The following is a 41,150-nucleotide window of genomic DNA, read 5'->3' as shown; positions in this document are numbered from 1 at the left end:
AGATTATCGTAATGCTCCGCCCTGGCCTGTTCGCTCCAGTCGCCGGCGCAGCCTAGCGTAAAGGGCATGCGATGCCACGCCACCGCGACGCCATTCTCGTATTCGGCCCGGTATTGCGGGTGGATGGCGGCGCCGAATTCGACGGCGCGGGCGATCCGTTCGGCCGGCGGCATCGACGTGAACTCGAAAGCGTTGGGGCCGAACATATACGCGCCCAGCAGCACGCCTTTGCCGGCGCGATTGTAGCCGGTGTTCGGATAAGCGATCTGCTGGATCGGCAAATCAGTGTAGCTGATGCCGCCATAGATCGCCTCGTCCTCTTCCCAGAAGCGGCGCTTGAACTGCAAGCCGATCTTGACCGAGGACGAATAGGGTACGGCGTCGATCGCCGCCTTCATGCGCCCGCTGACATTGATCGGTAGCTGACTGAGAATGGGAAGCGGGATCGTGCAGACGCACCAATCGGCCTTGGCCAGTTGCGGCGACGCCGGCGCCTTGAGATCGGTGTAGGTGACGGTGACACCCTGGTCGTCCTGCTGGATTCGGGTCACCTTGGCATCATAGCGGATGACGTCGCCGACTTGCCCAGCGAACGCCTTGCCGATCATGTCCATGCCGCCGACCGGCTGAAACATCGTGGTCTGAAAATTGTGGCGTGCGAAATTCTGCAGATAGCGCCAGAGCCGCGATTTGAGGATATCGGACAGATTGATCGGCTCGCCTGGGATCGGCGCGGCACCAAGGCCGCCGCCAGGCTCCTTGACGTAACCGCGAACATCAGCGGACACCAGATTGGCCTTGTAAGCGTAGTTGCGGTCCAGCGCACCCCACGACCGCAGCGCCTGCAGCAGGATTTCGCGGTCGTCCTTGGTCACCGCTTCGTCGAGCTTGCCCTGCTGCGCAGCCTTGGCCAGCAATTCGGAAACCTGGCCCTGAAAATCGGTCTTGATGTCGTGAACGCGCTGCGGAGCGCCTCCGAAAGCCCCGGCGGCGTGCAGGAACGCATTGTGATTGAGCTGGATGAACGGCTCCAGCGCAACACCGAGACGCCTGCAGTAATCCAGCACCGCACGATGGTGGTAGGGAATCCGCCATGGTCCCGGATTGAGATAGAGGCCTTGTTCGAATTCGCAGGTCTGCGTGACGCCGCCGAGTTCGGTGAATGAATCCCCGCCCCGCAAGGTCCAGTTGCGCCCCCCCGGCCGGCTGTTGAATTCCAGAATCTGGACGCGGTATCCTGCCTTGCGCAATTCCAGCGCGGCCGTCATGCCGGCCAGTCCGGCGCCGAGAATGAGCACGGAAGCGCCGTTCGGATCCCCCTCGAGCTTGATCGGCCCCTTGTATCCGGAATCGGACGCGAACCCCAGGCTGGTCATCGCATGATACATCGCGGCACTGCCGGAAAACGCTCCGATCAGGGACAGCAGGTCTCGCCGGCTAACGGTCACGGGCTCGCTTTGCATCGTTGCTTGTTACTCGATCATATCCGGTACGGAGACACTTTTATATTGGCCTCGCCGCAAAAAATGTAACACATTACAACCGTTTTTCAGTCCATTTATCGAACGGAAGCAAGCGATGATGTGGGAATCCATATTGACGGAGTGGGCGAGCCTGATGCTGCGCTGGCTGCACGTTGTGGCCGCGGTCGGGTGGATCGGCAGTTCGTTCTATTTTATTCACCTCGACCTCAGTCTGAAGCCCCGCAGCGATTTGCCCGAAGGCGTCTACGGTGAGGCGTGGCAAGTCCACGGCGGCGGTTTTTACCGGATCATGAAATACCTGGTCGCTCCGGCAACAATGCCCGACGAGCTGACGTGGTTCAAATGGGAAGCCTACACCACCTGGTTGTCGGGCTTCGCGCTCATGGTCGTCGTCTATTATCTCGACGCGGAACTGTTCCTGGTCGACAAATCGATCCTCGACCTGACCCCGCTGCAAGCCGGGTTGTTCAGCCTCGGCAGCCTGATCCTGGCGTGGCTATTGTATGAAGGGGCCTGCAGATCCGGACTGGCGCGGCACGAGCTGCCATTTGCGCTCGGCGGTTACGTGTTCCTGGTCGGCCTGACCTATGCATTCACCCATGTTCTGAGCGGGCGCGGCGCTTTCAATCAGATCGGGGCGATCGTCGGAACGATCATGGTCGCCAACGTATTCGCGGTGATCATTCCCAACCAGAAGAAGATCGTCGCGGCACTGTTGTCGGGTCAATCGCCGGACCCAAAATATGGTCAGGAGAGCAAACAACGATCGGTCCACAACAACTACCTGACGCTGCCGGTGATTGTGCTGATGATCAGCAATCACTATCCGCTGCTGTTTGCGACGCGCTACAATTGGCTGATCGTGGCCATCGTGCTGGCGCTCGGTCCGATCATCCGGCATTTCTTCAACGAACGGCACGCCGGACGGAAATCGCCATGGTGGGTGTGGGGTGTCGCCGGCGCCGGCATGATTGCCATCGCGCTGCTGTCGGCGGCAGGTCCGCGAGATGTCAAGACCGGGTCTTCATCTGCTGCGCCGACCTTCGCGAATGTCGAGGAGGTGGTTCTGTCCCGATGCAGCATGTGTCACGGCGCCGAGCCGGTCTGGGAATCGATCGTTACGGCGCCCAAAGGCATTCTGCTGGACGCCCCCGAGCATATCCGTCGCAACGCCCGGCTGATTGGACGCAATGCGGCGTGGTCGAACGCGATGCCGCCGGGGAATGTCACCGAGATGACCGGCGAAGAGCGCGCCCTGATCGCGGCTTGGCTCGCGACCGACCGCCGGTAAATCAGCGGCGGAAAGAACGCCCCGTCAGCGCCTTCCGTAGCAGTGGAAGCCACCGTAAATTCCCGATCGATCCTGCGCAAAACCGACCGCACTTCGTTCCTCGTCCCGACACCAGATTTGCCGCAGCGATGCGAGCTCGGGACTCTCCAGCGGAGACTCCACGCCGGCGGTACGGAAAATCACGCGAACATTGTCGCTGCCGGTGCGATCGATGGCATTCCAAAGCGCGCGAATCTCCTCCGGCGCCATCCAGTCCTGCGAGTCCAGAAGCACGACGGCATCGACCTCGCGTGCCGGAAGGCTTTCCAGAAACAGCCGAAGATTGGCGTGGACCGGAATGATCAGGCCTGCGCCGTTGCGCATGCGCTCGAACTGGCCGCGCTGCAGATAAGGAGGCAGGCAGCGATCGCCGGGACCGGGGTAACTGCGATGCAGCGCCTGCCAGGCAAAATAATTTGTCTCATTGGGGTGACCATTGATCAGGCGCAACAACCGCTCATGAAGCACTTGGTGAAGCGGCGCGCCGCCGCCCAAGAGCGCCCGCTGCTGCGGCGGAATGCCGAGACTGAACAGCAGGGCCGGGGTACCCGTGATCAACCGGGCCAGCGGCGAATGAAACAGGCGATGCAGACGATCCAGCGCCTCAATGCGTTCGGGCGCGTCGGGTTTGCCGTTCAGTAATGCCGACAGATCGATCCGGGCCAGTTTCGCCAGCAAATGAGCGAGGCCGATAAAACGGCCGAGCATGCCGTGGCGGTAGAACCCGTCGGTGAAATAGGCATGCCGCGGACGCCCGATGACGTTGCGCTTGTCCCAGTAAGCGCGCGCGTCCGCATCAAGCATGGGCCGCAACCGTTCGCGATAGAGCTCGGAATTCAAGGGCGAGGCGGCCTCGCCGAAGAACCGCCAGAATTCGGCATATCCGGAGAAAGCGCGGATACCGGCAAGCTTGAGCTTGAGCAGTGAAAGGTGCGCTTCGTTGAGGTCGACCGCGTAGACCTGGGCCGGCTGCGCGGTAAGATACGACAGCGCGTTACACCCGCCCGACGAAATCGTCACGATGGTCGATCCCAGCGGCAATCGCAGCGCTGCAAGATCGGCTACCGGGTCCTCCCATATCTGGGTATAGACCAGACGGCGGAACCAGAATGCGAAAAGCCTGTCCCAAACGGTCGCTTCACCCTCGCCCCTGCTGTTGCGGACCGCGTCCGCGATAAGCTGCGTGTTCATCCATCCCTCGAATCAGCAATCTGACAACGGTATCGCGCTCGCGCTGCAGTTTTGCGACAGTCGGCGGAAGCGAACATCCATGCGCGTCCGCCGGTATTTTTACGGTTCCTCGCTGCGCGCAGCCGTCTGTCACATCCCTGTCGCGCGAACATCGCAAGGAGAGCGATCACAGGCGATATGAGGTGCATGGATGCCTGCCTATTCCCAGGATGTCGGCGCAGAACCTTCGTGGCCGGTCGAGGCAACTCGCCGCATGAACCGGATGTACCGCCGGCAACGTCACTTCTATGACGGAACGCGGCGTTACTATCTTCTCGGTCGTGACCAGTTGATATCAAGGCTGCAACCCGATGCGGGCTCATGCGTGCTGGAAATCGGCTGTGGAACCGGCAGAAACCTTGTGTTGGCCGGCCGACTCTACCCCGCTGCACGATTCTTCGGCATCGATGTTTCGACGGAAATGCTGACCTCCGCCATCGCGGCGATCTCGCGTGGCGGCCTGACCAGCCGCGTTCGCGTCGCGCATGGTGATGGAACTGCGTTTGATCCGCAGCGCTTGTTCGGCATCCCACGGTTCGACCACGTGATGATCTCCTATAGTCTTTCGATGATCCCCGGCTGGCGCGGCGTTCTCCAGGCCGCCATCGCCCACCTCAAGCCCGGCGGTCGTTTGCACATCGTCGATTTCGGCCGTCAGGAGCGGTTGCCAGGTGTCGTCCGCGCGCTTCTGCGGCGATGGCTCGCCATATTCGACGTCACGCCGCGCGACGATCTCGAGCAGGTGTTGTCATCCATGGCTGACACCGGTGGCGCCCATCTTAGATTCGAACGCCCGTTCCGCGGTTACGCTCAATACGCCGTGCTGACGTTCCCATCGGAGCCGAGGATACCGTGAGCCCGTGGCTCGCATTGTTTGCGGCGGGATTGCTTGAGATCGCCTGGGCGCTCGGTTTGAAATATTCCGATGGTCTCACCAGGTTTTGGCCAACAGCCGCGACGGTGGTCGCGATCGTGCTTAGCTTCGGGCTGATGGCCCTCGCCTTGCGGTCGCTGCCATTCGGCACGGCCTATGCGGTCTGGACCGGGATCGGTGCCACCGGCAGCATCGTCGTCGGGATGCTGATCTACAGCGAGTCCACGGATCCCGTTCGAATCCTTTGTCTCACACTGATCGTCGCCGGAATGGTCGGACTCAAGCTCAACTCGCCGATGTGAGATTGGCGGGACGCCTCGCGCGCAAACTTCTCCACCCTTCCACGCCGCCAAACAGGCCAAGCGCCATCACAAAAGGAAGGAAGTGATACAAGACCCGGAACATCAGCAGCGCCGCAATCAGCGGCTCCTTGTCGTCGCCACCCAGCCCCAGCAGAATCGTCGCATCGAACACACCGATACCTGCCGGAGTGTGGCTCGCGAAACCGAGCAAAGTCGCGGCGATGAAAACGGCGGTGATCGGAAAGATCCCGATATTCAGTCCGGCTGGAATTAATACGTACATCGCAAGCGCCGCAGCGCCGAGATCGAAAATCCCGATCACGATCTGCAGCAGGACCATCGGTCCGGAGGGAAGCCGGACCGGCCATCGCCGGGTCCCGATGTTGCGTGGAGAAAGCCAGCTCCAGGTCAGGAAGCTGACGACTCCGAGCAGGAGTGCCGCGGCCAACCATCGATTGGCCTGCGGCGGCAGGTAATCGATCAGGCTGATGGCATCAGGCGCATACAGCAGGCCGAACCCGAGCGCAGTCAGATTGCCCAGCCAGAAGGTCAGTCCGGTCAGAAAGCAGATATTCGCCACGTCGATCACGCCAAGACCGTTGCACGAATAAATTCGATAACGGATGGCGGGCGACACCAGCGAAACCGCTCCGACGCCGTGCGAAATCGGATAGCTGGTAAAGCTCGCGAGAGCGGCGATCCGGTATGGAACGTCGGGACGACCGATGGTGCGAAGCGCCAGCAGGTCATAAAATGTCAGGCTGAGATATGAGGTGGCCACCAGCATCGCCGCCAATGCAATCAGGCCGGCGTTTGTATGTCGAACCACATCGAATACTTCGTTGTAGTCGATTTTCTTGAGCGTATGGGTCAGCGCGAAAATGGCTGCCGCGGCAATGACGACGCCAAGTACGATACCCAGGCCCTTCAGGCGAACGCCGCTGCCAGGCGGCTTTGGCAGCACGGTGGCTTTCAGGGTGTTCATCCAATCGGGCAACGACATCAAATATCGTGCCACCTGATTCGGGGATCGATACAGTCCATTGACACGTTGATGTGACAGCCGCGTTACCGAATATTTCGAGCGCACAGCGATTCAAGAAATGTTGTTCGCCGGATCGAAATCTCGACGCATTGTGGTCGCACCCCGTTCACGCTGCCTTTGTAAGACAGCCGCGAAACAGCCAGTGTCTCTGAGGCAGCATGAATACGGAAATCGACTACGACCTCACGCCGGATCAATGGGAAACATTGAAGGCGCTGCGCGTCCCGGCGTCGGGGTTTTCCAACCTGAATCGATTGGTGCTCGCGGAGCTCATCGCACTCCGCCTCGCGGCGATGAGCGACAATTTACCGGTGATTACGCCGACAGGACGCAGGGCCCTGATAAGAGGTTCATCCAGGTTGTGGGATGTAGCGGCCTGACGCCCGGCCGGTCCAATGTCGGCTTTGCGGTCACGCCACGCGATATCCCTCTCGCCACACCGTACGCACCGCCGAAATATCTCGCGCCACGCGCACGCTGATCGAGGCGCTCTTTTGGCGCCATGGGGCTGGGGCCGTTGCCCACGATATTCCGGCATGGAGCCGCCTTGGCCTTATTGGGATCGCCCCCGGTGCCAGCCAAGATTCCGAGTTCCACGCGGTCTTGTAGCGGCCCCCGGATGGGTACAAAATATCCAAAGGCTGAGCCAAATGTGGCTTTCGATCCTTCCCCGGCATGCGAACCAACCGGATAGAATGTTGATTGCCGGGCTATGTTCATTTGAACGGAAAAGTGCAATTCTTTCCGATTGTTAATGCGACAACATCAGGCGGAGTCGTTCAAATGCGCTGGGCCGAGAACCTCCGAGGCGGCCCAGACGACAAATAGCGGAACATCGCTGACACCGCCCAACACCGATCCGATGGCAGGTTCATGAACCAACCGATAAAAACCCTAAAGGAAGATCCTTCAATAGGAGCTTCGCAAACCGCCAAGCCTCGGTCGCGCCGAGGGCTGGTTCTGACAACCATTCTGGCGTTGCTGGTCGTTGCCGGCGTCGTCTGGTGGAGCAGGCAAGCGAGCGCGCCGCAGCCGGGTGGCGGGCGCAATTCCGGGCCGATGTCAATTGTACCCGAGGTAGTCGGCAAGGGCGACATCGGGATCAACCTCAACGCCCTCGGCACGGTGACCTCGCTCGCGACCGTCACCATCAGGACCCAGATCAGCGGTTACCTGATGAAGATCGACTTCAAGGAAGGCGATGATGTCAAGAAGGGCGACCTGCTCGCAGAAATCGACCCGCGGCCGTACGAGGCTGCGCTGGCCCAGGCGAACGGCAATTTGGCGCGCGACGAAGCGCTGCTGAAAGGTGCCCAGGTCGATCTGACCCGCTATCAGGGCCTGGCGGCGCAGAATGCGGTACCGCGTCAGACTCTGGATACACAAGTCGCGCTGGTGGCGCAGGATGAAGGCACGGTCGAAGCCGACCGTGCCGCGGTCAAGGCCGCCCAGGTCAATCTGCAGTATTGCCGCATCGTCTCGCCGCTGGACGGCCGTGTTGGCTTGCGTCAGGTGGACCAGGGCAACTACGTGACGCCCGGCGACACCAACGGTCTCGTCGTGATCACGCAGCTGCAACCGATCAGTGTGTTGTTCGTGCTGCCGGAAGACAACATACAGACCGTTTTGAAACGCATGCAGAGTGGCGCATTGCTGCCCGCAGCTGCCTATGATCGCAGCGGGACCAACAAGATCGCCGACGGTACCTTGCAGACCTTCGACAGCCAGATTGATCCCACCACCGGAACAATCAAGGCACGGGCGCAATACGCTAACGATAACAAAATTCTTTACCCGAACCAGTTCGTGAACGTCCGGCTGCTGGTTGACACGCATAAAGGCGTCACGACGATGTCGACGGCCGGCATTCAGCGCGGCGTGCCCGGCACATTCGTCTATCTCGTCAATGCCGACAACACCGTCTCGGTACGCCCGGTCAAGCTTGGCGTGACGGAGGGGGAACGTGTGGAGGTTATCTCCGGGCTGGCACCCGGCGACCGTATCGTGATCGACGGCGCCGACAAGCTGCGTGACGGCGCGAAAATCAACGTGCGAGCCGAGGCCGACCCCGGCAAGCCGGCAGACCCCGCAAAGTCAGCAGACCCGGGAAAGTCGGCGGACCCGGATAAATCTGGCGGCGGCAAGAAGCGGCGTTCGGAAGACGGACAGAAACAATGAACCCGTCGCAGCCGTTCATTCTGCGGCCGGTGGCAACCACCCTGCTAATGATCGCCATCATACTGTCCGGCATGCTGGCGTTCAGGTTCCTGCCGGTCGCCGCTTTGCCCGAAGTGGATTATCCGACCATCCAGGTCCAGACTTTCTACCCCGGCGCCAGTCCGGACGTGATGACATCGTCTGTCACCGCTCCGCTGGAAGTGCAGTTCGGGCAAATGCCCAATCTGAACCAGATGAGTTCGGTGAGTTCGGCCGGAGCATCGGTCATCACCCTGCAATTCGGACTGACGATTTCCCTCGATGTGGCCGAACAGGAGGTGCAGGCCGCGATCAATGCCGCGGGCAACCTGCTTCCCGCCGACCTGCCCGCGCCGCCGATCTACGCCAAGGTCAATCCGGCCGATGCGCCGATCCTGACGCTGGGATTGACGTCGAAGACGATGCCGCTGACGCAGGTGGAGGATTTCGTAGATACCCGCCTGGCGCAAAAGATCTCCCAGCTTCCCGGCGTCGGGCTCGTCAGCATCAGCGGCGGCCAAAGGCCCGCGGTCCGCATTCGCGCCGATATTCGCAAACTCGCCGCCTACGGACTGAACATCGACGATCTTCGCACCACCCTTGGCAACGCCAACATCAACACGCCGAAGGGAAACTTCGACGGGTCGATGCGTGCCTACACCATCAACGCCAATGACCAGATCAGGAATGCCAGCGATTACAGTTCACTGATCGTCGCCTACAAGAACGGCTCGCCGGTTCGGCTCAGCGATGTCGGCGACGTCATCGATGGCGCGCAGAACGACAAGCTCGGCGCCTGGATGAACGAGACACCGGCCATCATCCTGAATATTCAGCGGCAACCCGGCGCCAATGTCATCGCCGTGGTCGAGGGCATCAAGACGCTGTTGCCGCAATTGCAGGCTTCGCTGCCGGCCGCGATCGATCTCAACATCCTGACCGACCGCACCGTTACCATCCGGGCATCGGTGCAGGATGTGGAATTTGAGCTGACGCTCGCCGTCATCCTGGTGGTGCTGGTGATCTTCGTATTCCTGCGCAATGCGCGGGCGACGTTGATCCCGAGCCTCTCGGTGCCGCTGTCGCTGGTCGGCACGCTCGGCGCCATGTATCTGTTCGGCTTCAGCCTCAACAATCTCTCGCTGATGGCCCTGACCATCGCCACCGGCTTCGTGGTCGACGACGCCATCGTCGTCATCGAGAATATCTCCCGTTACCTCGAAGAGGGCGACACCCCGCTGCAGGCCGCGCTTCGCGGCTCCGAGCAGATCGGCTTCACCATTATCTCGCTGACGGTGTCGCTGATCGCGGTGCTGATTCCTCTCCTGTTCATGGGAGACGTCGTCGGACGGCTGTTCCGGGAATTCGCCATCACGCTGTCGGTCACCATTCTCATCTCGGCGGTGGTCTCGCTCACGCTGGTGCCGATGGCCTGCGCCAAGCTGCTCAAGCCCGAGACGGAGACCCATGAGAACGCGTTTCAGCGCTACAGCCGCGAAGGCTTCGACTGGATCATCGCCGTTTACGGGCAGGCGCTCAATTGGGTGCTCGATCGTCAAACTTTCGTGCTGTTGATTGCCCTCGGCACCTTCGTGCTGACCGCCGTGCTCTACGTCGTCATTCCCAAGGGATTCTTTCCGCTTCAGGACACCGGCGTCATTCAGGCGATCTCCGAGGCGCCGCAGTCGGTATCCTATGCTGCGATGGCGGAGCGGCAACAGCAGCTCGCCAGCCTCATCCTCAAGGATCCTGACGTCGAGAGCCTGTCTTCGTTCATCGGTGTGGACGGAACAAACACCACACTGAACAGCGGCCGGATCCTGATCAATCTCAAAGCCCACGATCAGCGCAAGGCCGACATAACCACCATCATGCGGCGCATCCAGAACAGCACGGCGTCGCTGACGGGCATCACCCTCTATATGCAGCCGGTTCAGGACCTGACCATCGAGGGTACGGTCAGCCGGACGCAATACCAATTCATCCTGCAGGACGCAGATCCGGTACAACTTGCGGAATGGACTCCAAAACTGGTCGACAAACTCAATCAGCTTCCACAGCTCGCGGACGTCGCCAGTGATATCTCCAATCAAGGACTTTCGATTTTCGTTGAAATCGATCGCGATCAGGCCGCCCGCTTCGGGATCACACCCGCGACGGTCGACAATGCGCTGTACGATTCGTACGGCCAGCGTATCGTCTCCACCATCTTTACCAACTCCAACCAGTACCGCGTTATCCTCGAGGCCGATCCGTCGCTGCAGACTTCCCTGAAATCGCTGTCGGACATCTATCTGCCATCGTCAGTCGGCACTGCCCCCGTGCCGCTGGCCGTGATGGCCAAGATGCGGGAGGAAACCGCGCCACTGCAGGTCTCGCATCTCGGGCAGTTTCCCGCTGCAACGGTATCGTTCAACCTGGCGCCGGGCGCAGCGCTCGGCGACGCGGTGACGGCGATCAAGCAGGCGCAGGTCGATATCGGCTTGCCGCTCAGCGTGATCAGCAGTTTTCAGGGCGCGGCACTGGCGTTTCAGTCATCGCTTTCAAATCAGCTTTTCCTGATCCTGGCGGCGATCGTCACCGTCTACATCGTGCTGGGTGTGCTCTATGAAAGCTTCATCCATCCCCTCACCATTCTCTCGACACTGCCGTCGGCCGGAATTGGCGCGCTGCTGGCGCTGATGGCGGCGGGCGATGATCTCACCATCGTTGCCATCATCGGAATTATCCTTCTGATCGGCATCGTGAAAAAGAACGCGATCATGATGATCGACTTCGCGCTGGAAGCCGAGCGCCATGAGGGCAAGTCGCCGCGGGAAGCGATCTACCAGGCCTGTCTGTTGCGATTCCGACCTATTCTCATGACCACGATGGCCGCTGTTCTCGGCGCGTTGCCGCTCATGATCGGAACCGGCGCGGGTTCCGAACTGCGGCACCCTCTTGGTATTTCCATCGTCGGCGGCCTCCTGGTCAGCCAATTGCTGACCCTGTTCACGACGCCGGTCATCTATCTCTGGTTCGACCGGTTGGCGGCACGGTTTGCCGGACATTCGGGCAATGCCGACCCAGCGAACGAATTGAACTGAGCGATGGGACCGTCAACCCCCTTCATTCGCCGGCCGATCGCAACGACGTTGCTCACCTTCGGTCTTGCAGCGGCGGGGGCCGTCGCGTTTTTCAAGCTGCCGGTCTCGCCGTTGCCGCAGGTCGACTTTCCGACCATTTCGGTACAAGCGACCCTGCCGGGCGGCAGCCCGCAAGACGTCGCGACGACCGTCGCCAGCCCGCTTGAACGACATCTCGGGCAGATCGCCGACGTGACCGAGATGACTTCGTCGAGCACGGTGGGAGCCGTGCGCATCACCCTGCAGTTCGGCCTCAACCGCGACATCAACGGCGCGGCGCGCGATGTGCAGGCGGCCATCAATGCGGCACGCGCCGACCTTCCGACCAGCCTGCGATCCAATCCGACCTATCGCAAGGTCAATCCCGCCGACGCTCCGATCCTGATCCTGACCTTGACCTCCGACACCATGACCCGCGGCGATCTGTATGACGCGGCATCGACTGTGCTGGCGCAGAAGCTGTCGCAGGTCGAGGGGATCGGCGAGGTTGTTGTCGGCGGCAGTTCGCTGCCTGCGGTACGGGCCGAACTCATTCCGCAGGCGCTATACAAGTATGGCGTCGGTCTTGAGGACGTGCGGGCTGCAATAGCCAGCGCCAATGCGCACAGCCCGAAGGGCGGGATCGACGTCGAGGACCAGCGTTTTCAGATCTATGCCAATGACCAGGCCAACAAGGCCGACGACTACAAATCCCTGATCCTGGCCTACCGAAATGGCGCGCCGGTTCATCTCTCCGACGTCGGTGACGTGACCGACTCGGTCGAGAATCTCCGTAACGCAGGTCTCGCGAACGGCAAACCAGCCGTCCTGATCATTCTCTACAGGCAGCCGGGCGCCAACATCATCAGTACCGTCGATCTGGTGAAGGGGCTGATACCCCAGCTGAGGGCGTCGATTTCGCCGGCCATCGACATCGGACTGGCGGTCGACCGTTCGACCACCATTCGCACATCGTTGCGCGACGTCGAGCGGACCCTGATCCTCGCGGTACTGCTGGTGATCGTCGTGGTTTTTGCCTTCCTGCGAAACCTTCGCGCGACGCTGATACCGGTTGTGGCGGTATCGGTATCGTTGATCGCGACATTCGCCGCCATGTATCTGATGGGCTACAGCCTCGACAATCTGTCGCTGATGGCGCTCACGGTTGCGACCGGATTCGTGGTCGACGATGCCATCGTCGTTCTCGAGAACATCACCCGTTACATCGAAAACGGGATGACGCCGCTGGAAGCGTCGCTCAAGGGAGCCAACGAGGTCGGCTTCACCGTGCTTTCGATGAGCATCTCCCTGATCGCCGTGTTCATTCCCATTCTGCTGATGGGCGGCATTGTCGGCCGCTTGTTCCGCGAATTTGCGATGACGATCTCGATATCGATCATGATCTCGCTTGCGATTTCACTGGCGACCACGCCGATGATGTGCGCCGTGCTGCTGCGCAACCATTCCAACGAGGGACATGGACGGCTTTATCGCGTCAGCGAACGCTTCTTCGATGCCATGCTGAACGCCTATCGGCGGACCCTGACCGTCGCGCTTCAGCATCCGGCATCGATGATGTTGATTTTCGGCGCGGTGCTGTGGCTCAACTTCCACCTGTACAACGTCATCCCGAAGGGCTTTTTCCCGCAGCAGGATACCGGGCGGCTCGTCGGTTCGATCCAGGCGGATCAGAGCATTTCATTTCAGCTGATGCAGCAGAAGCTCACGCAATTCGTCACCATCATCAAGAACGATCCCGCAGTGGAAGCCGTCGTTGGGTTCACTGGCGGAGGTCAAACCAATTCGGGTTTCATGTTCGTTTCACTGAAGCCGCTCGACGAGCGTCACATCTCGGCGGATGGCGTCATTGCGCGGCTGCGGCGCGAGATGGCGATTGTTCCGGGAGCAACCCTGTTTCTGCAGGCGGTTCAAGATATCCGCGTTGGCGGCCGCGCCAGCAATGCGCAATATCAGTTCACTTTACAGGCCCCGACGCTGGAGGAACTCAACGAATGGTCGCCGAAGATCGCGGCGGCGCTGCAGACCGATCCTAATCTCACCGACGTCAACAGCGACCAGCAAAACAAGGGGCTCGAGTCCGACCTCGTGATCGACCGGGACGCTGCCGCTCAATTAGGGATCACCGTCAGCCAGATCGACAATACCCTCTATGACGCGTTCGGCCAGCGCCAGGTGTCGACCATCTATGTCGCCCGCAACCAGTATCATGTGATCATGGAAGTGGCGCCGCAATATTGGCAAAATCCGGAGACGCTGAAGGATGTCTATGTCAGCACATCCGGCGGCTCGGTCGGCGGATCACAGGCGACAAATGCGGTGGCGGGAACCGTCGTTGCGACCGGAACCTCGGCCTCGGTCAATTCGGCCAATGCCCAGGCCGCCCGAAATCTCGCAACCAACTCGATCGGCGCCACCGGCAAGGGCGTGGCCTCCACCGGTTCCGCGGTCAGCACAAGCCAGGAAACCATGATTCCGCTGTCCGCCGTTGCGCGTTTTACGCAAGGCGCGACACCACTGGCAGTCAATCATCAGGGCCTGCTGGTCGCTACCACCATTTCGTTCAACCTGCCGGCCAATGTATCGCTCAGCACGGCCGTCACCTCGATCGAGGCCGCCATGAACCGGATCGGCGTGCCCGCGACCATTCGCGGCACGTTCCAGGGCACGGCGAAGGCCTTTCAGGATTCGCTCAGCAATCAGCCCTTTCTCATCCTGGCCGCCCTGGTCACAATCTACATCGTGCTCGGCGTCCTGTATGAAAGCTACGTTCATCCGCTGACGATCCTGTCCACATTGCCTTCCGCCGGCGTGGGCGCGCTTCTGGCCCTGATGGCGTTCAAGACTGAATTCAGTATCATGGCGCTGATCGGCGTCATTCTGCTGATCGGCATTGTCAAGAAGAATGCAATCATGATGATTGATTTTGCGCTCGACGCAGAACGAAGGCGCGGGCTCAGTCCGCTTGACGCGATCTACGAGGCCTGCCTGCTCCGCTTCCGGCCGATCATGATGACGACCATGGCCGCCCTGCTTGGCGCCCTGCCCCTCGCCATCGGCCTGGGCGATGGCGGTGAACTTCGGCAGCCGCTGGGTATTGCGATTGTTGGGGGTCTTATCCTCAGTCAGATCCTGACGCTCTATTCAACGCCGGTCATCTACCTGTATATGGATCGGTTCCGATCCTGGGGCCAACGTCTCCGGGACGGCGGCACAGCACCACTCGCGCCCGATACGACGCTGCAACCGGGCGAATGAATGTCGATAGTAACATGTCAACAGTAAAACCAATGATCGGCCAAGCTCTCGAACAAGCCCTGCGCCATCTCGGATTCGGGACGGCATCTGTCCTGCGAGCCGCCAGAGCACAATTGGGGTCGCGCCGCGACCGGGCGTCCGGGAATACGCCAACCCCCTACATCGCAAGATTTGCCGGCAAGATGCGGATGGCTTCCGCCCTCTCTGCCCTTCTGCTCAGCCCGGCCCTGTCGGGCTGTATCCTCGGAACCGAAAAACCCGAACTCAACCTTGATATGCCGGCGGCGTATCGCGAAGGCGGCCGCAGTGCGCCTGACGCCTCGCTTCCAGCACTGGATTGGTGGCGCGGCTTCCAGTCCCGCGAACTGACTTCGCTGATGGAAGCCTCGCAAGTCTACAATCTCGATATCGCCGTGGCGATTGCCCAGATCGTCCAGGCCGACGCCCAGGTGGGGGTATCGGGCGCCCCCTTGCTGCCGTCGATTACCGGGAACGGCACAGCCGAGCGTGAGCACGTCTCCACCGCCAGCGCCGGTGGGGCCGGCGGGCCGACGACGTTCTCGCAATACAGTCTGGGCCTTACTGCAAGTTACATGGTCGATTTCTGGGGCAAGAACCGCGCCACGCTTTATGCCGCCGAAGAAAGTGCGACCGCGGCCCGATACAATCGCGAAGTCGTGGCGCTCACAACGATCGTGACCGTCGCCAACACCTATTTCCAGGTTCTCGCCGCCCAGGACGAGCTAAGGGTGGCACGCCGGAATCTCGCCGCCGCTGAGCGCATTCTCGTGCTCATCAAACAGCAATTTAACGGCGGCACGGCGTCGCAACTCGACCTGTCGCAACAGGAAGCGCTGGTGTCGACCGAACGCGCGGCCATTCCGCCGCTTGAAATCACGCTGAGGCAGAATATCGCCGCCCTCGCGCTGCTGGTCGCGCGAGCTCCGGCGAATTTCACGGTGCACGGCGGCACGATGACGCAGATCGTGATTCCGCGCGTCACGCCGGGCATGCCCTCGGAACTGCTGAACCAACGACCCGACATCCGTCAGGCCGAGGCCCAGTTGGCTTCGTCCAATTTCAGCGTCGAATCGGCGCGCGCCGCGTTCTTCCCGCAGATCCAGTTGACCGCCACAACCGGTGTCCAGAGCGCTGCCCTCGCATCGCTGTTCGGACCGGGCGCCTGGTTTTACACCCTGGCCGCCGGGCTGACGCAGCCGATCTTCGACGGCTTCCTGCTGGAGAGCCAGCTGAAGCAGGCGAAAGGTTTGCAGCTGCAATATCTGCAGGCTTATCGCAAGGCGGTGCTGTCGGCGTTCGCCGACGTCGAGAAGGCCCTCGTGGCGCTTTCGCAATCCACCCTGCAGGAGCGCCTCCAGGCCCAGGCCGTGACCGATTCCCGCAAGGCTTTCGAGGTATCCGAAACCCAGTTGCGGGCCGGCACGGTCAATCTCATCACGGTGCTGCAGACCCAGCAGACGCTCCTCACCAACGAGAACACGTTGGCGCAAGTGCGGTTGACCAAGCTGCTCGCCGCCAGCAGCCTGTTCCAGGCCCTGGGCGGCGGATGGAATCCGAACGGGCAGCTGTCGTCACTGGAACCGTCCTCACCGCCTTCACCGCAGCCGTAGGATCGCCTGAGGCTCCCGAGTGCGGGCTTCTCCGGGGGATCGCGCGATGACCGCCGCGACCGATCAGCGGCCCGCCTCGGCCTCTTTGGATAGATCGTTCAAGAATCTGTCCAGTGCGCTGCTTCCAGCTTCCTGGGCCGCCCGATGAGAGCGATAACCGTCGCCGGAAATCTTGACGCCCATGGCTTCTTTACGGCGCTGGATCTCCCAGCCAAAGGGATTGGCGCCATCGCCACGGCGGCTTACGACGACAAAATAAGTTCTGCTTCGATTGTCGGGATGCATACTCACTCTAACCGCCAATGCTGCGGCGGTTCGCTCCCGATCGGAGATTTTTATGAAGTCCGCGCAACGCTCGATAACTACTCTTGTCAACTGATGGGCGGCCGAACTCAGCCGGCCGCCCGCTTGGCATCCGTTGTTTAGTCCCGGATTATTTCATCGCATCGTAGACGGCGAACGAGTAGGCGCCTTCCGGCTTTTTGGTAATGACGGGATCGGATCCGCCCGCCATCAACTCGGCAACGGTGCGGTCGTAATCCTTGACGTCCAGCTTGCCGTCCGCTGCGCCGAGCAGCTTGGCGATTTCGGTCATCATCCGCTTCTGGTCCTTTTCGGTTTTCGCACCGGTCGAGTCCCCGGCCAGGATGATCTTCACGGCTTCATCCGGATGGCTCTTGGCGTAGTCCCAGCCCTTCATCGAAGCCTTGACGAATTTCGCCATCTTGGTCACGAACGCCGGATCCTTGAGGTTCTTTTCCAGCACCCAGAGACCGTCCTCGAGCGTGGCTACGCCCTCGTCTTCATATTTGAAGACCACAAGCTGGCTCGGCTTGTAGCCGCCGTCGATCACCTGCCAATACTCGTTGTAGGACATCGTCGAGACGCAGTCGGCCTGCTTCTGCAGGATCGGATCGACGTTGAAGCCCTGCTTGATGATCTTGATACCGCCCGCCGAACCATCGGTCTTGTAGCCCAGCTTCGACATCCAGGACAGGAACGGATACTCGTTGCCGCCGTACCAGATCCCGATGGTCTTGCCCTTGAAATCGGTCGGCTTCTTGATGCCGGTATCGGCGCGGCAGGTCAGCATCAGGCCGGACTTCTTGAACGTCTGCGAGATGTTGACCAGCGGCACGCCCTTTTCGCGCGACGCCAGTGCCGACGGCATCCAGTCGACCACCACATCGGCGCCGCCGCCGGCGATCACCTGCGGAGGTGCCACGTCGGGACCACCCGCCTTGATCGTGACGTCAAGGCCGGCGTCCTTGTAGAAGCCCTTTTCCTTGGCCACAAAATAACCGGCGAACTGGGCTTGCGCGACCCATTTCAGCTGGATGGTGACGGTGTCCGCCGCTTGCGCAGTCGCCAACGACAATCCCATCGTTACGCCTGCTGCGATTGCTACTATGTTCTTCATTCGATACTCCGAAGCTTTAAGAACCCGCCGAGTCAGGTTCGATAGGATGGATGCCAGAAAGTGGTCGCGCGCTCGGCGAGCGCGACAAGTCCGTAGAAGGCCATTCCAGCGATCGCGGCGAGAGCGATTTCCGCCCACACCATATCGATCGCCATTCGCCCCGCCTCCGTTGAGATGCGAAAACCTATGCCTTGCGTCGGCGTACCGAAGAATTCGGCGACGATCGCGCCGATCAGCGCCAGCGTGGCGTTGATCTTCAAGGCGTTGAAAATAAATGGCAACGCCGCCGGCAAATAGAGCTTGGTCAGCGTCTGCCGATGGTCCGCGCCATAGGATCGCATCAGGTCGCGCTCCATATGTCCGGATGCGGATAATCCCGCGAGCGTGTTCACCAGCATCGGGAAGAATGTCACGAGCGCCACGACAGCGGCCTTCGATGGCCAGTCGAAGCCGAACCACATCACCATGATCGGGGCCACACCGACCAGCGGCAGTGCTGAAAAGAAATTACCGAGCGGAAGCAATCCGCGCCCCAGAAAGGCGAAACGCTGCGCGACGATCGCGACCAGCAGGCCGGCGCCGCAGCCGATGGCATAGCCGATCAATACGCCGCGAATGAAGGTCTGCACGAAATCCTGTCCGAGCGTCGGCAACGATGATGCGAACCGCGCGGCCGCTGCACTCGGGGACGGCAAGATCACCGAGGGTACGCCGAAGCCGCGCACCAGCACTTCCCAGAGATAGAACACCACCGCCCCGAACAGCAGGGGAATTGCAAGATTGAGCAGGCGGCGCGAAGCGCCGTCGCGCGGCCGCATCGAAGCAAGCTCAACCACGCAAAGCGCCGCGCCAAGCCAGGCCGCGAGCACCATCACCCAAAAGCCGATCGCCGCCGAACCGCCGATATCAGGGTCGCGCAACAAGGCCAGCGTGGTGATCGCCGCGCAGAGCACGCCGGCAAAGCCGAGCGCGGTCGCCCACGCCCCGCCGATCCATGCCGCCGCGGCGAACAGCAGCGCCGCGACCAGCGCAATTGCCAACAAGTTCGGCCGCGCCGACAAAGTGGTGACCACCTCGCTGGAAAGCGGCAGGACCAGCGCCAGCAGCATGGCCGCCGCGGCGACAATAAAGCCCAATCTGCGCCTGCGTGGGTTCAAGGCCGCGTCCCCATTTGCCGCGCGACGCCGCGCTCGGTCAGGTCCACCAGTCCAATCAGGCCCGAGGCGAGGATCGCTGCTGCCAGCAGCGCCGCCCATATCTGGATCGTCTGGCCGTAATACGAACCGGCCAGCAGCCGCGCGCCGATACCGGCCTCGGCGCCGGTCGGCAGTTCGGCCACGATAGCACCGATCAGCGAAATTGTAATCGCGACCTTCAGGCTGGCGAAAAGATAGGGAACGGCGGCGGGCCAGCGCAGCTTCGACAGTACCTGTCGGGGTGTCGCCGACCAGGTGCGCATCAGATCGAGCTGCATCGGATCCGGCGCGGTGAAACCCTTCACCATTCCGATCGTGATCGGGAAAAAGCACAGATAGGCCGAGATGATCGACTTCGGCAGCAGACCCTGCAGGCCGATCGCGCCGAGCACCACGACGAAGATCGGCGCCAGCGCCAGGATCGGCACCATTTGCGAACAGATGATCCAGGGCAGCAGGCTTTTCTCCAGCACGCGGCTGTGCACGATCATCAGCGCCAGACCGATACCCAGCAGCGCGCCCATCAAGAAACCAAGCAGCGTCGCCGAGAGCGTTACGACCGAATGATAGACCAGGCTGCGCGGCGCGTTCGGTGCGTAGCCGAACACCGAATCGACAAAGGCGTTGATCACCTGATGCGGCGCCGGCAGCAGCGGCCGCTCCGCGCTCATGGTGCCATCAATCAGGTCGGATATCGTGTACGGTGTCTCTTCCCGCTCAAACCCGTCGCGCACCAGCGAAAGGTTCATCAGGACGGCCCCGACGTACCAGATCGCAATCAACGCCAGCACAATCGTTACGATCGGCGCGTAACGCTCCACCAGCGGATGTTGCCGCAGCGAGCCGGTGCCTGACGCTGGCAGAGCGAGCGCGCTATTCGTCATAGGAGTGCCCCGCCCGAAGACCGACGCGCACGCGCTGCGCGATCTTCAGGAACTCCGGCGTCTCGCGAATCTCCAGGGTGCGAACACGCGGAAAGTTGCAATCGATGATATCGATGATCCGTCCCGGCCGCGGCGACATCACCACGATCTTGGTGGACAGGAACACCGCCTCGGGAATCGAGTGGGTCACAAACAGGACCGTCTTTCCGGTCTTGTCCCACAATTGCAGCAACTGCTCATTGAGATGATCGCGGACAATCTCGTCGAGCGCGCCGAACGGCTCATCCATCAGCAGCAGTTCGGGATCGAATGACAACGCGCGGGCGATCGATACCCGTTGCTGCATGCCGCCGGACAATTGCCAGGGGAATTTGCGCTCGAAACCGGTGAGGTTGACCAGCGCCAGATAGCGCGCCGCGCGCTGCCGCTGCTCGCTATCGGAAAAACCCATGATCTCCAGCGGCAGCTTCAGGTTCTTCTCGATCGTGCGCCACGGGAACAACGCGGGCGCCTGGAACACGTAGCCGTATCTGCGTTCGAGCCGCGCCTGCTCGGCAGTCATGCCGTTGACGAGCAGCGTGCCGGCCGTCGGCTGCTGGAGATCGGCAATCACCCGCAGCATCGTGGTTTTGCCGCAGCCGGAGGGGCCGATGAAGGAAACGAATTCGCCGTCCGCGATCTGCAAACTGACATTCGATAACGCATCGACCTTGCCGTCGGCGGTTTCAAACGTCAGCGAAACATTGCGAACATCCACCGCCAGGCGCTGCGGTGCCGGAATCGATTCTGTACTGACTTCCGCTGTGTTGTTCATACGCACCGGCTCGATCGAGGCGACAGACGATTCTCGCACGTCCGGACGTAGCGTAACGTCCAGATGATCCAGCTTCAATGCTTTCGACATTCGCAGCCCCATAGCCAAATACTGGCAAACACCGTTGCAAATGGCGCGCTCAATGTTTGCGCATGCGGAGATATTAATGGGCAAGAACAACCATCGGGGCCAAACATACCCTTATCGGATTTTCAGATAGCCAGAAAACCGCTCGGTTTTTGACTTGCGCGGGAGCTCGCCTCATACTTTGAGGACGGCTTCTTGCCTGTCGCGCAGGACCGCATTTTTGATTGCCCGCACGCGAGCGCCATGAAGCCTGCTCCCTTCAAATATATCGCCGCCACCTCGCTCGAGCACGCGCTCTCGCTCAAGGGCGAATACGGCGATGACGCGAAATTTCTGGCCGGCGGACAAAGCCTGATGCCAACGATGAATTTTCGCCTGGCTCAGCCGGCCATTCTGATCGACCTCAATCGGATCGAAGGCCTCGGCGTCATCCGGCCATGCGATGCCAGCGGTGCGCGCATCGGTGCGCTGACCCGCTATCGCACCCTGGAACGCGATTCCGGCTTTGCGCAGATGTTTCCCCTGATCGCCGAAGCGTTGCCACACATCGCGCACCCGCAGATCCGCAACCGCGGAACGATCGGGGGAAATCTTTCGCACGCCGACCCGGCCTCGGAGCTTCCGGCCATCATGGTTGCTCTTGGTGCCCGGTTCCGCATTCAGACTGCCACGCAGGAGCGCTGGGTCGAGTCGTCGGATTTTTTCTTAGGCGCCCTCACCACCGATCTTCAGCCCGATGAAATGCTTGTCGAAGTCGAGTTGCCATTGTCGAAACCGCGCACCGGCTCCTGCTTCATGGAGATCGCGCGCCGGCGCGGCGATTTCGCGATCGCGGGCGTGGCCGCCATGATGACCCTAAGCGAGCAGGACGAATGCACCCACGTCCGTTTGACGTTTTGCGGCGTGGGCGAAACTCCCGTCGATGCAAGTTCGGCGGCCGATCCTCTCATCGGGCGGGCTCCGACCGAAGCAGCGATCTGCGATGTCGCCGCATCCGTGCAGGCGATGATCGATCCGGGCGGCAGCGTTCACGCCACGGCGGATTATCAGCGCCATGTTGCAGGTGTGCTCACCGAGCGGGCACTGCAGACAGCTCACCAGCGGGCGCGCCATGGAAAGTGACGATCACGAAATTTCGGTATCGGTCAATGGCGTGCGTTACCGGCGCCGCGTCGAATCGCGCCTGCTGCTGAGCGACTTCCTTCGTCACGATCTGGCGCTCGCCGGCACTCACGTCGGTTGCGAACATGGCGTGTGTGGCGCCTGTACCGTCCTGCTCGACGGCGAGCCGGTGCGCTCATGCCTGATGCTTGCCGTGCAAGCCGAGAACCATGAAATCTCGACCATCGAGGGCCTCGCGACCAAGGACGGCACCTACCATCCGCTGCAGCAGGCAATGCACGATCATCACGGCCTGCAATGCGGCTACTGTACGCCCGGCATTCTCATGACCATGACGGCCTTTCTCGATGAAAACCTCACGCCCAGCGAAGACGAGGTACGCGAAGCGCTTTCGGGAAATCTGTGCCGCTGCACCGGATATCAGAATATCGTCGACGCCGTGATGGCGGCGGCGGCACGGATGCGGGGCTAGGGAGAATGTCTACCCGCACATTCGGCGAACCAATCAAACGCAACGAGGACCGCCGGCTTCTCACCGGCCGGGCCCTGTTCATCGACGACGTCGAATTGCCGGGAATGCTGCATGTCGCGTTCCTGCGCAGCCAGGTTGCGCATGCGCGAATCCTGAAGATCGACGTTTCGAAGGCGCGACAGCGCCCCGGTGTGGTCGCCGCCTATGTCGCCGACGATCTCGGCGAATACTGGAAGCCTGGTCCTCTGCTGGTGCCGCCGCCTCCGATTGCCGGCATCGTCTTCAACCAGCGAACCCAGGTTCCGCTCGCCAAGGGCAAAGTCCGCCATGTCGGCGAACCCCTGGCCATCGTGATCGCGGAGAGCCGCTATCTCGCCGAGGACGCGCTCGACGATATCGACGTCGAACTCGAACAGCTCCCGGCCGTGGTCGATCTGGAACAGGGGCTCCGCGCCGGATCGGCGCTGGTTCACGACGACGTCGGCTCCAACGTGTCGGCTCATGTCCGGCAGACCAAGGGCAATTATGCCGCGGCGGCGGCCAAGGCCGATCGTATCATCAAACGCCGTTTCCGGTATGAACACGGCATTTCATCGCCGATCGAAACCCGCGGCGTGGTGGCGCAGTGGGATGCGCGCGCCAACCAGATGACGATCTGGGATACCACCCAGGCTCCGGTGTTCGTCCGCAACGGCCTCGCCGCCATGCTCGGGCTCAACGAGCGTCAGGTCCGTGTCATCGCGCCATTCGTCGGCGGCGGCTTCGGGCCGAAGATCATGATGTTCTATCCCGAGGAAGTACTGCTGCCCTGGGTATCGATAAAGCTGAACCGGCCGGTCAAATGGATCGAAGACCGGCTGGAGCATTTCTTCGCCACCACCCACGAGCGCGGGCAGATTCACGATGCCGAGATGGCGCTCAGCAGCGATGGCCGGATCCTCGGCATCAAGGACGTGTTCCTGCACGACGGCGGCGCCTACGATCCGTATGGGCTGACGGTGCCGATCAACAGCCAGTGCACCCTGCTCGGCCCCTATGTCGTGCCGAACTACGACAGCACCTTCACCCAGGTGTTCACCAATCTGACGATTGTCACGCCGTATCGCGGCGCCGGACGCCAGCACGGCGTATTCGTCATGGAGCGTTTGCTGGATTTCGCAGCGCATGAATTGAACATCGACCGTGCCGAGATCCGGCGGCGGAATCTGATTCCGGCCGATGCGTTCCCCTACAAGAACGAAATCATCTATCAGGATTTCCAGCCGCTCGAATATGACAGCGGCAATTACGAGCCGGTGCTCGACATGGCGCTGGAAGCGATCGGGTACAAGACTTTCAAGGCGCAGCAGGCCGCGGCGCGCCAAGAGGGCCGCCATCTCGGCATCGGCGTGGCCTGTTATGTCGAAGGCACCGGGATCGGTCCTTACGAGGGGGCCAAGGTTCAGGTGCAATCGAACGGCAAGGTCAGCGTCGCGACCGGGATCGGAACCCAGGGACAGGGACACTTCACTGTTTTCGCCCAGATTGCCGCTGATCAGCTGGGGGTCGCCGTCACCGATGTCGACGTCGTGACCGGCGATACCGATCAGTTCTATTGGGGCGCCGGCACCTTTGCCAGCCGCGGCGCGGTGGTCGCCGGCAATGCGGTCAATGAGGCCTCAAAGGTCGTGCGCAAGAAGGCTCTGAAGCTTGCCAGCGATCTGTTTGAGTGCGCCGAGGAAGACCTCGTGCTTGAGGACGGCAAAGTCTCGATCGTCGGCATTCCCGAAAAATTCGTCAGGCTCGGCGATCTCGCCAACCAGGCCAATCCGATGCGCGGGGCGGTCCAGCCCGGCACCGAACCGGGGCTGGAATCGACGCAGTATTTCGGCCCCCCGATGGGAGCGACGGCCAATGGCGTCCATGCCATGATCGTCGAAATGGATCCGCGCACCTTCGATCTGAAGGTCCTGAAATATGTCGTGGTGCATGACTGCGGCACGGTGATCAACCCGATGATTCTGGCCGGCCAGATTCACGGCGGCGTCGCGCAAGGGATCGGCAACGCGTTCTACGAGAAACTGGTATTCGACGATCAGGGGCAACTCCTGAACGCATCACTGGCGGATTATCTGTTGCCGACCGCGCTAGAGGTTCCCCGCATCGAACTCGGCCACACCGTGACTCCATCGCCGCTCAATCCGATGGGCATCAAGGGCGCCGGCGAAGCCGGCGCTATCCCGGTCGGGCCATTGTTCGCGCAGGCGATCGAGGACGCGCTCGATCTGGGACGCCGCGGCGTCGACTTGCTCGAAATTCCGCTCAGCCCAAGCCGCCTGTTCGAACTTACCCGGAACACCAGCACATGATCCTGGTCACGGGTGCCGGCGGCAAGACAGGCAAGGCCGTTTTAAGGGCCCTTGTCACACGGAGCGCATCGGTACGCGCATTCGTTCGAAGCTCGGCGCATGAAGCGGCCCTGAGGACGATCGGTGCCCGTGACGTCGTTGTCGGCGCGATGGACGATCCGCAGGCGCTCGCCCGCGCCACCCACGGCATACGGGCGATCTATCACATCTGTCCGAACGTCAGTCCGCACGAAATGTCGTTTGCGAAGGCGCTGGTCGATGCCGCGACCAGTTCCGGCGTGGCGCGGCTTGTCTACCACTCGGTGCTGCACCCGCAGGTCGAGGCGATGCCACACCACTGGAGCAAGCTGCGGGTCGAGGAAATGCTGCTCGCCTCCAGACTCGACATCACCATCCTGCAGCCCACGGCCTACATGCAGAACAGCCTGGCCGAATGGGACAGGATGGTCCGCGACGGCATCTATCGCGTGCCCTACCCGATCGAAACGCGGCTTAGTCTGGTCGATCTCGACGATGTCGCCAAAGCCGCGGAAATAGTGCTGACAAACGCCAGCCATTCGCACGCTACTTACGAACTGGTGGGCACGCCGCCGCTCAGCCAGATCGAGATCGCGGATGCCTTCGGCCGGGCGCTGAAGAAGCCTATTCACGCGGAGGCCGAAACCGTTGAAAGCTGGGACACCCGCGCGCGCAACGCCGGCATGGAAGACCACGCGCGCGAAACACTGACAAAAATGTTTCGCGCCTACGCGCGCGATGGCCTCAAGGGCAACTCCAACGTGCTCGGCTGGCTGCTCGGGCGCCCGCCGACCTCGCTCGCCGGCTTTGCCGCACGGATCGCCGCGGCTCAGGCGTGAGGCGGCCAGCCGATGGGATGGGTCTGCTGCACGATCTTCATGACCGATAGAATCAGCGGCTCTTCGAAACGCGGGCCGACGATCTGGATTCCGACCGGCAATCCGTCGCTGGTTTGGCCTGCCGGCACGCTGCCGCCGGGCAGGCTCATCAGCGTGATCAGGAACGAACCGGCGATCCAGTCGGTGTAGTTGTCCAGCTTTTTGCCGTTGATCAGGGTGGGGAAATTCATCTCCACCGGGAACTGCTTCACCGGCGATTGTGGCGTGATCAACAAATCATATTGTTCGAAGAACTTTGCAAAGCGCTGGAACAATTCCGCGCGCTTCTGCTCGGACGCCGCAAAATCCAGCGGGGTCACCTTGAAGCCCGCCTTGACGTTGCCCTTCAGATTGACTCCGAATTCTTCCAGATGGTCGAGATTGGCGAATTGCTGCCCGACCATCCAAAGTCCACGCCACGCCTGGTAGGGCGACTTGCCGTCGGAGATATCGAACACGATCTCCTCCACCGTGGCGCCGGCTTCGCGCAGCGACATCGCGGTTTTCCGGCAGATATCGTCGATCTCCGGCTCGACGCCGATGCCTGCGATATCGGAAACATAGGCGATGCGCAGGCCCTTGACGTCATTGGCATCAGCGACAATGGCTCGGGCGCTGGCCCATGGCGGCGCCACCGAAATCGGTGATTTCAGGCTGAAGCCGACGATGGCATCCAGCATCAATGCGGCATCCTCGGCGGTGCGCGCCAGCGGTCCGTGAACCTGGCCGGGGTCCCAGGCCAGCGGCATCGGCAGGTTCGGCGTCAATCCGGGCGTCGGCCGGATGCCGACAATGCCGCAGAACGACGCCGGCATCCGGATCGAGCAGCCGAAATCCGTTCCCTGCGCCAGCGGGACCATCCCGGTCGCCACCGCGACCGCCGATCCGCCGGAAGAACCCGCCGGGCTCAATGCCGGATTCCAGGGATTTCGGGTGACGCCGAACACCTCGTTGAAGGTATTGGCGCCGGCGGCAAATTCGGGCGTATTGGTCTTGCCGAGCACAATGGCGCCGGCCGCCTTCAGGCGCCGCACCGCCTCGGCATCCTGCGTCGGCACATTGTCTTTGAACAACGGTGAGCCATAGGTGGTGCGGATGCCGGCGGTCGGCGTCACGTCCTTGATCGCAACCGGCAATCCGTGCAGCGCCCCCAGCGCGTCACCGCGCATCACAGCCGCTTCGGCGTCTTTGGCCAGGGCGCGCGCCGCATCGGCCACCAGCGTCACAATGGCATTGAGTTTCGGATTGACGCGCGCGATGGTGGCGAGATGGGAGTCGAGCACCTCGACCGGGCTCACCGTCTTGGCAGCGATCATTGACGCCAACTCGACGGCCGTCTTGCGGCTCAGACTTTCGGTCATATCGGATTCCATTATTTGCCCGACCAGTGCACGAAGCGCCGCTCGATCGTGAGGAACAGGAGATTAAGTCCATAGCCGAGCGCGCCGGCAGCGAAAATCGCGGCATACATATCGGGCATATCAAATAATTGCTGCGCCTCGAACACCCGCTGGCCGAGACCATCGGTCGATCCGATGAACATCTCGGCCACCACCACAATCACCAGCGCCAGCGACACGCCGTTGCGCAGGCCCACGAAGGTCTGCGGCAGGGATTCCAGCAGCATCACGTCCCAGAGTATCCTGACCCGGGATGCGCCCATCACGCGCGCCGCGAGAATTCGCGTCTTGCGCGCATTCATCACGCCATAGGCGACGTTGAACAGGATCACCAGCGCCGCGCCGAAGGCCGCCACCGATATCTTGGTGCGATCGCCAACCCCGAACAGAACCAGAAACAACGGAAACATCGCCGACGCCGGCGTCGACCGGAAGAAATCGATCAGGAATTCGACCGAACGATAGACCTTTTCCGACGAGCCCAGGAGAATGCCGAGAGGGATCGCGATCACGGCCGCGATCGCCGTGGAATAGACCGTGCGTTCGACGGTCTTGAGGAAGTCGACGCCAAGCTTGCCGCTGGTCATCCCGATCCACATCGCGCGGAAGGTCGAGATCGGCGACGGCAGCAGAACCGGATCGACCACCCGGGCCCAGACCGTCAGCGACCACACCGCCAGCAGCACGGCGACGCCGACGAAAGGCAGCAATATCTGCAGGCGTTTCATCGCGCTCTCATCCCTTGCGAACCTCGCGCTGGAATATTTCGAGGCAATGCGCCTTGGTGCTGATGAAGTCGGCTTCCGACAGGGTCTGGAGGGTACGCGGCCGTGGCGCGTCATAATGGACGAATTCCACCGCACGCGCGGGATGGCGCGACAGCAGCAGGATCCGATCCGACAGGTACACCGCTTCCTCCAGATCGTGCGACACCAACACCGTCGTCGTCGACGTTTCCACGAAAACACGCTGCAGCTGTTCGCGCATGAACAGTGTCATTTCATAGTCTAGGGCGGAGAACGGCTCGTCGAGAAACAGGATTTCCGGCTCGACGATCAGCGCGCGCATGATCGAGACCAGTTGCTGCTGACCGCCGGACATCTGGTAGGGGTAGAGATTGAGATCGATCTTGACATTGAGATTGGCCACAATCTTCTCGACGCGGATGATCCGTTCGGCTTTCGGCACCCCCATCACCTTCAGCGGATAGGCGATGTTGTCGAACGCACGCAGCCAGGGAAACATCGCTTCGCGGTAGTTCTGGAACACGTAGCCGAATTTGATCTGGCTCAACGGCTGCCCGTCGAACAGGATTTCCCCGGCATCGACCGGAAACAACCCTGCGATCATGTTGATCAGCGTGCTCTTGCCGCAGCCGTTGGGGCCGAATACCGACATCAGCTTGCCGCGCGGAATATCGAAATCGAAATTATCGTAGATTGTTGCGTCGGAAAAGCGCTTGCTCAGCCCGCGGATCGTGACATGGGGAGCGGTACGCCGCGCGGCTTCACGGGCATTGTCCGTCAGTTCCATCCTAGCAGCTGGCTGTACTCCGGCCACGGTTCCTCAGAATTTCTGCAGGACTTTGGTAACGTCCAGCTTTTCAGGGACGACTCCGATCGAATTTCCAAAGTCGGCAAACTTCTGCAGGTCGCCGATCTGCTTGGGCGTCATATCGCCCACCATGACATATCCGAGCATCGGCACCATATCGACGACGTTGTCGGGCGTGAACGTATTCTTGGCGAGATATTTGCGCGCTTCATCCGGGTTTTTGTTGATAAAATCGATCGCCTTGCTCCATGCCGCGGCGAAACGCCTGGCGACGTCCGGCCGCTTCTGGATGAAATCGCTGGTCATGGCGCAGCCTGCCGCATAGGCGTTGGCGGCCTCGTCGCCGAGGATATATTTCGAGATCACTCCGGCCTCGAGCGACCGCGCGACCCCGGCCTTGATCATCATCGAGGCGCTGGGCTCAAGCGTATAGCCGCCATCGAAGGTACCGGCCGTCATGGCGTTGACATGCTGCCCCATGTCGAGCTGGTCGATGGTGTAATCCCCCTCCTTCAATCCATTCTTGGCCAGAATGGCCTTGGCGGTGTTGACGTTGGCCGGTCCCGGCGCCGACATCAGTTTGGCGCCTTTCAGGTCGGCGATCGTCTCCGCCTTGAAGCCATTGCGGACCACGAATTGTTCCATCTTCCAGACCTTGGTCTGGCTATGCAGGCCGATATACATCGCGACGCCGGGTTTCTTGACATCGGCGTTCAGCCCTTCAAGCGTCACCAGAACCGCCGCGACCTCGATCTGGTTGGTCATCATCGCCGCGACGTTCGGCGGACCACCCATCAGCCTGGTCATTTCGGGCTCGATATTCTGCTCCTTGAAAAAACCCCGCTCCAGCGCGACGAAATACGGCAGCGATGAGCTGATCGGAAAAACCCCGACCGAAACCTTGTCCTGCGCAACCGCCCGACCCGACACTACGGCGCTCAAAGCCAGCACCGTGATGGCACAGATCGTGAGTTTCAGCGACTTCATCGTGCGCTCCTGTCATCCGCGTTACCAGCACCTTCCGACCCGTGTGCACCGGAAGACGTCGATATTCGAGCAAGGAACGTGCCGATTTTACGCGTCCAGCTCGACAATGGCGATCACAGGACCGCCGCCATGCGGGCCCTGGTGCATGGCATCGACCGACACAAACACCGCGGGGTCGCCGATCGCCAGCGCCGCAATGCTGCCGACCGCCGCCTTTGAATGGCGGTGATGGTGGACGTCGGAATCGTCGAGCATGATCTGCCGCCGGCCACGCAGCATGCCGGTGCGGTCGGCCTCGCATTTCATGAAGCAATTGACGACACGGCCCTTGAGGTCTTCCGACCGTGGTCGTTCCGGCAATTCGATACCGGCATCGCGAATTGAATCGTAGATTCCATCAATATCCAGCGCATCGCGCATGACGGAATGACCGATCTTGTAGCGGCCGCCGGCGCCGGCCTTGTTGCCGAGCAGCACGATCTGCGCCTGGGTCAGTTCCACCCCTGAAGAGCAGGACGCCACCGAGGAATAGAGATCGAGATCCTTGCAGATCTGTTCGGCTTTGGGCATCGGCACCTCGCCCAGCGCCACGGCAATGCCGAGCGCCGTGGTGCCATTGGAAACACCCATGGAATCGTGGACCTCGCAGGCTACCGTCTGGTGACGGAATTCCGCATCGCGGACCGACTCGATGGTCAGAAGCGGCGTCTTGGTCTGGACGTAATGCACATCCTTCGGATCGGTGATCCCGGCATTCTTCATCGCCGCCTTGACGGCGTCGGCAACCTTCTGAACCATCGCCGGACGTCCGATATCCTCCGGCAGCAATTCCGCGCTCAGCGCCGTGCCGATCACCAGCCGCGACTTGTCGGCTGGACCGGTCTTGTCGTTGCGCGCGAAGATCGTGGCGTGGGGCGTGATGACGCCGTCGCAACCGCCCGACCAAACCATCGGCACGTTGTGAATCTCGGCTTCGGAGCGCGTGCCGTGCTTGAGCAACACGCGTCGGAACGCCTGATCGGCCAGAATGCGGGTGAAATCGTTGACGCCACCATTGCCTTCGGTCTTGCCGATCACCGCAATCACTTCGTCGGCGCGGAACTTGCCCGCCGCGATCAATGCCTCGAGGCCGCTCGCATCCTGAACGGTTTTCAGTTCGACCTTTGCAACTTCAATCGCCATTCGCTTGAAACTCCGCTATCCGCCTTACCAGTATTTCGCTCATCGCATCCGCGGCCGGTGTTCGCCACGCAGCATCTTTTCATAGCCCACACCGCGGTCAATCATGGCAGGCGCGGTATTTTGCGCCTTTGCCATCTCGGCCCGGCGCTGCTTGGTCGCCGCCTGGTCGATCTCGGGTTGGCCGGTAGCGACGACATCGGTGAATACCACGCCATAATCGTTCTCGGCGCTTGCAAGCGAGACCCGGCCTTCGATCACATCGCGTAACACAAGTTCCAGTTCGCGTTGCAGCGGATCGCCCCAGCCGCCGCCGCCGGTCGTCACCACACGAACGATCTGTCCCTTCAAGACCGGTTCACCGTCGACGAGACCGCCGAGATCATAGCCCTCGCCCTCAGCGTCCACCGTGACGCAGAACGGCTGTCCGGCCTTGCCCCCGTTCAAACCATAGCAGCCGAGCCGGACCCGGTCCGCCGTGACGATGGTGCGGCAATCGACCAGCGCGCGATAATGCTTTTCATATCCCTGCCCGCCGCGGCGCAAGCCGGCGCCTCCGGAATCGGTGCGCAACGCCAGTTTCTCGACCAGCAGCGGGAACCGTGTTTCGGTGAATTCCGCCGGCTGATTGCGTGAATCCGGCACAATATGGATCGCGTCATTGCCGTCGGCGTAATAGCGGCCGCCGGAACCGCCGCCGAGCACCTCGCGCGACAGGAACGACTTGCCCTCGAGATCGGTGCCAAAAAATCCGGTGTAGCGAATGGTCTCCTGATCGGCCGGCATGCGGCCGTCGACCGCCTGCGCGACCACGCCCGCCAAGAGGCCGAGGCAGCGCAAAAGTACAAACGACCGCGCATTGGTTGCCGCCGGCCATACTGGTGTAATCAGCGTGCCTTTCGGCGGAAAGATCACCTCGAAGACGTCGCACACGCCTTCGTTGACATGGATTTCGGCAGCGCGCTCGGGCGTATCGGCGAGATTGCGCAGGATCGGCGCGATCCATTTGATCAGGAACGCGCCGTCGGCGTAATCCGCCGGCCAGTTGATCGGACCGGTCGATTGCGGATCGGTGCCGTTGAAGTCGAGCGTGATCTTGCCGCCCTTCTTGGTCATCTTTAGCGCGATTTTGTGCAGCTTCGGATCGGTGATGCCGTCGTGCTCGACGTAATCTTCCCAGGAATATTCGCCATCGGCGATCTTGGCGAGCAACTCGTTGCGATAGATATCGCGGCATTTATCGAGGATCGCCTGAAAACAGGCTTCGACCTGCTCCCTGCCGAAGCGTTCGAACAGCCCGGCCATCCGGCGCGCGCCCATCAGGCAAGCCTGGATCTCGCTGTCGAGATCGGCCGACAGCATCTCCGGCACGCGGGTATTGCGGCGAACGATGGTGAATACCGCGTCGTTTCGCACGCCTTCGCTGTAAATCTTGACCGGCGGAATCGCGATGCCTTCTTCAAACACCGTGGCCGCGGTGCCCGGCATTGAGCCAGGAACCCTGCCGCCGACGTCATCATGATGGCCGAAGGCCTGGATATAGGCGACCACCTCGCCTTGGTGAAACACCGGCACGGTGCTGCAAAGATCAGGCAAGTGGCCGATGCTGCCTTCCGTCAAATAGGTATCGTTCATCAGGAATACGTCGCCGGGCTTCATGGTCTCGGGCGCGAAATCCCGCACCACGCCGTTCGGCATCGCCGAATAGGAACGACCCGTCAGCTTGCGGCAATAGCGATCAAACAATCCGACCCGAAAATCATGGGCTTCGCGGATCATCGGGCTGCGCGCCGTACGCTCGATCGCGTATTCGATTTCGGCCTCGATCGAATTCAGCGTGCCCTCGACGATTTGCAGCACGATCGGATCGACGGAGACGGTTTCGCGCAGCGGCGCGACAGGCCAAGGATGCGATGGTTGATGCACGTTCATCGTGGCATCTCCTGCGATGAGATGGAGCGAATGACAAGAATACCGTGCGGATCGACTTCGACATATTGGCCGGGAAATACCACCGTCGTTGAGCCGAATTCCTCGACCACCGCGGGTCCGTTGACGCGGCCGGCGGGCGGCAGCGATGCGCGATCGAACACGGGTGTGTCCAGAAACTCTGTGCCGAAATAAACCGCCCGGGTCGACTTCGGCGCGGGACGGCCCGCGCGACCGGCAAGCTTGGGCATTTGCGGCCGTTCGATCAGACCGAAGCCGGAGACGCAGAGATTGACCAGCTCGATCTTCTGCTGACCGGCGTAGTCATAGCCGAAGGTCCGGCGATGCGCGGAATTGAAGGCGCTGATCAATCCCGAAAGGAACGAGGCATCCACCATACCTCCCGGCGCGGTGACGCGCACCTCCATCGACTGGCCGGCGTAGCGAATGTCGGCTTCGCGGACCAGCCTGATGCGCGAAGCCTCGATGCCGTCCCGCTCCAGAGTAGCTATCGCGTCACGTTCCAGTGCGGCATAACGTACGGCGACGTCGGCAAGATCGATGGCGTCTTCATGCATGACCTTGGTGACGATGTGGTCGGTGCGCCAGTCGACCGCGAGCAAGCCGAAGGCCGACAGATTGCCGGGATTCGGCGGCACGATGCAGGCCTTCATCGCCAGCAGGTCCATCACAGCGGCGGATTGTGCCGGACCCGCGCCACCAAATGACAATAGCGCGAAGGCGCGCGGATCGATACCGCGCTGGATCGTCATCTGCCTGATCGCGTTGGCCTGGCTCCAGTTGGCGATCTCGATGATGCCGCTGGCGAGCTGCTCGACACTCATCTGGCCGGGCAACCGCGCGGCGAGCGCGGCAATGCCGCTCCGCGCCCGCTCGACGTTAAGGGCAATACCGCCGCCGATCAGCGACGGCGGAATTCGGCCGAGCACCAGATTGGCATCAGTGATGGTCGGCTCACTGCCGCCGTTCGGATAGCACATCGGTCCAGGCTCAGCGCCGGCGCTGCGCGGACCGACCTTGAGATGACCCTCGCGGCTGATCCAGGCGATCGAACCCCCGCCGGTGCCGATGGTCTCGATGTCGATCATGGGAATACGTACCGGAAACGGGCCGACCGATCCGCCATTGGTAACATGCGGCTTACCGCCTTCGATCAGGCAAAGGTCCGTCGAGGTGCCGCCGGCGTCCAGCGTCACCAGATCCGGGAAGCCCGCGATGTCAGCGATGACGGCACTGCCGAGCGCTCCGGCCGCCGGGCCCGACAGCGCCGTGGTGATCGGTTTGCGCACCACCTGATCGGCGCTGGCAACGCCGCCGCTCGACTGCATCACCAGAAACGGCTTGTCCTGCAAGCCGACACCAAGCTCCTGATGCACCCGCTTGAGGTAGCGTTCCATATGCGGCTTGACGAAGGCGTCGACCAGCGTCGTCACCGCGCGCTCATATTCGCGATATTCCGGCAATACCACGCAGGACAACGACAACGTCGCGTCCGGATATTCCTCGGCAATGATTTCGGCGGCGCGGCGCTCATGCACGTCATTGGCATAGGAATGCAAAAGACAGATTCCGATGGCGCGGATGCCCTGCTGGCGAAAATACCGAGCCGCCTCGCGCACGCTGGCCTCATCGAGCGGGCGCAGTTCATGGCCGCGAAAATCCAGCCGGCCGCCGACCTCGCGAACGAATTGCAAGGGAACGATACGATCGGGCTTGACCCAGAAATAGGAGTTTCCGTAACCCTCCGGTACCGATTGCCGGGCGATCTCGAGAATGTGCCGAAAGCCGGCATTGACGATCAAGCCGAGCGAATTGATCTCGCCCTGCAGCAGCGCATTGGTCGCGACCGTGGTGCCATGGGCGAGGCCCGCAACATCATTCGTGGTGGCGCCAGCGGCGGCGAGAATTTCGTTGACCCCGCGCAACAGGCCGATCGCCGGGTTGGCCGGCGTGCTCGCCACCTTGGTCACTTGCGTTGCGCCGGATTGCGTATCGACCGACACGATGTCGGTGAAAGTGCCGCCGGTATCGATACCGATACGAAACCGCGCGGCCAAAGATCGAGATGACATGCCTGATACCATCGACAAATTGACGGGGACGTGCGCGTGCCAGCCAACGCCACCGCACTGCGATAGCATGGGTCCTTCGCTTAACCCGAGTCAAAAGCCGATTATCGATGGGATTATCGGAAAATCCGATCAGCCAGCCTTGAGCATTTCGCGCAATTTCAGCAACGCCGCTTCTTTGCGCCGCGACAGCGGCTCGCGCCGCCGAAACAGGCTGAATGCAACATTACGCGCCGGTGCTATCGAGAACGCTTTCAATAATCCCAGCGTAACTTCATTTTCTGCGCAGGCGCGCGGCACGATCGCGATTCCGCCCCCCGACTGCACGATCATCTTGATGGTCTCGATATTATCCACCACCGCAAGAATGTTGGGTCGGATTCCGAGATCGGTAAACAGCGAGAAAACCACCTGGCCATATCCAACGGTCAGTTCGCTCATGATGAAGGGCTCGGCCAGCAAACGTCCGATATCGATCGGCTGTTTCGAACGCCCCAATGCATGCTTCGGATGCGTGATCAGTGCCATCTCGGCGTCGATCAGGCGGTCAAAGATCAATCCGGCCGGAAATCGATCGGGATCGGATTCAATCGCGATACCGGCGTCGATCCGTTCCTCGTGCAGTTCGTTGAAGATATTCTTGGTCGGCGCGGTCAGGATATCCAGCCGCACGCCCGGAAGATCGGATTTGAGATCGGTAAACATGCGCGGAATGAAGATCTGGGCCATGCCGGACCCCATCCCGATCGTGAGCGTATCGGAAAGCGCGCCGCGCAATCTGCGGGCGGTATCCGAGAGGCTCAGCAGATCGCCCATCACCCGCTCGGACTCGTACAAAAAAGTACGGCCGCGATCGGTGGATTCGATGCCGCCGGATGTCCGGTTAAACAGCTCAAAGCCGATCTCTTCTTCGAGCAACTTTACCTGCTCGCTGACAGCCGACTGCGAAATATTGAGTCGCTTCGCGGCTTTGGTGAAGCTGCGTTCCTTGTAGACCGAAAGCGCGTAACGCAGTTGGCGGAAATCCAAGTTGCAAATCCTCTATGTGGCTGCCGCTGCCGGCATCTCGAAGTAGCGGCGTGTCTCGGATTGGGTCTCGGCAATCAGCCTGCCTTTTCGAATCACCCAGCGGCGCGGCAGCCGTGTGGCGAAAGCCCCGCGCGCGTCGCGGGCGTCCAGCACCACCAGATCCGCGACGCCGCCGACCGCGACGCGAAAATCCGGCACCCGCAATGCTTTCGCGCCGTTGTTGGTCACCATGTCCATCACGGTCAAAATCTCGGCCGGCTGGCTCATCTGCGAGGCATGGCATAGCAGAAAGGCAATCTCGAGCGGGTCGTTCTGACCGAAGGGATAGAAAGTGTCGTGCACGCAGTCCTGTCCGCAGGCGACATTGACACCGGCCGCCAACAGCTCCTTGACCTGCGTCACCCCGCGGCGCTTGGGATAATCGTCCAGGCGGCCCTGCAGCATCAGATTGGTGGCCGGATTTGCAATCATGTTGACGTTGGCCTGGCGCAGGCGGCCGATCACATGATCGGCATAGTCCCTGGGGTAACTCGCCAGCGCGCAGGTGTGTCCCGCGGTCACGCGGCCCTGCCAGCCATTGGCGATCGTCAATTCGGCCAGCACTTCCAATGTCCGAGCCGCCGGGTCGTCGGTCTCGTCGACATGCATGTCGATGTCGGCGTCGAATTGCCTGGCGATGTCGAAGACAATCTCGATATGCCGCCGGCTATCCTGCGGCGACGCTTCATTGAAAGGCATGCCGCCGACGACATCAACACCAAGCTTCATCACCTCACGCATCAACGCTTCGGTGCCCGGCGATTTGACGATGCCCTCCTGCGGAAACGCTACGATCTGGATATCGATCAGATCGCCAAACCGCTCACGCGCGCGGATCAGACCTTCGGCCGGACGCGTGCCGCCGATCGGATCGACATCGACATGGGTGCGCAACCTCGAGATACCGTTCTCCAGGGCCTGCGCGAGGACGCGCGCGGCCCGGTCCGCGATTTCGTCGACCGTGTAGTTGCGCTTGAGCTCCCACAGGATCTCGATGGCTTCGGTGAGCGTCCCGGAGCGATTGACGGGCGCGCGTTCCGAGATCAACGCCTTGTCCAGATGAATATGCGGCTCGACAAAGCCCGGAACGGCCATTCGGCCCTCCGCGTCGAGCGTCAGAACGGCGGCCGACGAGACGCCGTTTGGGTTCACGCTCGCGAAACGGCCATTGGCTATTCCGAGGTCGCACAAGCCTTCGGTGCCCCACAAGGCAACATTCTTGACAAGGATATCCAGCGTCATCGACAGGGCCCCATGCTGAGCGCGGCGCACAATGTAGTGCATCAACCAAATTTAGGCGAGACGTGGCGGCTTCCGCCAGCATTCGGCCGGCGCCGGACCGCAAAGGTTAACGGCCAAGGCACTGCAAAAGCCATCTCCAAAGGCATTCCAGCAAGGCCTCCCAACCAAAACAGGACTGGAATCGCCGTTGTATTCGGCCGCGACATAGCTATATAGTTTCGCATGCGGCTGCGGTCGCGCCGTTAATTCCATCGTTGGTGACCAGGCCCGTCTGCTTAGGCGGGCCGTCGCCATTTCGGGGGTCCGTTGCGATGACTGGTTCTAATCGGATTGACCATATCCGCCTTACCTCGCATCCTGCACCGGGTGCCAAGCACAATTTCCCCATCAACTGGGGCGCAGCCAGCGCGCGTGAACGCGGACCGGTGATCGGTACGGTGTCACGCCCGCAGGATCGCAACGTCATCGGCACCCACGGCGGATCCTATTCGGTTTATCGCGCGCTTGCCGTTTCATCCGGCGCACTCAATCCGATCCGGCGTCCGGATCTCACCAACACCCACCCCGCCGCAACGATCGGGCCATTCCCGCAATGGAGCGATCCGGAGCGGATCGTCTCGCTGGATCCGTGGGGCCATCTTGTCGCGGAAAATTTCGCAACCGAGATCGCCGAAGGCGTCGATATCCGTCCCAGCATCGCGATCACCCGCGCCCGGCTCGATCTGCCCGAACTGAGGGCGGCGATCGAAGCCGGACGGCTCAAGGTGGACGACGAGGTCGTGCACAAGAGCGGCAGCGTCTCCGTGGTCAAGATCGCGATCGATCCGGTCTGGTATCTGCCGGGCATGGCGCAGCGTTTCGCCACCACCGAAAACAATTTACGCCGGCAGTTGTTCGAACAGACCGCCGGCATGTTCCCGGAGCTGGTGACCAGGCCCGACCTGCAGGTTTTCCTGCCGCCGATCGGCGGCATGACGGCCTATTTGTTCGGCGACGTCACCAAACTGCCGGACCATCGCACCAGCATCACCTGCCGCGTGCATGATGAATGCAACGGCTCCGATGTGTTCGGCTCCGATATCTGCACATGCCGTCCATACCTGCTGCACGGCATCGAGGAATGCGCGCGCGCCGGGCAAACCGGCGGCCTTGGCATCATCGTCTACAATCGCAAGGAAGGCCGGGCGCTGGGCGAAGTCACAAAATTCCTGGTCTACAACGCACGCAAGCGCCAGGAAGGCGGCGATGCCGCCGCGCAATATTTCGAGCGCACCGAATGTGTCGCCGGGGTGCAGGATGCCCGTTTCCAGCAACTGATGCCGGACGTGATCCACTGGCTCGGCCTGAAACGCATCGACCGCTTCGTTTCCATGAGCGATATGAAGCACGATGCGCTGACCAGCCAGGGCATCGAGATCGTTGAACGCGTACCGATCCCCGATGATCTGGTGCCGACCGATGCGCATGTGGAAATCGCAGCCAAGAAGGCCGCCGGTTACTACTCTCCCGAACCGCCACAGCCGCAGGACCTGACCAATTCGGTCGGCCGTTCGCTCGAAAAATACTGAGAGAGGACGGCCGTGTCGGTGGCAAATCTCGAGACATCGGCCGCGTTGTCGTTGTTGAATGCCAGGGCCGTTCGCGAGCGGGCACAGCGTATGCTCGCCATCGGTCTCGACGACAGGCTTCCGAACTTCCGCATCGACCTCGGCCGCATGGACAGCGCGGTCGACCTGGTGCTGCAAACCACGCGCAAGGCCTATCCTTCGTTCGAGGTACCGTTTCATTCGCGCTGGCGGCACTTCGTTGCGAATGGGGACAATCGCTGGGCCGATATCGCCGACCAGATCCGCTGGCCCGATCGCGCCGCGCGTGCCCGGGCTGAATTCGATCTGGCCATCGTCAGCGTCTTTCTCGATGCCGGCGCCGGCCCGTCATGGCGCTATCACGATCCAAAGACCGGATCGGCGATCGGCCGCTCGGAGGGATTGGGACTGGCCAGCCTCGCGATGTTCGCGGCCGGCGCATTCTCGGCCGATCCGCATGACCCCTTGCGCGCCGATGCCGAGGTGCTTGCCAATCTCTCCATTGCCGATCTCGAGCGCGGCCTGCAGGTCTCGGACCTCAATCCGCTGGTCGGCCTTGAGGGCCGCGTCGATCTGTTGCGCCGTCTTGGCGCGCTGGTGGCGTCGAAACCGGATGTCTTCGGCAGCTTCGATACACCACGACCCGGCGGCCTGTTCGATCGATTGGCGATAGAGGCAGACGGCCTGCAGCTCCCCGCCCCTGCGATACTTTCCAGGCTGCTGCAAGAACTCGGGCCGATCTGGCCATCGCGGCTGACGCTGGGCGGCATAGCCCTCGGCGACTGCTGGAAACATCCGGCGCTGGCGACGATGGATGCGACCAGCGGTTTGATGCCGCTGCACAAGCTTTCGCAATGGCTGGCCTATTCCCTGATCGAACCGCTGCAAACCGCCGGCATCCGGGTAACCGATATCGATGGCCTCACCGGCCTTGCCGAATATCGCAATGGCGGACTGTTCATCGACATCGGCGTGCTCGGCTTTCGCGACGCAGAGGATGCGCAGCGCGAGCATGAAGTGGCGTCATCGCTGGTGGTCGAGTGGCGCGCACTGACGGTGGCGCTGCTCGACCGCATCGCCGATGGTTTGCGGCAACGGCTCGGGCTAGACGCCACCTCGCTGCCGCTGGCGAAAATTCTTGAAGGCGGAACCTGGGCCGCGGGCCGGTTGCTGGCGCGCGAACGCCGCGCCGACGCCTCACCGCCCGTGAAAGTCATCAGCGACGGCACTGTATTCTAGATCGGATCAACACATGGACGGCGTCACGATCGTTAGCCACCCGCTGGTGCAGCACAAGCTGACGCTGTTGCGGGAGAAAAATATTTCGACCAAGGCGTTTCGTGAGCTCCTCAAGGAGATCGGGATGCTGCTGTGCTACGAGATCACCCGCGATCTGCCGCTGGCTGATGTCGATATCGAAACGCCGCTGACCCATATGAAATCTCCGAAGATCGCGGGCAAGAAACTGGTGTTCGCACCGGTGCTGCGGGCCGGCGTCACCTTCGCGGACGGCATGCTCGATCTGGTGCCGAACGCGCGCGTCGCCCATATCGGCCTTTACCGCGAACCGGAGACCTTCGTTGCCGTGGAGTATTTCTTCAAGGCACCGAGCGATCTGCACGAGCGGCTGGTGATCGTGATTTCACCGGTGCTGGCAACGGCGAACTCGGCGGTCGCGGCGGTCGACCGGCTGAAGGAGCGCGGCGCCAACGACATCCGGCTGGCGTGCCTGATCGGCGTGCCGGAGGGTATCGAGCGCATGCGTGGCGTTCACCCGGATGTTCCGATCTGGCTCGCCGCCATCGACCAGGGGCTCGACGAAAACGCCTATATCCTGCCCGGCCTCGGCGACGCCGGCGACCGCGCCTACGGCACTAAATAGGCCAGCTCCTGATTTCAGGTGCCGACGCGAAGCGCTGAACGCTGCTTGCGAAGATAGGCGATCACGGAGAGCGCGGTGATACGACCCGTCTTCGGATTTTCCGACGGAATATTCTCGATCGACATCGAAAAACGGGCGGAGTCGGATTCCACCTCAACCCGATGAATGTTGCGCGTCACCGTGGGATCGGCCCAGATTTCCAGCCGTGTCCGGTCCGGGCCGATGCCGGCCAACGAGAGCGCGACCGCCACGTTCAGATTGGCCGGGAAGCCTTTTGCCGCCTCCCGTGCCGTGCCCTCGAATATCCGGAGCGGCGCGGTAATTCGTTCGATATCGATGTTGTTTTCGACGATATAGGGCGCGCCGGCGAGCCCTTGAACCGGCTTTCTGGTCACCATCCTGACCGAATGGATATTGCCGACCGCAGCCGCGGTCACGGCGTCGAGGCCGATCAGCGCTCCCGTGGGCACCACGATCTGACCGCCGTTTTGCTTCGCAAGCGCAATCAGGTCCTCGTTGTCG

At 61.5% G+C, this 41,150-nt stretch carries 32 protein-coding genes and 1 pseudogene (1 of these 33 cut by a window edge); 15 read left to right on the top strand and 18 right to left on the bottom strand.

The genetic code is table 11. The annotated features are described in order from the left end of the window. Positions 1-1,463: flavin monoamine oxidase family protein (locus ABR948_RS05165; protein WP_428114369.1), on the bottom strand; the 1,463-nt coding region annotated here is incomplete at its 3' end. Between the two features lie 118 nt (positions 1,464-1,581). Here ABR948_RS05165 and ABR948_RS05160 point away from each other — a divergent pair. Then, complete coding sequence (locus tag ABR948_RS05160) at positions 1,582-2,775, top strand: urate hydroxylase PuuD (protein ID WP_428114373.1); 1,194 nt, start codon at positions 1,582-1,584, stop codon at positions 2,773-2,775. 24 nt (positions 2,776-2,799) lie between these two features. Here the strand turns inward: ABR948_RS05160 and ABR948_RS05155 are convergent, their stop codons facing one another. Beyond that, positions 2,800-4,005, bottom strand: coding sequence for a BtaA family protein (locus ABR948_RS05155; protein WP_428114368.1), 1,206 nt, complete (start codon positions 4,003-4,005; stop codon positions 2,800-2,802). A gap of 190 nt (positions 4,006-4,195) precedes the next feature. Between ABR948_RS05155 and ABR948_RS05150 the strand changes: the two genes are divergently transcribed. Continuing rightward, positions 4,196-4,900: a class I SAM-dependent methyltransferase gene (locus ABR948_RS05150; protein ID WP_428114367.1), complete on the top strand. Its 705-nt coding sequence runs from the start codon at positions 4,196-4,198 to the stop codon at positions 4,898-4,900. Continuing rightward, entirely contained in the window at positions 4,897-5,220 is a 324-nt protein-coding gene (locus ABR948_RS05145; RefSeq protein ID WP_428114366.1) for a DMT family transporter, read from the top strand. The genes ABR948_RS05150 and ABR948_RS05145 overlap by 4 nt, the downstream gene beginning before the upstream one ends. On the opposite strand, the gene ABR948_RS05140 is transcribed toward ABR948_RS05145, so the two are convergent. After that, a complete protein-coding gene (locus ABR948_RS05140) occupies positions 5,204-6,223 on the bottom strand; it encodes a lysylphosphatidylglycerol synthase transmembrane domain-containing protein (protein WP_428114365.1) in 1,020 nt (339 codons plus the stop codon). The genes ABR948_RS05145 and ABR948_RS05140 overlap by 17 nt on opposite strands. A 200-nt stretch (positions 6,224-6,423) precedes the next feature. On the opposite strand from ABR948_RS05140, the gene ABR948_RS05135 reads away from it, so the two are divergent. The 5 genes from ABR948_RS05135 (at position 6,424) to ABR948_RS05115 (ending at position 16,472) form a co-directional block, all read left to right on the top strand. Next, a complete protein-coding gene (locus ABR948_RS05135; RefSeq protein ID WP_428114364.1) occupies positions 6,424-6,645 on the top strand; it encodes a hypothetical protein in 222 nt (73 codons plus the stop codon). Between the two features lie 493 nt (positions 6,646-7,138). Further along, positions 7,139-8,443 carry an MdtA/MuxA family multidrug efflux RND transporter periplasmic adaptor subunit gene (locus ABR948_RS05130; RefSeq protein ID WP_428114363.1) on the top strand — a complete coding sequence of 435 codons (1,305 nt, stop codon included), beginning with the start codon at positions 7,139-7,141 and terminating at the stop codon, positions 8,441-8,443. Beyond that, the gene (locus tag ABR948_RS05125) at positions 8,440-11,547 is read left to right on the top strand and encodes an MdtB/MuxB family multidrug efflux RND transporter permease subunit (protein ID WP_428114362.1); all 3,108 of its coding nucleotides are present in this window, start codon (positions 8,440-8,442) and stop codon (positions 11,545-11,547) included. Before ABR948_RS05130 ends, ABR948_RS05125 begins: the two co-directional genes overlap by 4 nt. A 3-nt stretch (positions 11,548-11,550) precedes the next feature. Beyond that, entirely contained in the window at positions 11,551-14,841 is a 3,291-nt protein-coding gene (locus ABR948_RS05120; protein ID WP_428114361.1) for an efflux RND transporter permease subunit, read from the top strand. A gap of 188 nt (positions 14,842-15,029) precedes the next feature. Then, a complete protein-coding gene (locus ABR948_RS05115; protein ID WP_428114360.1) occupies positions 15,030-16,472 on the top strand; it encodes an efflux transporter outer membrane subunit in 1,443 nt (480 codons plus the stop codon). Between the two features lie 63 nt (positions 16,473-16,535). Here the strand turns inward: ABR948_RS05115 and ABR948_RS05110 are convergent, their stop codons facing one another. The 5 genes from ABR948_RS05110 to ABR948_RS05090 form a co-directional block, all read right to left on the bottom strand. Beyond that, positions 16,536-16,757 carry a hypothetical protein gene (locus ABR948_RS05110; protein WP_428114359.1) on the bottom strand — a complete coding sequence of 74 codons (222 nt, stop codon included), beginning with the start codon at positions 16,755-16,757 and terminating at the stop codon, positions 16,536-16,538. A 148-nt stretch (positions 16,758-16,905) separates the two neighbouring features. After that, entirely contained in the window at positions 16,906-17,892 is a 987-nt protein-coding gene (locus ABR948_RS05105; protein WP_428114358.1) for an ABC transporter substrate-binding protein, read from the bottom strand. A 32-nt stretch (positions 17,893-17,924) separates the two neighbouring features. Continuing rightward, entirely contained in the window at positions 17,925-19,001 is a 1,077-nt protein-coding gene (locus tag ABR948_RS05100; protein WP_428114372.1) for an ABC transporter permease, read from the bottom strand. 44 nt (positions 19,002-19,045) lie between these two features. Further along, a complete protein-coding gene (locus ABR948_RS05095; protein ID WP_428114357.1) occupies positions 19,046-19,972 on the bottom strand; it encodes an ABC transporter permease in 927 nt (308 codons plus the stop codon). After that, positions 19,962-20,786 (bottom strand): ABC transporter ATP-binding protein, encoded by an 825-nt coding sequence (locus tag ABR948_RS05090; RefSeq protein ID WP_428114371.1) that lies wholly within the window; start codon positions 20,784-20,786, stop codon positions 19,962-19,964. The genes ABR948_RS05095 and ABR948_RS05090 overlap by 11 nt, the downstream gene beginning before the upstream one ends. Before the next feature lie 330 nt (positions 20,787-21,116). On the opposite strand from ABR948_RS05090, the gene ABR948_RS05085 reads away from it, so the two are divergent. From ABR948_RS05085 to ABR948_RS05070, 4 genes are read left to right on the top strand one after another with little or no spacing between them, the layout of a single operon-like run. Next, entirely contained in the window at positions 21,117-21,995 is an 879-nt protein-coding gene (locus tag ABR948_RS05085) for an FAD binding domain-containing protein (protein WP_428114356.1), read from the top strand. Further along, entirely contained in the window at positions 21,985-22,467 is a 483-nt protein-coding gene (locus ABR948_RS05080) for a (2Fe-2S)-binding protein (RefSeq protein ID WP_428114355.1), read from the top strand. Before ABR948_RS05085 ends, ABR948_RS05080 begins: the two co-directional genes overlap by 11 nt. Positions 22,468-22,472: 5 nt before the next feature. Beyond that, a complete protein-coding gene (locus tag ABR948_RS05075; protein WP_428114354.1) occupies positions 22,473-24,815 on the top strand; it encodes a molybdopterin cofactor-binding domain-containing protein in 2,343 nt (780 codons plus the stop codon). After that, positions 24,812-25,672 carry an SDR family oxidoreductase gene (locus ABR948_RS05070; protein ID WP_428114353.1) on the top strand — a complete coding sequence of 287 codons (861 nt, stop codon included), beginning with the start codon at positions 24,812-24,814 and terminating at the stop codon, positions 25,670-25,672. Before ABR948_RS05075 ends, ABR948_RS05070 begins: the two co-directional genes overlap by 4 nt. Here the strand turns inward: ABR948_RS05070 and ABR948_RS05065 are convergent. The 9 genes from ABR948_RS05065 to ABR948_RS05025 all read right to left on the bottom strand — a co-directional run bounded on the left by ABR948_RS05065 (position 25,663) and on the right by ABR948_RS05025 (position 37,160). Beyond that, complete coding sequence (locus ABR948_RS05065) at positions 25,663-27,072, bottom strand: amidase (protein WP_428114352.1); 1,410 nt, start codon at positions 27,070-27,072, stop codon at positions 25,663-25,665. The genes ABR948_RS05070 and ABR948_RS05065 overlap by 10 nt on opposite strands. An 11-nt stretch (positions 27,073-27,083) precedes the next feature. Beyond that, entirely contained in the window at positions 27,084-27,839 is a 756-nt protein-coding gene (locus tag ABR948_RS05060) for an ABC transporter permease (RefSeq protein ID WP_428114351.1), read from the bottom strand. Positions 27,840-27,846: 7 nt separating this feature from the next. Then, positions 27,847-28,644, bottom strand: a complete 798-nt coding sequence (locus ABR948_RS05055) for an ABC transporter ATP-binding protein (protein WP_428114350.1) — start codon at positions 28,642-28,644, stop codon at positions 27,847-27,849. 33 nt (positions 28,645-28,677) lie between these two features. Beyond that, on the bottom strand, positions 28,678-29,652 hold the full coding sequence (locus ABR948_RS05050) for an ABC transporter substrate-binding protein (protein ID WP_428114349.1): 975 nt from the start codon (positions 29,650-29,652) through the stop codon (positions 28,678-28,680). Positions 29,653-29,739: 87 nt separating this feature from the next. After that, on the bottom strand, positions 29,740-30,834 hold the full coding sequence (atzD, locus tag ABR948_RS05045; RefSeq protein WP_428114348.1) for a cyanuric acid amidohydrolase: 1,095 nt from the start codon (positions 30,832-30,834) through the stop codon (positions 29,740-29,742). A gap of 39 nt (positions 30,835-30,873) precedes the next feature. Continuing rightward, the gene (locus ABR948_RS05040) at positions 30,874-32,763 is read right to left on the bottom strand and encodes a hydantoinase B/oxoprolinase family protein (RefSeq protein ID WP_428114347.1); all 1,890 of its coding nucleotides are present in this window, start codon (positions 32,761-32,763) and stop codon (positions 30,874-30,876) included. Beyond that, the gene (locus ABR948_RS05035; protein ID WP_428114346.1) at positions 32,760-34,853 is read right to left on the bottom strand and encodes a hydantoinase/oxoprolinase family protein; all 2,094 of its coding nucleotides are present in this window, start codon (positions 34,851-34,853) and stop codon (positions 32,760-32,762) included. Before ABR948_RS05035 ends, ABR948_RS05040 begins: the two co-directional genes overlap by 4 nt. Positions 34,854-34,982: 129 nt before the next feature. Continuing rightward, on the bottom strand, positions 34,983-35,879 hold the full coding sequence (locus tag ABR948_RS05030) for a LysR family transcriptional regulator (protein WP_428114345.1): 897 nt from the start codon (positions 35,877-35,879) through the stop codon (positions 34,983-34,985). Positions 35,880-35,891: 12 nt separating this feature from the next. Next, on the bottom strand, positions 35,892-37,160 hold the full coding sequence (locus ABR948_RS05025) for an amidohydrolase family protein (protein WP_428114344.1): 1,269 nt from the start codon (positions 37,158-37,160) through the stop codon (positions 35,892-35,894). Between the two features lie 311 nt (positions 37,161-37,471). Between ABR948_RS05025 and ABR948_RS05020 the strand changes: the two genes are divergently transcribed. From ABR948_RS05020 to upp, 3 genes are read left to right on the top strand one after another with little or no spacing between them, the layout of a single operon-like run. Beyond that, complete coding sequence (locus ABR948_RS05020) at positions 37,472-38,728, top strand: GTP cyclohydrolase II (protein WP_428114343.1); 1,257 nt, start codon at positions 37,472-37,474, stop codon at positions 38,726-38,728. 18 nt (positions 38,729-38,746) lie between these two features. Further along, the gene (locus tag ABR948_RS05015; RefSeq protein ID WP_428114370.1) at positions 38,747-39,985 is read left to right on the top strand and encodes a URC4/urg3 family protein; all 1,239 of its coding nucleotides are present in this window, start codon (positions 38,747-38,749) and stop codon (positions 39,983-39,985) included. A gap of 13 nt (positions 39,986-39,998) precedes the next feature. Continuing rightward, positions 39,999-40,628 carry a uracil phosphoribosyltransferase gene (gene upp, locus ABR948_RS05010; RefSeq protein WP_428114342.1) on the top strand — a complete coding sequence of 210 codons (630 nt, stop codon included), beginning with the start codon at positions 39,999-40,001 and terminating at the stop codon, positions 40,626-40,628. Between the two features lie 14 nt (positions 40,629-40,642). On the opposite strand, the pseudogene ABR948_RS05005 reads toward upp, so the two are convergent. Next, positions 40,643-41,150, bottom strand: a pseudogene (locus tag ABR948_RS05005) (aspartate dehydrogenase); it runs 322 nt beyond the window's last position.

The organism is Bradyrhizobium sp. (assembly GCF_050014615.1).
GTDB lineage: Bacteria > Pseudomonadota > Alphaproteobacteria > Rhizobiales > Xanthobacteraceae > Bradyrhizobium.
Note: the sequence above shows the minus strand (reverse complement) of the source record. Positions and strands in the feature narration are given on the sequence as shown.

Excerpts from the sequence above, each read along its gene's own strand:
- ABR948_RS05160 (WP_428114373.1), top strand. The coding sequence starts at position 1,582 with ATGTGGGAATCCATATTGACGGAGTGGGCGAGCCTGATGCTGCGCTGG.
- ABR948_RS05155 (WP_428114368.1), bottom strand. The coding sequence starts at position 4,005 with ATGAACACGCAGCTTATCGCGGACGCGGTCCGCAACAGCAGGGGCGAG.
- ABR948_RS05150 (WP_428114367.1), top strand. The coding sequence starts at position 4,196 with ATGCCTGCCTATTCCCAGGATGTCGGCGCAGAACCTTCGTGGCCGGTC.
- ABR948_RS05140 (WP_428114365.1), bottom strand. The coding sequence starts at position 6,223 with ATGTCGTTGCCCGATTGGATGAACACCCTGAAAGCCACCGTGCTGCCA.
- ABR948_RS05135 (WP_428114364.1), top strand. The coding sequence starts at position 6,424 with ATGAATACGGAAATCGACTACGACCTCACGCCGGATCAATGGGAAACA.
- ABR948_RS05130 (WP_428114363.1), top strand. The coding sequence starts at position 7,139 with ATGAACCAACCGATAAAAACCCTAAAGGAAGATCCTTCAATAGGAGCT.
- ABR948_RS05125 (WP_428114362.1), top strand. The coding sequence starts at position 8,440 with ATGAACCCGTCGCAGCCGTTCATTCTGCGGCCGGTGGCAACCACCCTG.
- ABR948_RS05120 (WP_428114361.1), top strand. The coding sequence starts at position 11,551 with ATGGGACCGTCAACCCCCTTCATTCGCCGGCCGATCGCAACGACGTTG.
- ABR948_RS05115 (WP_428114360.1), top strand. The coding sequence starts at position 15,030 with ATGGCTTCCGCCCTCTCTGCCCTTCTGCTCAGCCCGGCCCTGTCGGGC.
- ABR948_RS05110 (WP_428114359.1), bottom strand. The coding sequence starts at position 16,757 with ATGCATCCCGACAATCGAAGCAGAACTTATTTTGTCGTCGTAAGCCGC.
- ABR948_RS05105 (WP_428114358.1), bottom strand. The coding sequence starts at position 17,892 with ATGAAGAACATAGTAGCAATCGCAGCAGGCGTAACGATGGGATTGTCG.
- ABR948_RS05100 (WP_428114372.1), bottom strand. The coding sequence starts at position 19,001 with ATGCTGCTGGCGCTGGTCCTGCCGCTTTCCAGCGAGGTGGTCACCACT.
- ABR948_RS05095 (WP_428114357.1), bottom strand. The coding sequence starts at position 19,972 with ATGACGAATAGCGCGCTCGCTCTGCCAGCGTCAGGCACCGGCTCGCTG.
- ABR948_RS05090 (WP_428114371.1), bottom strand. The coding sequence starts at position 20,786 with ATGAACAACACAGCGGAAGTCAGTACAGAATCGATTCCGGCACCGCAG.
- ABR948_RS05085 (WP_428114356.1), top strand. The coding sequence starts at position 21,117 with ATGAAGCCTGCTCCCTTCAAATATATCGCCGCCACCTCGCTCGAGCAC.
- ABR948_RS05080 (WP_428114355.1), top strand. The coding sequence starts at position 21,985 with ATGGAAAGTGACGATCACGAAATTTCGGTATCGGTCAATGGCGTGCGT.
- ABR948_RS05075 (WP_428114354.1), top strand. The coding sequence starts at position 22,473 with ATGTCTACCCGCACATTCGGCGAACCAATCAAACGCAACGAGGACCGC.
- ABR948_RS05070 (WP_428114353.1), top strand. The coding sequence starts at position 24,812 with ATGATCCTGGTCACGGGTGCCGGCGGCAAGACAGGCAAGGCCGTTTTA.
- ABR948_RS05065 (WP_428114352.1), bottom strand. The coding sequence starts at position 27,072 with ATGACCGAAAGTCTGAGCCGCAAGACGGCCGTCGAGTTGGCGTCAATG.
- ABR948_RS05060 (WP_428114351.1), bottom strand. The coding sequence starts at position 27,839 with ATGAAACGCCTGCAGATATTGCTGCCTTTCGTCGGCGTCGCCGTGCTG.
- ABR948_RS05055 (WP_428114350.1), bottom strand. The coding sequence starts at position 28,644 with ATGGAACTGACGGACAATGCCCGTGAAGCCGCGCGGCGTACCGCTCCC.
- ABR948_RS05050 (WP_428114349.1), bottom strand. The coding sequence starts at position 29,652 with ATGAAGTCGCTGAAACTCACGATCTGTGCCATCACGGTGCTGGCTTTG.
- atzD (WP_428114348.1), bottom strand. The coding sequence starts at position 30,834 with ATGGCGATTGAAGTTGCAAAGGTCGAACTGAAAACCGTTCAGGATGCG.
- ABR948_RS05040 (WP_428114347.1), bottom strand. The coding sequence starts at position 32,763 with ATGAACGTGCATCAACCATCGCATCCTTGGCCTGTCGCGCCGCTGCGC.
- ABR948_RS05035 (WP_428114346.1), bottom strand. The coding sequence starts at position 34,853 with ATGTCATCTCGATCTTTGGCCGCGCGGTTTCGTATCGGTATCGATACC.
- ABR948_RS05025 (WP_428114344.1), bottom strand. The coding sequence starts at position 37,160 with ATGACGCTGGATATCCTTGTCAAGAATGTTGCCTTGTGGGGCACCGAA.
- ABR948_RS05020 (WP_428114343.1), top strand. The coding sequence starts at position 37,472 with ATGACTGGTTCTAATCGGATTGACCATATCCGCCTTACCTCGCATCCT.
- upp (WP_428114342.1), top strand. The coding sequence starts at position 39,999 with ATGGACGGCGTCACGATCGTTAGCCACCCGCTGGTGCAGCACAAGCTG.